Below are 54605 nucleotides of genomic sequence, written 5' to 3'. Positions count from 1 at the left end.
GCAGGCTGTGCAGCTCTTCGGTGAAATCCCCGTTCAGGATGCCGCGCAGCGAGGCGAGCACGGCGGGGATGAAGCCGCGGTAGCCCAGCTCCTGCTGCTGCAGGTCGGTGATGCCGGGGACGGAGGAGGGCAGATCGCGCTCCGCCTCGGTGCCGCGGCGGTGCAGGGCGGGGTAGATCGTGTGCATCAGCCAGTCGCCGATCAGGGGAACATGGCGGATGATACGGGTCACCCGGTCCGGGCTGCGGCCGAAGCCGGCCGGTGCCAGCAGGATCAGCTCGCGCAGGCGGGTGGGGCGGGCGGCGGCAAAGGCGGTGGCGATGGCGCCGCCCATGGAATAGCCGATCAGGGTGACATCATCGCCGACCTCCTGATCCGCCAGCAGCTCATCCAGCTGGGTGAGGAAGAAGGCGCGGTCCTGCGGGCCGGAGGGGCGGTCCGAGTAGCCGCGCCCGTAGAGATCGTAGGTCAGCACCCGGTAGCCCATCGCGCCCAGCCCCTTGGCGATGCCGTTCCAGACGAAAGACGGCGTGGTGAGCCCGTGGACGCAGACCGCGACGGGGCCGCGCAGGGGGCCGGTCCAGCGGTAGTGGGTGCAGCCGCCGGGCAGCTGCGCCAGCGCCCCGGGGGCGGTCTGGCGGGCCTTGGCATCCATCGGTTTGCGCAGACGCTCGCGCAGGAAGGGCGCAAGGGCGATTGCCAGAACGGCGAGGGCCAGCAGCCAGATCATGCCCGGGCCTTCCACTTTTGCAGGATGTGATGGCTGGTCATCAGGTCCAGATGGGCGCCGCCGCCGTTCTTGAACAGGGTGATTGGTGCAGGATCGAAGGCGGGGAATTTGCCGAGGCCGTAGTAATCCGCCAGCACGTCGCTGCGCTGGATGGTGCCTTCGGCCAGCGGGATCTTGAATTCGCCGATGTGGTCCAGGGTGGTGTCAAAGCTGTCGCAGTAGATCTGCGCGCGCCTGAGCGCTTCGTCATCGGCCTCGCGCATGTCGGGGCGGTAGGCGCCGATCAGGTTGAGGTGCTGGCCGGGGCGGAGCCACTCGCCCTTGATCACCGGGTCGGAGGACATGGTGCAGGTGACGATGATGTCAGCGGCGCGCACCGCCGGTTCCAGATCTGCTGCGTGCAGGGTGCCGGGGTATTGGGCGCAGAGCTCTTCGGCCTTGGACCCGGTGCGGTTCCAGACGCGGATCTGCGCCTGCGGGAAGCCGGCCCCGAAGGCCTCGATCAGGGAGGCGCCGACGGTGCCGGCGCCGACGATCAGCACTTCCTGCGCTTGCGGATTGGCCAGCCGCAGGGCGCCGAGCAGGCTGTCGCCTGCGGTCTTCCACTTGGTGACCAGGTGGAAATCCACCAGCGCCTCAAGCGTGCCGTCCTTGTCCGAGTAGAGGCAGACGGAGCCGTTGATCATCGGCTTGCCCGCGTCCGGGTTGCGCGGGAAGATGTTGGCGGTTTTCACCGCGATGCCCAGCCCGTCGATCCAGGCGGAGCGGCTCAGCAGCGTGTCGGGATCGCGGTAGAGGAAAGTGTCGCCGATCTCTGCCTTGGGCAGGTCGTGGCTGGCGGCCAGCGCCTCCGCGAAGCTGACCCAGTCCAGCAGGGCTTCACCTTCTTCAAAGCTGATGAATGGGATGGTCATGGGCCTGTTGTCCTTCTTTCTGCGGGCCGTCTCAGGCGGCTTCTTGTTCGGTCAGCAGCCCCGCCTGCACCAGCCGCGCGGCGAATGGCGCGGGGGCGGTGAACAGATGGGTCTGCCAGCCGCGCGCATCGGCGGCTTCGATGTTTTCGGGCCGGTCGTCGGTGAACAGCAGGTGCTGCGGCGCCACCCCGGTTTCGCGTTCGAGAATGGCATAGATCTCCGGCTCTGGCTTGATGCATTTCAGATGCGCCGAGACAAATGTGCGGTCAAAGCCACGCAAGGCCGGATAGGCGCCGCAGGCGAGCTCGAACGTCTCGGCTCCGAAGTTGCTGAGGGCGAAAACGGGTGTGCCTTTGGCCTGCAGCATCTGCATCAGCCGGACGGAACGGGGGATGGCCTGCGGCACCATCTGCAGCCAGCAGTCGTGCCACCAGCGGATTTCCTCGCGCCACTCCGGGTGCTGCTCTGCTAGGGCATAGACGCTGTCGCGGAAGGGGTGGCCGCGGTCGACGTTCAGGTTCATCTCGTGCAGCGGCACCTGTTCGAACAGCTGCCGGCGGCGGGCCGCGCCGATGCGGCTGTCGTAGAAGCGTTCCGGCTCCCACTCGATCAGCACGCGGCCGATATCGAAGACGACGGCGTCAATGGTCATAGGGTTCATCCTTCTGCGCGCGGGCGGGGCCGCGGGGCGGGGCGGTTCTTGCGGGTTTCGCGCCAGACCGAGACCAGGCCGGAGGCAATGATCAGGGCGCTGCCGGCCCAGACGGCGAGGTCGGGCCATTCGTTGAAGATCAGCACGCCCCACAGGACCGACATCGGCATGGCGATGTACTCAAAAGGCGCCGCCAGCGCGGCCTCGTTCATACGGTAGGCCTGGCTGACCAGATAGCCGCCCGCGGAGCCCGCGATGCCGACGCCGATCAGATAGGGCCAGTCCTGCGGCGCGGGCCAGATCCAGGCGCGCAGGATGAAGTCGAAGGCGGGGCTGTCGCCGGTGGCAAAGCGGCCGTCGCCAAAGATCAGCCCGGCCAGCGCGCTGAGCACCAGAAATCCCAGCATCGGGTAGAAGGCCAGGGTCGCGCCGGCCTCGGACCCGCCGGCGCGGCGGGTCAGCACGTGCAGAGTGGCATAGCCGCAGGCGCCGAGGAAGGGCAGGATGGCGGCGGGCTGGAACGTGCCGGCACCGGGGCGCATGATGATCAGCACGCCGAGGAACCCGGCCACCACCGCGCCCCAGCGCCACGGGCCGGGGCGTTCGCCGAGAAACAGCGCTGACAGGGTGGTGACGATGAGGGGCGTGGCAAAGGCGATCGCCACCGCCTCGGCCAGCGGCAGCAGGGTGAGGCCGGTGAAGAAGAAGATGTTGGCAAAGAACACCACCAGGCAGCGCAGCAGGTGCAGCTTGGGCTGGTGGGTGCGCAAGAGGTGGTAGCCGCCCTCCAGCGGCATGATGATCGCAAGCATCACCGCCACCGCGATGACCGAGCGGAACAGAACCATTTCATAGAGCGGGTAGTCGCCCGACAGGAACTTGAAGATCATGTCGATGACGGAGAAGGCGATGCCCGCGCCGGCGGCTGCGAACAGGCCGGGGACGCTGATCTTCACCTCTGCGCTCATGCCGTTGCCCTCCCGTCTCCTGCCCTTGATCAGTGGCGGATTTGCTCCAATCGGGCAATGGGGCGGGGGGCGGAAAATGCTATTTTTCCGGGCAAAATTCCGGGGCGGAATTTTGGGGTGCAGAACGTGAGGTTCGGGGTTTGGGGTAAGATCTGGATTCCTGCTGAGAAGCGGTTCAGGGGCAGGTCTGCCCCTGAACGCGCCTGTCCAAGTGTGGGGCGGCCTGATCCCGCGTCAAGGCCAGGCCGCGCTGCCGCGCGGTCCGCTGGCGCGGAGCCTTGACCCGGGAGCAGGCCTGCGGGGGCGAGCATTTGCGTTTGCGAACAGGGGGATCACGCAAAGTCATTGGGCAGGGCGGGTGCGGGCGCTTAGGTTTGGCCGTAAACCAGCACATGAGGCGGCCATGATCACCTGTTACATCACTTACGAAATTCACCCGGACAAGGTTGAGGCCTTTGAGGTCTACGCCAAGGCCTGGATCCCGCTGGTGGAACGCTTCGGCGGCACCCACCACGGCTATTTCCTGCCGCATGAAAGCGCCAATGATCTGGCGGTGGCGCTGTTTTCCTTCCCCTCGCTTGCCGCCTATGAGGACTACCGCGCGAAAAGCTTTGAGGATGCCGATTGCCTCGCCGCGTTCCGGTTCGCCCGGGAGAACGGCATTGTCCGACGCTATGACCGGACCTTTCTGCGCCCGGTTCTGGAGGGGGATCTGGCGCCGCTGAAGGCAGCGATGGCTTAGCGGCCCGTCTTGGCCGCGCGCAGTTCGCGCTCCAACGCATCCAGGAACCGCGAGCGGTCGGCCTTGGTGAAACCCTTGCCGCCGCCCTGAACCCCCAGCGGGTTGGCGGCGCGCAGGTCGGCCATCAGGTCGCGCATCGCCAGCTGCTGGCCGATGTTGGCTTGGGTGAAGCGCTCGCCGTTGTGGCGCAGCACGCGGGCGCCGGCTTCGATGCATTTGGCGGCGAGCGGGATGTCGCCCGTCACCACCACATCACCGGGGCCGCAGCGGTCTGCGATCCACATGTCGGCCACATCGGCGCCTTCGGCCACGATCACGGTTTCCACCAGCGGGTTCTGCGAGGGGCGCAGGCCGCCGTTGGAGACCACGAACATGCGCAGCCCGTGGCGGGTGGCGACCCGCTCGGCCTCCTGCTTGACCGGGCAGGCGTCGGCGTCGATGTAAAGGGCGGTCACTCTGCCGCCTTCTTCTCTGCCTCGGGGGCTTTTTCCGCCTTGGCCTCAGGTTTGGGCGCAGCTTTTGCCTTGCGGGCGGGCTTCTTCACCTTGAATTCTTCCGGGATCGGCATCCGGTTGAAGGCGTCGAGACCGGCGATTTTATAGGCCTCGGCCAGGGTCGGGTAGTTGAAGGTGTTCTGCACGAAGTAGTCCACCGTGCCCTTGAGGTTCAGCACCGCTTGGGCGATGTGGATGAGCTCGGTTGCGCCTTCGCCGACGATCTGCACGCCCAGCACCCGGCGGGTTTTCAGTGAGAACAGCATCTTCAGCATGCCGTGCTCCAGCCCCATGATGTGGCCGCGGGAGGTTTCGCGGAAGCGGGCGACGCCGACCTCGTAGGGAATGCCGCGCTCTTTCAGCTCTTCCTCGGACATGCCGCAGGTGGACATCTCCGGCACCGAGTAGATGCCGTAGGGGTACCAGGGGCTTTCCGGCAGGGTCGGGGTTTCCAGCGCATGGCAGGCGGCGACGCGGCCCTGCTGCAGCGAGGTGGAGGCCAGCGACGGGTGGCCGATCACATCGCCCGCGGCATAGATATGCGGCACCTCGGTCTGGTAGGTCTTGCGGTCGACGCTGAGGCGGCCGCGGTGGTCGGTCTTGAGGCCCGTGGCCTCGAGATTCAGGGCGGAGGTGGCGCCCATCCGGCCGGCTGCAAACAACAGCATTTCGGCGCGCACGTGACGGCCGTTTTCCAGGGTCACTTCGACATGCTCGCCTGCGTCTTCTATGCTTTCGACTGCAGAGCCCAGCCGCAGGTCGACGCCGTTTTCGCGGATCTGGTGAGTGAACTCCTGGATCAGGGTCTTGTCGATGAAATCAAGGAAGGTCTCGCGCGGCTCGATCAGGGTGACGCGCACATCCAGAGCAGAGAACATGGTGGCGTATTCCACCCCGATCACGCCGGCGCCGATCACCACCAGAGAGCGCGGGATTTCAGCCATTTCCAGGAACTCGTCGCCGTCCACCACGGTCCTGCCGTTGAAGGGCACGTAATCGGGCCGGTAGGTGCGGGTGCCGGTGGAGATCAGGAATTTCTCAGCCGTCAGCCGGGTGGTTTCACCGGCTTCAGTGGCGACCTCGACCTCATTCGGGCCGATGAATTTTGCCAGCCCCAGCAGGGTGTCCACATGGTTGCGGTTGAACTGGTGCTCCAGCACGTCGACCTCGTGGTCGAGGGTTTTGTGCAGGCGCGCTTTCAAGTCTTCGGCGAGGATATCATCCTTGACCCGGTAGGAGCGGCCGTAGAAGGAGCGCTCGCGCCAGCCGGAGAGGTTCAGCACGGTTTCGCGCAGGGTCTTCGACGGGATGGTGCCGGTGTGCACCGACACGCCGCCCAGCCGGTCCTTGCGGTCGATCACCAGCACCCGGCGGTGCAGCTTGCCTGCCTGGATGGCGGCGGCGCGGCCCGAGGGGCCGGAGCCGATGATGATCAGGTCATAATCAAAGTCTTCACTCATGGCCGCGTCCTTCGTTTCTTAGTTCTGGTACAGCGCGTCGGCGTGGAAGGAGACATGCTCCTCCATGAAGGTCGACACGAAGAAATAGCTGTGGTCATAGCCCGGCTGCATCCGCAGGGTGGCCTGCTGGCGGCGTTCGGCCACTGCATGGGCCAGCGCCTCGGGTTTCAAGAGGTCGATGAACTGATCGGAGGTGCCGGTGTCGATCAGGATCGGGCCGTCGAAGCCTTTCTCGCGCATCAGCAGGGTGGCGTCGTGCTTGGCCCAGGCGGATTCATCGTCGCCCAGGTAGGCGCTCAGCTGCTTGCGGCCCCAGTCGGACTGGGTCGGGTTGGAGATCGGCGCAAAGGCGGAGACCGACTTGTAGCGGCCCGGCAGGTTCATCGCCAGCGTCAGCGCGCCGTGGCCGCCCATGGAGTGGCCGGTGATCGCCTGGCGGTCCAGGTCGATGGCGAACTTGTCTCCCAGCAGCGCGGGCAGTTCCTCGGCCACGTAATCCCACATGCGGAAATGCGGCGCCCAGGGGGCTTGCGCGGCGTTCACGTAGAAGCCCGCGCCTTGGCCGAGGTCATAGGCGTCATCGTCGGCCACGCCTTCGCCGCGGGGCGAGGTGTCGGGGAAGACGATGGCGATGCCCTGCTCGGCGCACCAGGCCTGGGCGCCGGCCTTGGTCATGGCGTTTTCATGGGTGCAGGTGAGGCCCGACAGGTACCACAGCACCGGCACCGGGCCGTCCTTGGCCTCCTCCGGCAGGAACAGGCCGAAAGTCATGTCGCCGCCGGTGGCGGAGCTGGCGTGTTTGTAGACGCCCTGGGTGCCGCCAAAGGCGCGGTTCTCGGAAACGGTTTCCATGGGTGAGGCTCCTCAAAATCTGTTAGCCCTATCGCTATCCGCAGTTGGCCTCAGGGTCCAGCGGATGGGCGGCAGCAATGCCGGTTTTTGCGGCACAAGGCTTGCGATTTCGCAAACATCCGGGGCTTTGGACGGGCGGCGGCTGCCGCATTTGCGCAGGAGGCTGCTGGACAGCGGCGGTGAAAACCGGGACAGTCCGCCGCCAAGGCAAGCGGGAGGCACAGGGCCATGAGCGATTTTCTAAGACTGACACCGGAGGCCGCGGAGGCGGAGGTGGAGCGCCCGGCACCGGAGAAGGTGCTGGCAGGCGATCCGGTCTTCACCACCTGGAACGCGGAGGAGCGGGACGGGCTTTATTGCGGCATCTGGCAGTCGACGCCGGGCAAGTGGCGGATTTCCTATGACGAGTGGGAATACTGCCGGATCCTGGAGGGGCGTTCGGTGATCACCAGCGATGACGGTACCGAATATCCGCTGGCGGCGGGCGACAGCTTCATCCTTCGGCCCGGCTTCAGCGGCACCTGGGAGGTGATCGAGACCACCCGCAAGGATTACGTGATCCGGCTTTAGGAAACCCAGGCGATCACCGCCGGCACGGTGACGATCGACACCACGGTGGAGATGAAGATGGCGGCGGAGGCCCGGTGCGGGGCCACGCCGTAGTGCTGCGCCAGCATGTAGACATTGCCCGCCACCGGCAGCGATGCGGCGGCGATGGCAACCGCGGCGGAGAACGGCGCCGCCGGGATCAGCCACAGCACCGCAACGGCGACGCAGGCCGGGTGCAGCACCAGCTTGGCAAAGCTGAGCCAGCCCGCGACCTGCACCCGTTCCGCCGATTTCGAGGCCAGCGAGGCGCCGATGGCAAACAGCGCGCCGGGGGTGGCGGCGCCGCCGAGGATGGTAAGGAAATCATTTGCGGGCTCCGGGATCGGCAGGGCGGAGGCCGACCAGGCGAGGCCCGCGACAATGGACAGGATCATCGGGTTCTTCAGCAGGCCCAGGCCAACAAGTTTCAGCGTTGCCAGCCCAAGCCCCTGGCCGCGGCCTGCGTTGATCAGGATGACGATCAGCGAGGAAAACACCACCAGATCGACGCTGAGCACCACCATCATCGGCGCCGCGGAGGCCGGGCCGAACAGGATCGCCATCATCGGCAGCCCCAGGAAACCCACGTTGCCGATCGCGGCGCATTGCGCCTCCACCGCTGCGGTGGGCACGTCCAGGCCGCGGATCATGGCGACAGCTGTCACCAGCAGATAGACCGCCAGGGTACCGGCCAGGTAGCCGAGGATCAGGGTGGGATCGAAGACCTCGGCAAAGGACAGGTTGGCAGCAAAGCCGAAGATCATCGCCGACAGCGGGAAGTAGAACACGAAACGGGTGAGATAGGCGGTGGCTTCCTCGGTGAAGAAGCGGCTGCGCCCGGCCCAGTAGCCGAGGCCGATGATAGCGAAGAAGGGCAGGGTGCGGAAGAAGATCTCGGCCATGGGGAATTGGTAACAAGAGCTGACCAATTGGCAAAGGCTGTTTTTTGGGCAGGCGTTGAACGGGCAGGGGGGGCTCCCGCCTGCGCAGGGTCATTCGAAGAATGCCCTTCGCAGTTGGGCGTGGCCCCGTGCTGCGCACGGGGCAGGGGGTTTGCTGAGACGCGCCCTAAGGGCAGGTGTGCCCTGAGAGCACCATGCCGATTGTGTGACCGGACTTCTCCGCCTCAAGGGTAAACCGCGCCACGGCGCGGCGGCTTTGCCGCCCTTGACCCAGAGAAGCCCTATGGGGCCCGGGCGCAACCGCAGCGCTTCAGCGCTGCCGGGCCCAACCGGGGAGGGGCAGCCTTTGGCTGCTCCGGAACGGGCGGGAGGGCTTCCTTTGCCCCCCTTGCCTAGCCGCTGCCGATCAGCGCGCCGGCGCCCAGCACCAGGGCGCCGCCCAGCACCACCTGCATGGTGGCGCGCCAGAACGGGGTCTCCATGAACTTGTTCTGGATCCAGGCGATGGCCCAGAGCTCCACGAAGACGATCAGCAGCGCCAGCGTGGTGGCGGTCCAGAAATCCGGGATCAGGTAGGGCAGGGCGTGGCCGAGGCCGCCGACGGTGGTCATGATGCCGGAGGCCAGCCCGCGTTTGACGGGGGAGCCGCGGCCTGACAGTTCGCCGTCGTCGGAGGCGGCCTCGGTGAAGCCCATCGAGATGCCGGCCCCGACAGAAGCCGCCATACCGACCAGGAAGGTGGTCCAGGTGTCCTGGGTGGCAAAGGCGGTGGCAAAGATCGGCGCCAGGGTGGAGACCGAGCCGTCCATCAGCCCGGCCAGACCCGGCTGCACCCAGGTCAGCACGAACTGGCGGTGGGCGGCGCGGTCCTCGTCCGCGCGGGTGCCGTCGTCCAGATGCGCCTCCTGCAGCTCGCCGACGCGGGCCTGGTGCCCGGCCTCGGCGGCGGCCAGATCGCCCAGCAGTTTGCGGGTCGCCGCGTCCCGGGTGCGGGCGGCGGCGGCAGTGTAGAAGCGTTCGGCGTCGCGCTCCATCGCGCGGGCCTCGTCGCGGATGCGGTCCAGGCTCAGGTTCTCCATCAGCCAGATGGGGCGGCGGGCATAATAACCTGCCACATGCTCGCGCCGGATCAGCGGGATCGCCGGACCGAACCGCGTCTCGTGCAGAGCAATCAGCTGGGCGCGGTGGCCGTCTTCCTCCGCCGCCATGCCGTCAAACATCGCTGCGGAGGCGGGATATTCGGCGCGCAGCCGCTCGGCGTAGCCGCGGTAGATGCGCGCATCGTCCTCTTCCGACGAGATCGCGAGGGCGAGGATTTCCTGGCCGGTCAAATCCGCAAAGTGCTTGCGCTGGGTGAAAAATCGCATCTGCCGCCCCTCAGTTTAGAATAATTCTAAACATAACGGTTCCGCGAGGGAGCGCAAGATGATGCGGCTTAACCTGTTGCAATGGGACGGCGCAGGCTACATTAGGCCCAGACCCCCACGCAGCCAACGGAGCCCGCATGAACCAGCAAGCCAGCGTCCTGCGCACCGGCCGGAAATTCGACCAGGTCCTGGAAGGCGCGCGCGAGGTGTTCCTGGCGGACGGCTTCGAGGGCGCCAGCGTCGACAAGATTGCCAAAGCGGCGGGGGTCTCCAAAGCGACGCTCTACAGCTATTTCCCCGACAAGCGGGTCTTGTTCATGGAGGTGGTGCGCTCGGCCTGCGTGCAGCAGGCGGATGAATCACTGGACCTGACACCTGGCAGCTGCGGGCCGCGGGATGTGCTGCGGGCGGCGGCGGAGCGGGTGCACGGGGTGCTGCTGGGCGGCTTCAGCCTGCAGCTGTTCCGCATCTTCGTGGCCGAGGCCGACCGGTTCCCGGAGCTGGGACCGATGTTCTATGAAAGCGGGCCGATGGTGCTGCACGGGGAGATCCAGGCCTATATGGAGGCCGCGGCGGCGCGGGGAGAATTGAAGATCGAAGATGCCGATCTGGCCGCCGCGCAGTTCATCGAGCTGTGCAAGGCCGATGTGTTCCTGCGGTTCCTGTTCAAGATCGACACCGAGTTCACCGAGGCCGAGCGCGAGCGGGTGATCAGCGGTGCGATCGACACCTTCATGGCGCGGTTCGACGCCTGAACCTGCGGCCTGCGGGAGCGGTGCCGCGTCACTTTCCTCTCAGTGTGTGGTGAAGCTGTTGGGGGTGCTGCGGTAGGTCTCGTGGCAGCTGAGACAGCTTTGCATCAGGCCGGGCAGGGTGCGGCGCAGGGCGGGCAGGGAGCGGGTGTTGAGGTTCCTGGCCGCGGCTTGGGCGGTCCCGGCGCGGGCCTTGAAATCATCCCAGGCGTGCCAGATCAGCGGCCGGGCGTTGGAGCGCGGATCCAGCTGCGGTTTCTTGAAGTGCTTGCGGATGCTGCCGGTGGATTTGATCAGCTGCCGCCGGGCGCTGCGGGCCTTGTCCCGGTCGAAGATGACGCGCCCGGCCATCATGCCGGTGAGCACGTCCATCGCCGCCTTCTGCCCGGTCATCAGGGCGATGCGGCGGGTTACATGCTTGCTGAGGCCGCTATCCGCTGTGACCGGGGCGGTCAGGCCTGCGGCCAGAGCGGCGAGGGTCACGAGGAAGGCGAAACCCTTGAGCCGGCGCAGGGTCATTGCGCAGCGCCCCTGCGGATTGACCGAATCGCATTTTGAGAACAAAATAAGAACATCTGTCATTGAGCTCCTGTAACCTGCCGCCTGGCGGCCCCTGCTGCCCGATCTGCCCATGCCCCATCGCCGCATTCTGTCGCTGTGGTTTCCGCGCCTTGGCGCCGAACGCATTTTGCGGGCGGAGCGCGGCGGTATTGCCGGGCCGCTGGCCGTTGCCGAGGAAGTCTCCAACACCCAGGTTATTTCCGCGTTAAACAGGGCCGCCTCGGCGGAAGGGCTGCAGGCTGGCCAGCCCTTGCGCGATGCCCATGCGATGTGCGCGGGCCTGGTGGTGCGGCCGCGCAACCGCGCGGCGGAGGCGGCGTTCCTGGCGGCGCTCAGGCGCTGGGCGGGCAAGTTCAGCCCCTGGGTGGCGGAGGCCGGAGAGGACGGGCTGACCATCGACCTCACTGGCTGCGCGCATCTGTTCGGCAGCGAGGCGGCGCTGATGGAGACGGCGGGGCAGGACTGTGCGGAGATGGGCCTGAGCGTGCGGATGGGGCTGGCCGACACCCTGGGCGCGGCCTGGGCGCTGGCGCGCTACGCAGGCGAGGACGCCGCGCCGGAACGGTCGGGCGATGCCATCGATCAGGAGGCGCGCGCGACCCGCGCCCGGGCGCAGAAACGCCAGAGCGTCAAGCGGCGCCATTGGACCCGGGGCGGCGCGGCGCCGCAGCTGCAGGCGGTGGTGCCGCAGCTGGGCCGGATTGCGGAAACCGGCCAGGCCTATGGCGCGCTGGCCCCGCTGCCGGTGGCGGCCTTGCGGCTGGACAGCGCCACGGTGGCGCAGCTGAACCGGCTGGGGCTCAGGCGGATCGGCGATCTCTTGGGTCAGCCGCGGGCCAGCCTGGCGCGCCGGTTCGGCCAGGGGCTGGTGCTGCGGCTGGATCAGGCGATGGGCAGCGCGCCTGAGCCGGTCTCGCCCGCGCGCAGCCCGGACCGTTTTGCGGTGCGGCTGACCCTGCCGGAGCCGATCGGGCTGATGGAGGACCTGCTGGCGGGCATTGATCGGATGCTGCCGCGGCTGTGCGCCCGGCTGGAGGCGCGCGGCAAGGGCGCCCGTGTGCTGCGGCTGGAGGCGCACCGCTGCGATCAGGAGATGGAGGCCGTGACCCTGGGCCTGGCCCGTGCCAGCCGCGATCCCGCCCGCATCCGGCCGCTCTTGGAGATGAAGCTGGAGCAGATCGACGCGGGTTACGGCATCGACATGCTGCGGCTGGAGGTCTTGCAGGCAGAAGCCATGCACGCCCGCAGCCCGGCGGGCCACCTGCAGGCGGGCGCCGCGGCGCGGGCGCGGCAGGAGGATGGCGCCGCGCTGGAGGATCTGATCGGCCGCCTGGGCGCGCGGCTGGGGCTGGAGGCGATCACCCGCTGTCACCCGGCAGAGAGCCATATCCCGGAGAAAACCTTCAACGTGCAGGCGGCGGCCTGGTCGGAGCCTGCCTCCGGCGACTGGCCTTTGCCGCCGCGCCCGCGGCCGCTGCTGCTGTGGCGGCCCGAGCTGGTGCATGCGCCGGATGTGCCGCAGGTGCCGGAACGCTTCCGCTGGCGCGGGCGGGATTGGGCGCTGGCAGAGGCGGAGGGGCCGGAGCGGATTGCGCCCGAGTGGTGGCTGGAAGATCCCGAGTGGCGCAGCGGCGTGCGCGATTACTGGGTGGTGGTGACGGAGTGCGGCACGCGGCTGTGGCTGTTCTTTGCCCATGGCGGCGCGCTGTCGCCGGGCTGGTTCTGCCATGGCTCGTTTGCATGACCGGGCGGAGCCGACAGTTCGGCGCGCGGCGAAGGGTTTTGCTTGGGTGTCCCTGCGCAAACCGCATAGGGTAGGGGCATGATCACGCCGCGTTTCGACATTCTGGGCCAGGCCATCAGCGACGCCAGCCGCACGCAGATGCTGTGCGAGCTGATGGAGGGCCGCGCCTATACCAACAAGGAGCTGGCGGCGGCGGCCGGGGTGACGCCGCAGACCGCCTCGGCCCATTTGCGGCTGCTGCAGGACGCAGGGCTGGTGGTGGCGGAAAAGCGCGGCCGCTGCGTCTACCACCGGCTGGCCGGCGCGGAGGTGGCCCATGCGCTGGAGCAGCTGGCGGCAATTGCGCCGGCCGACAGCCTGCACCGTGCCCAGCAGCGCAAGGCGGGCGGGCTGGCGCAGCTGCGCAGCTGTTACGACCACCTGGCGGGCCCGCTGGCGGTGGCGATGACCCGCGCCTTCCTGGACCGCGGCATGCTGGTCGAGGAACAGGGCGCCTTCCGCGCGGTTCCGGCCGGGGAATGGCTGAAACTGGGGGTGGTGCTGCCGGAGAAGACAGGCCGCCAGCCCTTTGCCCGGCCTTGCCTGGACTGGACCGAGCGCAAGCTGCATGTGGCCGGACCGATGGGGCGGCAGATCCTGGATCACGCGCTGGACAGCGGCTGGGTCAAGCGGCACCGGCACAAGCGCGGGCTGCTGCTGAGCGCGCCCGGACGGGCGGCGCTGGAGCAGATTCTGGGGGTGCAGTGCGGCGCGCTGGCGGCAGCCTGAGCGGCGCGAAAGCTGGCAAAAACCGGCCTGTTGCGCCTGTGCGCATCCTGCACCACACGAAAAATCGAACGTTAAAAGCCTTGATTTGCCCCGGAAACGGCGCAACCTTTTAACTATGAGCTTTGATCAGGTGCAGCCTTTTCCCGGATCTCCCTACCCTCAGCAAGTCGCATTTGACCGGCGGGAACTGTCGGTCATTCTTTCGTTGTACGGACGGATGGTGGCCGCCGGGGAATGGCGCGATTACGGGATTTCTTCCTTGCGTGATCTGGCAGTTTTCTCCGTCTTCCGGCGCACGGCAGAGCATCCGCTCTACCGGATCGAAAAGCGCCCCAAGCTGCGGCTGCGGCAGGGGCAGTATTCGGTGGTCGGCATGGACGGGCATATCCTGAAGCGCGGGGCGGATCTGAAGACCGTGCTGAGGGTGCTGGAGCGCAAGCTGATCCGCTCCGTGGAGTAGCCGCGAGGATCGCGGCGGAGCGGCGACCGGAATTTTCACAAAATTCCGGTCAAAAATCTTATGAAGATTTTTGGCCGCGGCAACGGGGCCGCGTTACGCCAGCCGCTTGTGGGCGGTGACCGGGCCGTCGCCCTGCGCTGTGATCCGCTCGATTGCCGCGCCGATGGGCTCGATCGCCACTGCCATATCGTGGGCATTGGCATGGATCAGGGTCTGTGCGTCCCGCGCCATGGCGACATGGCCCTTCCAGAACAGCAGGTCGCCGCGCTGGTAGTCCCCGGCAGGGGCTGGATCGCCCAGCTCTGCCTCCTGCATGTCGCTGTCGCCGGGGCAGGCGATGCCGCAGGCCAGCAGCGCAGCCTGCACCAGGCCTGAGCAGTCGATGCCGAAGCGGCTGTTGCCGCCCCACAGGTAAGGGGTGCCGAGGAACAGCTCCGCCACAGCCACCGGATCCTCCGCATGGGCGCCCAGCGGCGACAGGTGGCGGGCGGGGATGAAGCCGAGGGTGGTTTCAAGGAACCGTCCCGCGCCGCCCAGAACCTGCACCCGGCTGCCGTGGCTGAGGGCATGGGTTTCCGGCGATTTGAAATCATCTTCGGAATAGGCGTGGGTGGCCGGGGCGCTGACCCAATGGCTGGCCTCGAACGGCGCGGTCAGGGCGGTGCTGGGTACATAACCCACGTAGGAATCCTTGGCCGCCTGCAGGAAGGACCAGCCGCCGCGGTCCTCGTAGACCGTGACCGGTTCGCCGTAGACCAGCTGGCGGTCGCGGGGGCCGTCCGGCGCGCGCAGGAGGTCGGCGACGGCGGCACCGATGCGGGCGGCGCTGCCGTCGGCCCGCGCCAGCCCTTCGGGCGCGTCCGTCAGATGCGCGGCGGCGATACGGTCATTCACGGGCAAGCGGCGGTAGTCGGCCATGAGGCTCAGAGCTCCAGCATGTCCGGCAGCGCGGCAAACAGCGCGCGGGCGCCCTGCATGGCGCCGCCCTTGGAGCGGCCGGGCGCTGCGCTGGGGGTCCAGCCGTAGATGTCGAAATGCATGTAGCGGGCACCGCCGGCAAAGCGGCGCAGGAACAGGGCGGCGGTGATCGAGCCGGCAAAGCCGCCTGAGGGCGCGTTGTCCAGATCGGCGATGCCGGGTTCGATCATCGTCTCGTAAGGATCGTGGAAGGGCATCCGCCAGACCGGGTCGGCGGTGCGGGCGGCGCTGGTTGCAAGCGCGGCGGCGTCGCCGTCGTGATCGGTATAGAAGGGCGACAGGTCGGGGCCGACGGCGACCCGCGCTGCGCCGGTGAGGGTGGCCATGGAGATCAGCAGGTCCGGCGCGTCCTCCGCCGCCAGCGCCAGTGCGTCGGCCAGCACCAGGCGGCCCTCGGCGTCGGTGTTGTTGTTCTCCACCGTCAGCCCCTTGCGCGACATCAGCACATCGCCGGGGCGGAAGGCAGAGCCGGAGACGGCATTTTCCACCGCGGGGATCAGCACCCGCAGCTGCAGCTTCAGCCCGGCAGCCATGATCATGCGGGCCAGCCCCAGCACATTGGCGGCACCGCCCATGTCCTTTTTCATCAGCGCCATGCTGTTGCCGGGCTTCAGGTTCAGCCCGCCGGTGTCGAAACAGACACCCTTGCCCACCAGGGTGAGTTTCGGGCCGCTGCTGCCCCAGCGCAGGTCAATGAGCCGCGGCGCCCGGTCCGAGGCGCGGCCGACGGTGTGGATCAGCGGGAAGTTCCGGGCCAAGAGGTCTTCGCCCAGGGTGACGGAGGTTTCTGCGCCGAACTCCTGCGCCAGGGATTCGGCTGCGGCCTGAAGCTCTGCCGGGCCCATGTCGGCGGCGGGCGTGTTGATCAGGTCGCGGGTCAGGCATTCGGCAGCGGCCAGCGATTCCACGGCGGCGGCCTCCACGCCTTCGGGCGCTTGCAGCGCGGCGGCTTCGCCCTTGGCGTCCTTGTAGCGGTCGAAGCGGTAGGCGGTTAGCAGCCAGCCGAGCGACTCGCTGGCGGCGGCCTCAGCGGGCAGGCCGGACGCGATGCGGTAGGTGCCCGCGGGCAGTTTCTGTGCCGCTTCGGCCAGTACGAAGCGGCGGCGCGCGCGCTGGGAGGCGCTGCCGAAGCCCGCCAGGGCCATTGTGATCCCGCCATCGGCGTCCGGCACCGTCAGGGCCTGGCCGCAGGCGCCGGTGAAACCCTGTGCCTTGGCCCAAGCCTGAACGCGCTGCGGCTGGCCCGAGAGCCAGCTGTCGAAAGCATCGCTTGCGATGACATGCACGGGACAGGCGTCCGGGCCGGGCGCGGCAAAGACTGGCGGCATCGAAAAAACTCCGGTTGCAATCATTTCTGATGCGCCAGAGTAGCCGCCGCTGCGCGGCCTGCAAGCCCCGCGGGCTTCGGAAATGTCAGATCGTCATGTCCTGCTGGTCCCAGACCGCGGTCAGCGAGCGTTCGCCCACCCGCATCAGCCGGAACAGGATGGCGGCAACGGCCGGCGCGTCCTCGGCATCAATGGCCCGGGTCACGTCATTGGCGATGGACGCCAGCGCCGTCATGCCGATCTGTTCGGCCATCGCAATCAGCGACCGGGCGCTCTTGCGCAGGTTCATCATATCGTTCTGCCGCCACAGACGCTCGCAATGCGTCAGGCGGACTGCCATTTCCTCAATCGCCCGGCACACGACGTCCTCGGCACCGGCTTCGCCGAGCTGTTCATAGAGCGCGGAAAGTTTGTCAGGATCTAAGCGCACTGTCTCGGAGTGCATCACTGTCAGTATGTTAGCCACCACATTCACCCAATTCTTCATGCCCCCACGGCACGCTGCCCAATTTGGGATCCATAAGTTTTCAAAAGGTTTCCGCGGGCGGATCAAATTCCTCGAATTTTGAGACAATGCAGGGTAATACGGCCGGCAACGCGAAATGAACCGAGGATTCGACAATGGAATTTGCCAAACCTCTCCCGAGTTATCTGGTGACCCGATACCACGGCTGGAAGGCCACATCCTATGAGGAGAACCAGGGCTGGTACCGCCGTCTGGCAACCGAGGGCCAGCGGCCGCGGGCGATGGTGATCTCCTGCTGCGACAGCCGGGTGCATGTGACCTCGATCTTCGGCGCCGACCAGGGCGAGTTCTTCATTCACCGCAATATCGCCAATCTGGTGCCGCCCTTTGCGCCCGACGGCGACCACCACGGCACCTCGGCGGCGGTGGAATATGCGGTCACCGCGCTGAAGGTGTCGCATCTGATCGTGCTGGGCCATTCGCAGTGCGGCGGCGTGCAGGGCTGCATCGACATGTGCAAGGGCAACGCGCCGCAGCTGGAGGAAAAGACCAGCTTTGTCGGCCGCTGGATGGACATCCTGAAGCCAAAGTTCGGCGGTGTCGAGAATATCGAGGATCCGGTGGAGCAGGCGCGCCAGTTCGAGCGGCAGGCGGTTGTCGCCTCGCTGGAGAACCTGATGACTTTCCCGTTCATCGAATCGGCAGTGAAGGCGGGCGAGCTGAGCCTGCACGGGCTGTGGACCGATATCGGCGAGGGCGGGCTGGAATGCTATGACCCGAAGGCGGGCACCTTCGCCCCGGTCTGAGGTCAGGCCGTTTTCTTGCCGGAGCCAAACGCAGCCGCCAGATTGGCGGCTGCTTGCGTATAGCCCCCCGCGGCGCCGTCGACGAAGTGGATGTGGTCGTCCTCAACCGGGGAGGGCACGATGCAGGTGACCATGGCGGCGTCCTGCTCATGCAGGCCGAACTGCGCCAGCCCGGCCTCAGCCGCCTGCTGCAGATGCTGGCGGATGCGGTCGCGGATGGCGGGCGTGCAATCCAGCGTCATCTTCAGCCCGTCGTCGAATTTGCGGAAATCCGAATGCGCCCGGAGCATTGACAGGTAGTGCACCGGGTCGAAGCTGCCGAAGCGGCGTTTGGTGACAAAGATCAGCCCGGCCAAAGCGCTGTGGAAGAACAGCGCAAGTTTCCTCAGAACCAGCGGCGCCCGGCCGCGGGAGGCCTGGGCTTCGAGCGTCAGCCCGGCAGGCGGGAAGCGCAGCTTGGGGCCGGCTTTGGGGACCGGGTGGCCGTTGTCCTCCAGTTCTGCCGCCAGATCCAGCACTTCGGCGGCGAGCCGGGCAAAGGCCTGCGGGCCGGCGCCGGGGGCGGGCTGCGCGACCACCGACAGGATGATGCCGTGGCGGGCAGGCGTGTTGCTCCAGCGGCAGGAGAGGCCGGCGAGGTCGGGCGGAGCGGCCTGCGGCGCAGGGGCAACCGCAAAGGCGCCGGATTTCATCTGCGCTTCGGCCCAAGCCAGGCCGCCGCCGCTGAACATGGCGAAATCGGCGTGGTCCGACACCGCGTAGCGGGCGACCTGCACGTCCAGCCCCTCGGCCCGGATCGCGGCGGCCGGCAGTACCGCGGCGCGCAGGGAGATGCCGTATTCCGCCTCGGTCCAGCTGCGCAAGGATCCCAGAACGCGCTGCGCCGTGGCCTGGTGGCGGGGCGGCACCGCGAAGGAGGCGCCGTCGCCGCCGAAGACATAGGGAAAAGCCTCGCCCTCCAGCGCGTTGCGCATTGCGGCGATCACCGCGGCGCCGACCATGTTCACGGTCTTGTAGCGGCCCGCCTTCACCAGCCCGGTGGAATTCACGATGTCGGTGCAGCACAGGTGCCAGTCCGCGGGCAGTGGCGAAAAGACGGACGGGTCGGAGAGATCGCCGAACTCGCGGACCTTGGGGAGGGCGGCATAGAAGCTATCCGTTGTCATATGCATCTTCCCCCTGTGGCGTGATCCCGTGACCTGCCGTTTCTGTCTAAACAAATTGTGCGCCCGCGCCAAACATGCAAGCTGTGCGGCAGCAACGAAAAACGCGGGGGAGGGAAAATGCAGGCAGGGTTGATCTTATTGTGCCTGGCCTATGTGCTGAGCCAGTTTTTCCGCGCCTTCCTGGCGGTGCTGTCGGGGGTGCTGGGGCAGGACATCGGGGCGGCGCCGGATGATCTGGCGTTTGCGTCGGGCATGTGGTTCCTGTCCTTTGCGGCGATGCAGCTGCCGGTGGGCTGGGCGCTGGACCATATCGGGCCGCGGCGCAGTGCGCCGCTCTTGCTGCTGATTGGCGGCGGCGGCGGCGCCGCGGTGTTCGCCGCCGCCACGGCGCCCTGGCATGTGGGGGCAGCCATGTTCCTGATCGGCATCGGCTGTTCGCCGGTGCTGATGGCGTCCTACTATATCTTTGCCCGCCAGTACCCGCCCGCGCGGTTCGCCACCCTGGCAGCGCTGATGCTGGGGGTGGGATCGGCCGGCAATCTGGTGGCCTCCTACCCGACAGCGCTGGCGGTGGATCTGTTCGGCTGGCGCGGCACGCTGGCGGGGCTGGCTGTTGTGTCGGCCATCGTGGCGGCGGGGATCTTTCTGACCGTCAGCGACCCGGACAAGCCGGCGGGTGAACACAAGGGGTCGGTCTTTGATCTGCTGAAGATGCCGGCGATGTGGGCGATCTTCCCGCTGATGCTGGTGGCCTATGCGCCCTCCGGCGCGCTGCGGGGGCTGTGGATCGGGCCCTTTCTGAACGATGTTTACGGGCTCAGCACCCAGCAGGTGGGCCTGGCGACGCTGGTGATGGGGGCGGCGATGATTGCCGGCACGTTTTCTTACGGGCCGCTGGACCGGATGCTGGGCACCCGCAAATGGGTGATCCTGGGCGGCAACCTGCTGGGCTGCGCGGCGCTGGGCGGGCTGATCCTGGCCGCCGGCGCGCCGGTCTGGATGCCGGTGGCGATGATGGCGGCAGTGGGGTTCTTCGGCGCGTCCTTTCCGGTGATCATGGCGCACGGGCGCGCCTTCGTGCCGCCGCATCTGGCCGGGCGGGGGGTCACGCTGCTCAATCTCTTTGGCATCGGCGGGGTGGGAATCATGCAGTTCGCCACCGGGCGCCTCCACGCAAATCTGGCCGGAGCGGACCCATCCTTGCCCTATACGGGCATTTTCGCCTTCTTTTTGGTGCTTCTTGGGCTCGGCTGCGCAATTTATCTGCTCAGCCGCGACAGCATGGACTGATCGGCCCCTTTAAACTTGTCCCCAGAGGCAGTATCACACCCGCGCCGGCCATGGGGCCGGGCAAAACTGGAGAAACAGATAAATGGGTTACCGCATCGTCGTCGTTGGCGCCACTGGCAACGTGGGCCGCGAAATGCTGAACATCCTGGCCGAGCGCCAGTTTCCTGTGGAGGAGATCGCTGCGCTGGCAAGCCGCAAATCTCTCGGCACCGAAGTCAGCTTTGGCGATAAGACACTCACTACCAAGGATCTGGACACCTTCGATTTTGCCGGCTGGGACATGGCGCTGTTTGCCATCGGCTCTGACGCGACCAAGAAATACGCGCCCAAGGCGGCCGAGGCCGGCTGCGTGGTGATCGACAACTCGTCGCTCTACCGCTACGACCCGGACATCCCGCTGATCGTGCCGGAAGTGAACCCGCAGGCGGTCCACGGCTACAAGAACAAGAACATCATCGCCAACCCCAACTGCTCCACCGCGCAGATGGTTGTGGCGCTGAAACCGCTGCACGACCGCGCCAAGATCAAGCGCGTCGTGGTTTCGACCTACCAGTCGGTGTCCGGCTCCGGCAAGGACGCGATCGATGAGCTGTGGGATCAGACCAAGGCGGTCTACAACCCCACGCAAGACGTGCCGCCGAAGGTGTACCCCAAGCAGATCGCCTTCAACGTCATTCCGCACATCGACGTCTTCATGGAGGACGGCTCGACCAAGGAAGAGTGGAAGATGGTTGCCGAGACCAAGAAGATCGTCGACCCGTCGATCAAGGTCACCGCGACCTGCGTCCGGGTGCCGGTGTTTGTCGGCCACTCCGAATCCGTGAACATCGAGTTCGAGGACTTCCTGGACGAGGACGAGGCCCGCGACATCCTGCGCGAGGCGCCCGGCATCATGGTGATCGACAAGCGCGAGGCCGGCGGCTACGTGACCCCGGTGGAATGCGTCGGCGATTTCGCCACCTTCATCAGCCGCATCCGCCAGGATTCGACCATCGAGAACGGCCTGAACCTGTGGTGCGTCAGCGACAACCTGCGCAAGGGCGCGGCGCTGAACGCGGTGCAGATTGCCGAGCTGCTGGGCCGGGAAGTCCTGAAGAAGGGCTGAGCCTTTCGCTCATCTGATCAGGGGGCCGCTTCGCAGGAAGCGGCCCTTTTCTTTTGCGTGGCTTCGGGGCGGGGCGGCGGCTAGGCTTGGCAGCGGGCGGGCAGGTTTGCCCCGCGGATATTTGTTCGAGAGATGCCAATGCGATTTTCCTTGATGGCTTTTGCCTTATCCTCATTTGCCGCGGCAGCCGCAGGCGCAGACACGATCCCCGTCAGCAGCACGGTGTCGGAAGTGACGCTGTATCCCGGGCTGGCGGAAGTCACCCGCAGCGCCGCGCTGGCGCTGCCGGAAGGGCGGCACCGGCTGATCCTGCAGAACGTGCCCAGAACCGCCGCGCTGGAGACCCTTCAAGTGGAGATCGCAGGCGCCCGCCGCGTCGCCACCCTGCTGCGCGAGGACTACGTGCCGCCGCGCGATGCGGATGATCCCGAGGCGGAGGCCGCCGAGGCGCGGGTGCGCGAGGTGGAGACACGGATTGCCGCGGTGCGCGATGAAGCTGCGCGCGCCCGGGCCGGGGTGCGGGCGGCGGAGGCCTCGATCACCTTCCTGCAGCAGCTGGGTGCAAACGAGGGTCTGGCAGAGGCGGATGCCGCCGCACTGAGCGCCATTGCCCGGATGATTTCCGAGGAGGCCGCGGGCGCCAGCCAGGCAGCGGTGGCAGCAGAGGCTGAGGCGCGGCGGATCGAGCTGCAGCTGGAGGCCCTGGAGGAAGAGCTGGCAGCGGCGCAAGCGGCGCTGGCGGCAATCACGCTGGAGGATGAGGACCGGCTGTACATCGCGGTGGACATTGACGCGGAGCAGGCGGGCGAGGGTGCCGTCAAGGTGAGCTATTACACTGCGGGTGAGGGCAATATCGGCTGGCAGCCGTCCTACGAGATGCACCTTAGCACCGTGACCGAGCAGCAGGTGATCCTGAAGCGGGCGGTGATGCTGGTGCAGGACACCGGCGAGAACTGGCAGGATGTGGCGCTGACGCTGTCGACGGCGGTGCCCGGTGAGCAGGGCAGCCCGTCAGTACTGCGCCCGTGGCTGAGGCGGATCGAAGAACCGCAGCCGCCGCGGGCGCTGAAGTCCATGGGGCAGGACCTGGCGGAACTGTCTGCGCTGGCGGAACCGGCCGCTGCGCCTGTTTTTGCGGAGGAGGCCCGGAGCGGCTGGGGCGCGGATCTGGGCGGTGCGGCGGCGACTTACCGGTTCGGCCTGCCGGTGTCGATTGCCTCCGGTGCTGATCTTCTGCGGCTGGAAATGGACAGCCTTACCGCCAAGGCAGAGGTGCGCGCGGTGGCGGTGCCGTTGCAGGACGGGACTGCCTATAGGGTGGCCTCTTTCACCAACAGCTTCGGCGAGCAGCTGCTGGCCTCGGACGAGGTGCCGCGGTTCGTCGATGGCAAGCTGGTCACGGTGGAGGACTTCGCCGGGCTGGCGCCGGGGGCGGAAATGGACGCCGGTTTCGGCCCCATCGAAGGCTTGCAGCTGCGCCGCGACGTGCTGGGGCAGAGCGAGGGCGAGCAGGGGCTGATCTCGCGCAGCAACGCGCAGGTGCAGAAGGTCGAGATCACGGTGGAGAACCTGAGCGCGCAGGACTGGGCGGTGCGGGTGCTGGACCGGGTGCCCTATTCGCAGCAGGACGACCTGGAGATCGAATGGAGCGCCAGCCCGCGGCCCGCGGAAGAGAACGTGGAGAAGCAGCGCGGTATCCTGGCCTGGGACCTGGAGCTGGCAGCGGGCGAGAGCGAGACCATCCAGCTGGACACCACGCTGAGCTGGCCCGAGGGCATGGTGCTGCGCTGATGCCGGCTTGGTGTCTGATAGCGGACGGAGTTCTCCCGCCCGTCGTCAGGTATTGAAAATACCTTCCTCCCGTTGGGCGTGGGGGGGGGGGGTGCCCCCCCCCCCCCCCAAGCCCGCTGCCGTTGCTCCGGCAAAGCCAGGGCTCCGGGCGGGTGCGGGAGTGTTTTCTTTCCGGATTGCGGTGCGGCGCCTAGTCAGCTTTCCACTTGGCGGCGAGATCGCGGGCGTTTTTGGCCAGCACCATGACGTCGATGCCGACCGCCAGGAACTGCGCGCCCATGTCGGCATAGGCCTGGGTGGCCTCATCGGTGGTGCCGAGGATGCCGGGGGCGATACCTGCGGCCTTGATGCGGGTGATGGCATCGGCAATGGCCGCGCGCACCTCCGGGTGAGCGGAGTTGCCCTGATGGCCCATGTCGGTGGACAGGTCCGCCGGGCCGATGAAGACGCCGTCGATGCCCTCGACCTGCAGGATCTCATCGAGCGCCGCCATCCCGGCGCGGTTTTCCACCTGCACCAGCAGGCAGACCTCCTGATCGGCGGTCTGGATATACTCAGAGACGGTGCCGAACATGGTGGCACGTGCCGCCGTGGCGCCGACGCCCCGCACGCCTTTGGGCGGGTAGCGGCAGGCGCGGACCAGTTCACGGGCTTGATCGGCGCTTTCCACGATCGGCACCAGCACCGTCTGGGCGCCGGCATCAAGCACCTGCTTGATCATCCAGGTTTCCCCCACCGGCACCCGCACCACCGGGTGGCTGGGCGACGCCGCCAGCGCGATCAGCTGGTCGCGGATCGAGCGGATGTCGTTGGGCGCATGCTCGCCGTCGATCACCAGCCAGTCGAAACCGCAGGTGCCCATGATCTCAGCAATCTGGCCGTCGGCAAAGCTCATCCAGCAGCCGATCTGGCGTTTGCCCTGTGTTAGAGCCTGTTTGAAGGTGTTCCTGGGTGCGGGCATTGGCGGGCCTCCTGTCAGGCGAAGGTGATGGATACGGAACCGAAGGGGCCGAAATCTGCGGCGATCTCCGTGCCCGGCGGGCATTCGATGGGGCGGATGAAAGAGCCTGAGAGCACGATATCCCCGGCCTCGATCTGTTGTCCATATTCCGCCATCCGCCGGGCCAGCCACAGGACCGAGGTGACGGGATCGTTGAGCACGCCCGCGCCGAGGCCGGTTTCCTCCACCGTGCCGTCGCGGGCGGCGATGGCGCCCACCCAGCGCAGGTCGTGGGCCTCTACCGCGTGGCGTTCCGCCCCCAGCACCACGCCGGCATTGGCGGCGTTGTCGCTGATGGTGTCGGTGATGATGCGGGCCTGGCCGGTTGCCGGGTCGGCCCGCAGGATGCGGGTGTCGAGGATTTCCAGCGACGGCGCCACAGAACCCGTTGCGGCCAGCACGTCCGCGCGGGTGCACTCGGCGCCTGAGAGGGGGGATTTCATCACGAAGGCGATTTCGGCCTCCACCCGCGGCTGGATGAAGCGGCCTGTGGGGACGATGCTGCCGTTTTCGAACGCCATATCGTCCAGAAGCACGCCGCTGTCGGGGGTGGTGATGTTCAGCGCCTGCTGCATGGCGCGGCTGGTGAGGCCGATTTTCCAGCCGATTTTCCTGCGCCCGGTGGCCAGTTTTTGCCTGATTAGAGCCTGTTGCACCGCATAGGCATCGTCCAGCGTCATGCCGGGATAGGCGAGGGAGAGCAGGCCGCATTGCTGGCCGCTTTGTTCGGCCTTGAACAGCCGGCCTGCGGCCTCCTGGTGCTGTTCCGGGTTCATGCCTCGTCCTCGACAGTATTGCGCAGGGTGCCGATACCCTCGACCTCAACCTCGACCACGTCGCCGGGAACCAAATATTTCGGCGGATCAAACCGCGCGCCTGCGCCTGTCGGCGTGCCTGTGATGATCACGTCGCCGGGCTGGAGGGTGGTGAAGGTGGAGATATAGGCGATCTCCTCGCGGATCGGGAACATCATGCGGGCCAGGGTGTCGTCCTGGCGGATTTCTCCGTTCACGCGGGTCACGATGCGGGCGTCATCCAGCTGGGCAGCGTCGGTGAAGGGCACCAGCCACGGGCCGATCGAGCCGGAGTTGTCCCAGTTCTTGCCTTGCGTGACGTTGAACTTCGCGTGGCGAACCCAGTCGCGGATGGTACCCTCGTTACAAAGAGTCAGCGCCGCGATGTGCCCGTAGGCGTCCTCCGGTTTTATCCGGCGGCCTGCCTTGCCGATCACCACGGCGACCTCGCCCTCGTAATCCAGCGTGTGGTTTTCCGGCGGGCGGATCAGAGGGCGTTCGGCCCCGGTGAAGGAGCGCGGGAAGCGGGGGAACAGCGACATGTGCTTGGGCTGGGTGGAGCCGTCCTTGTATTCCGCGTTGCGGTCCGGGAAGTTGACGCCGACGCAGAGGATCTTTTCCGGGTTGGGGATGGGGATCTCATAGGTGAAATCCGCGTGGGTGACGGGTTTGCCTTCGGCGGCCTGTGCCAGCGCGGCCAGGCCGTCCGCCGCGATCACCTCGCGCAGGGTGGGCCAGTCCGGGAACTGCGGCGACAGGGCGATCATGCCCGCATCGGTCACCGCGCCATAGAAGGTTTCGCCGTTGGCGGAGTAGGTGGCAAAGCGCGTCATTACAGGCTCCTTGCGATTTCGGTGATGACGTCGAAGGCCATCATCACGTCTGCTTCCGTGGTCTCGAACTGGCCCGCCTGGAAGCGGATCACCAAGTCGCCGTCGAGGCGGGTCTGGGTCAGGTAGATGCGGCCGTCGCCGTTGATCGCATTGACCAACGCTAAGTTCAGATCGTCGAGGTCCGCCGCGCCCTCGGGCACATAGCGGAACGACCAGAGCGACCACATTGGCGGGGTGGTGATCTGGAAATCTGGCTCTAACTTGAGCTTTTCGTGCAGCTGGTTCGACCAATTGATGTGGTTGCGCAGCCGCTGGCGCAGGCCTTCGAGGCCGTAGGTGCGGATCAGGAACCAGATCTTGAGCGCGCGGAAGCGGCGGCCCAGCGGCACCGACCATTCGGAATAGTTGATGATGCCGTCATGGCCGTGGGTCTTGAGGTATTCCGGGCTGATCGCCAGGGTTTGCACCAGATCGTCCGGGTTCTTCAGGAAATGGGCGGAGCAGTCGAACTGCACGCCCAGCCATTTGTGCGGGTTGAAGACGATGCTGTCGGCGCGTTCGACGCCGGGCCAGTAGTGGCGGTACTCGGGGCAGATCATCGCGGAGCCGGCCCAGGCGGCGTCCACATGGGTGTAGAGGCCGTATTTTTCTGCCACGTCCAGCACCCGGTCCACCGGGTCGGTGGCGCCGACGCCGGTGCCGCCGACGCAAAGGATGACGCCCGCGGGCTGGTGGCCTGCGGCGAGGTCGGCCTGGATTGCGGCCTCCAGCGCGTCGGGGTCCATGCCGCGCCAGTCGCCCTTGATTGGAATGCGGATCAGGTTCTGCTGGCCGATGCCCGCAACCCAGATGGCACGGTCAATGGAGGTGTGGACCTCGGACGAACAGTAGATCCGCAGGGCCTTTTGGCCGAACAGGCCCTGTTGATTGCCCTGCCAGTTCAGTGCCTTTTCCCGCATGGTCAGGACGGCAGCGAGGGTGGCGGAAGAGGCGCTATCCTGAATGACGCCCTGGAACTGGTCCGGCAGGTCCAGCGCCTGGCGCAGCCAGTCCATCATCCGGGTTTCCATCTCGGTCGCCGCCGGCGAGGTCTGCCACAGCATGCATTGCGGCGCGATGGCGGCGGTCAGGAATTCTGCCAGCACCGAAGGCGCGGCGGCGTTGGAGGTGAAATAGGCAAAGAAGCGCGGGTGCTGCCAATGGGTGATCCCGGGCATCACGATGTCCTCAAAATCGCGGAAGATGGCCTCCATTCCCTCGCCATCCTCAGGCGGGGTTCGGGGCAGGGCGTTCAGCACCTCGCCGGGTTCGGTTCTGGCGCGCACCGGGCGGTCGCCGACGGTCAGGTGGTAGTCCTGGGTCCAATCCGCGACCCTGCGGCCCCATTCGGAGAAATCATCCCATTTCATCTCGTATTCCTTAAGTCTGTGCCAGAGGCACGGACAGCGCCCGGACCGACCCGTCAAACTGAAAGTTTGCCTTCGGCAAAACGGGGAGGGCGCTTCACGCCCACCCCTCGGTCCGGGCGCCGTCCTTGTGTTTCGCTAGGGTGCAATAATCGGCTGCGCGTTCAAGGCGCTGGGTTTCGGAGTGGTGCCTTCGAAGACGGAGCCTTCCTCGAACCAGCTGCGCGGCGCCGGGGCGCCCCAAAGGGTCTGGCGCTGGGGATCGGTGAGCGACCACTTGATCGGCTCCAGATCCGGGTCGACGGTCTGGTAATCGGAACAGTAGATCTCGATCCGGTGGCCGTCCGGGTCGCGCACATAGAGGAAGAAGGCGTTGGAGATGCCGTGGCGGCCGGGGCCGCGTTCGATGTTGCTGACGTAGCCGGTGGTCGACATCAGATCGAGCAGGTCGATGATGTTCATCGGGTTCGGCACCCAGAAGGCAGTGTGGTGCAGGCGCGGGCCGAGCCCGTTGGTGAAGGCCACGTCATGCACGCCGCCCTTGCGGTGCATCCAGGCGGCCCAGACCTTGCCGCTCTCGTCATCCTCGGTGAACTCGGTGGTCCGGAAACCCATCTCGTTGTAGAAGGCAACTGCGCCGTCCACATCCGCGCTGAACATGTTGAAATGGTCGATGCGAAGCGGTTTAACCCCGTTATAGAGCCTGTATTTCTGGTGGATCGGCTCCAGCCGGTCCATTTTCACATAGAACTCCAGCGGGATGCCCCAGGGGTCGCGGGTGCGCAAGGTTTTACCCATGTGCGGGCGCTCGACCCACTCGACGGGCAGGTCCTTGGAGGCGAAGAACTCCGCCGCCTTGTCCAGGTCAGGCGCGTCATAAAGCTTGAAGCCCAGAACGCCGACCGAGGCCTCATCCGCTTGTACCAGCACGATGCAGTGGTGGCCGCGTTCCTCCATCGCGCGGAGATATATGTGTTCGGAGTCCTCATGCGTCACCTGCAGGCCGAGGGTGTCCACGTAGAAGGCGCGGGAGGCGGCGAGATCGGTGACGGCGTATTCGACGTGGCTGAGCCGCACGATGTTGAAGGGCGGATAAAGGTTCGGGGCGGGGACGGGCATTGGGGGTCTCCTTTTACTGAACCGGGAAAATCACGTTGGTCTGGCCGGTGCCGGAACTGGGAAAATACTCGGTGATCACTTCGCAAGGGGCGGTGTAGCTGTCCCAGCCAAGCGCGCCGTAGAGCATGGCGGTGTCGTGCATGGAGCCTTCGCCGCAGCAGAACTCAGCGTATTCGCCCAGCATTTTGAGGAAGGTGGCATGGTCGCCCTTTTGCCACAGCTCCAGCACCCGCAGGTCCATCTGGTGGTTGAACTCGGAACTGATGGTGAAAGTGCCGTTGTTGGCGGCATAGTCCTTGTTTGCCCAGATCCTGTGGCTGAGCGAGCCGGAGGCGACCAGCAGAACCTTGCTGTCCGAGGCCTCGACCGCCGCGCGGATGGCCTCGCCGATCACCCGGCTTTCTTCGTGATCGTGGACGGTGCACCAGGCGGCGATGGAGACCACTTTGAAATCGCCCTCGCGGCTCATGAACCGCATCGGCACCAGGGTGCCGTATTCCAGTTCCAGCGAGTCGAGCTGGTGCGACAGGGTGTAGACACCCTTGTCCGAGGCTGCCGCCGCGATGGCATCGCCCAGGTCCGGGTTGCCCTCATACTCATAGGGCAGGTTCTGGATGAACTGCGGGAATTCGTTGGAGGTGAACAGCCCCTTGAACCGGCTGTTGGCGTTGATATGGTAGCCCGCGTTGATCACCCAGTGGGTGTCGCAGATCACGATGGTATCGGCACCGAGCGCCTTGGCACGGCGGGCGATTTCCCGGTGGCCGTCGATGGCGGGCTTGCGGGCGCCCTCCAGCCGGCCGGGCTGTTCCGACATCAGCATGGTGGGCACATGGGTGCATTTGGCAGCGAGAACGATTTCTCCCATGGTCTTCTCCTCAAAGACTGGTTGCGCGTTTCCTTGAGGTCAGGCGCCGAGGCGCGGGATCTTGTGCTGGCCCAGGGCAAAGCCGACGTGTTTCTGTTCCATGTAGAACTCGAACGACCAGTCGCCGCCGTCGCGGCCGATGCCGCTGGCCTTGACCCCGCCAAAGGGGGTGGGCAGGTGGCGGACGTTTTCCGAGTTCACCCAGATCATCCCGGCCTCCAGCGCGTTTGTGAAGCGCAGGGCGCGGGTGAGGTCGTTGGTCCAGACATAGCCGGTGAGGCCGTATTGCGTGTCATTGGCCAGTGTCAGGGCCTCATCCTCGTCCTTGAAACGGATCGCGGTAAGGACCGGGCCGAAGATTTCCTCCTGCGCGATGGTCATGCCGTTGGTGGCATTGGTGAACAGCGTCGGGCGGACGAACCAGCCCTGATCGCCTGCGCGGGTGCCGCCGGCGGCGATGGTGGCGCCGTCCTGTTTGGCAGTCTCGAAGTAGGAGGTCACCTTGTCGAAATGCACCTTGTGGATCAGCGGGCCGACTTCGGTGGCCGGGTCCAGCGGGTGGCCGACCTTGATGTTGTTCACGCGCTCGATCAGCTTGGCCTCGAAGCCGTCGGCAATGCTCTCCTGCACCAGCAGGCGCGAGGAGGAGGTGCAGCGTTCGCCGTTCAGCGAGTAGATCATGAAGATCGCGGCATCGAGCGCGCGGTCGAGGTTGGCGTCGTCGAAGACCACCACCGGGTTCTTGCCGCCCAGCTCGAAATGCACGCGCTTCAGGGTGTCGGCGCCCTGTTTCATGATCATCGAGCCGGTCTTGCTTTCGCCGACAAAGGCGATGGCCTTGATGTCGGGATGTTCGGTGAGCGCCTTGCCCGCATCCTCGCCAAAGCCATTGACCAGGTTCCAGACGCCCGGCGGCAGGCCGGCCTCATGGGCGATCTCGGCCAGGATGCGGGCGGTGAGCGGAGAGAACTCGGCCGGCTTGTGAACCACGGTGCAGCCGGCCGCGAGCGCGGGTGCGATCTTCCAGGTGGACAGCATGAAGGGGGTGTTCCACGGGGTGATCACGCCGACCGGGCCTATCGGCACCCGGGTGGTCACGTTCATCAGCGTCGGGGATTGCAGCTGCTGGCCGTCGCGGGCGGAGGTGGCCTTGTCGGCAAAGAAGCGGAAGTTCTCAGCACCGCGCAGGGCCGCCTTGGACATGAAGCGCAGGGCCTGGCCGGTGTCCCAGCATTCGCAGAGCGCGATTTCCTCGGCGCGTTCGACGATCAGGTCGGCAATGCGGTGCAGAATCTTCTTGCGCTCCAGCGCCGGCATGTCGCGCCAGGCGGGGAAGGCGGCCTTGGCCGCTTGGGCAGCAGCATCGATATCTTCGCTGCCGCCCTTGGCGACGGAGCAGATCACGCTTTCATCGACGGGCGAGGATGTTTCGAAGGTGTTGCCGGAGGCGGCGGGACGGCTTTCGCCGCCGATCAGGTTCAAAATGCCACCCTCGCGGAAACGGGTCAGGTGGCTGTTCAGCGTTTCGATGTTGGTGGTCAGATCGCTCATCACTGGTCCGCCTTTTGCATGTGGTCGCGGATGGTGCCGCATTTCGGGGAAAGCTCCGGGTCGATGTCGCGCATCTCCAGCGACAGGGCGATGGAGTGCTGCTGCATGGCCGGCTCAAGGAAGGATTGCGCTACCTTGAACACCGCCTGCGCGGCGCGTTTGCGGGTGTCCAGATCGCGGCCCGCGCGCAGCCGGATGGAGATGTCGATATAGCCGTGCTGCGGATCGCCATCGGCAATCGAGACGTGATTGGCGGCAAAGGCGCGCACCCGGATGCCCGCCAGGGGAAACACGCCTGTGGCTGCTGCCGCCTGCCGCAGATGGCGGCATAGGGCGGCGATGTCAGTGCGCGCCTCCATATTGGCCGAGTAGTCCAGCGTGATGTGCGGCATGTGCGGTACCTCTCCTGAATTACTTAACATGTTTAGCAATTGAGGGCCCTCGAGTCAAGCAGAAGAAACCCAAGCGGCAATTGCGTTTAGCCGGAAGCGGGGTGATAATCGGGCATGACTAGGATGATGCCCTCCACCGACCGTTCGCTGCCGATTGCCCTGCTGAGGGCGCGGGAGCGTGTGATGGGTCCGATCCGTTCGCTGCTGAGCGGCGCCGGCCTGACAGAGCAGCAATGGCGCGTGCTGCGGGTGGTGCAGGAGAGCGGGCCGATTGACCCGACCCAGATCGCCGAAAAGGCCTGCCTGCTGCTGCCCAGCCTGACGCGGATCCTGCAGAAGCTGGAGGAAAAGCAGCTGATCAGCCGGGAGCGCGACCAGGAGGACCGCCGCCGCCAGGTGGTGCAGATCTCTGCGGCGGGGGAGAAGGTCATCACCGACAACCTGGAGGCCAGCCTGGAGCTGATGGAGCGGACCCGCCGGAAGATGGGCGCGGAGCGCTATGAGGCGCTGTTGGATCTGCTGAACGAGCTGGACCAGATCGAGCTGTCCGACTGAGTCGGGGCTGCCGGATATGCCGCATTTGGCGCGGATGGCGGGGTGCGTGACGCAAACGGCCCTGTTTGCCGATTTTGACCATTTTGTCCGAATTTCCTGATTTTATGATTTAAAAACAATTTCTTAATCTGATGTTGCGACCGAAGGGCTGCAATGCTCCTTGCCGTGCCTGCATCGGTGAATTCCTGCCTGTGACGCATATGGCGCGGTCTATGTCCGAAATCACACTGTGAATTGCCGCATTTCTCAACAAACCTGTCGGGGACAGTTGATGAGGACATCATGCGGTACTCCGGCCTGAAAGTGATCAAGGAGGCCCTGACGGGCCACAAGGGATGGCGCCCGACCTGGCGCGATCCGGAACCCAAGAAAAGCTACGATGTGGTGATCATCGGCGGCGGCGGGCACGGGCTGGCGACGGCCTATTACCTGGCCAAGAACCATGGCATCACCAATGTCGCGGTGATCGAGAAGGGCTGGATCGGCGGCGGCAACGTGGGCCGCAACACCACCATCATCCGCTCCAACTACCTGCTGGACGGCAACGAGCCGTTTTACGAGCTGTCGCTGAAGCTGTGGGAAGGACTGGAGCAGGACTTCAACTACAACGCCATGGTCAGCCAGCGCGGCATTCTGAACCTGGTGCACACCGATGCGCAGCGCGATGCGGCGCGGCGCCGGGGCAATGCGATGATCCTGAACGGGTCGGACGCGGAGCTGCTGGACACCGATGGCGTCCGCGCGATGTACCCGTTCCTGAATTTCAATGACGCGCGTTTCCCGATCAAGGGCGGCCTCCTGCACCGCCGCGGCGGCACCGTGCGCCATGACGCGGTGGCCTGGGGGTATGCCCGCGGCGCCGACCTGCGCGGTGTGGACATCATCCAGAACTGCGAAGTCACCGGCTTCAGGATCGAGAACGGCAAATGCCTGGGCGTGGAGACCACCAAGGGCTTTATCGGGGCCAATAAGGTGGCGAGCTGCGTCGCCGGTTCGTCGAGCCGGGTGATGGAGAAGGCGGGGATGCGCCTGCCGATCGAAAGCCACGTGCTGCAGGCGTTTGTGTCCGAAGGGCTGAAGCCAGTGCTGGACGGGGTCATCACCTTTGGCGCGGGCCACTTCTACTGCAGCCAGTCGGACAAGGGCGGGCTGGTCTTTGGCGGCGACCTGGACATGTACAACTCCTATGCGCAGCGCGGCAACCTGCCGGTTGTCGAGGATGTGATGGAAGGCGGTATGGCGCTGATCCCGGCGCTGGGCCGGGTGCGGATGCTGCGCAGCTGGGGCGGCATCATGGATATGTCGATGGACGGCTCCCCCTTCATCGACAAGACCCATATCGACGGCCTCTATTTCAACGGCGGCTGGTGCTACGGCGGGTTCAAGGCAACCCCGGCCTCGGGGTGGTGCTATGCGCATCTGCTGGCGACGGACACGCCGCACAAGGTGGCCACGGCCTACCGGCTCGACCGGTTCCGCCGCGGCTGCATGATCGACGAAAAGGGCCAGGGCGCCCAGCCGAACCTGCACTGAGGAAAGGACAGCAGCGATGATTATCAACCATCCGATCCTCGGGCCGCGGGACAGCCAGGAGTTCACCTACCTGGGGGATGCGGCGCTGATCGACCGGCCGGACTGGCAGGCCGAAGGCGCGGCGGATCAGTTTCACGACTACCTGTACCTGCGCGACAACCCGGCGGGCGAGCACCGCGAGCTGTGGTTCCACGAGCAGGGCGACCGGTCCTGGCTAGTGGTGACCCGCAACACCGTGACCCATGAAATCCTGAATGTCGAACTGGCCCGTGATGTGGCCCGGGCAAGGGGGCGCAGCAAATGACTGATGCAGTGATGAATGCCGGCCGCGTGGCCTTTCAGGCCGACGGCAGCACCGGTGCCCGCAAAGGGGTGCAGGTGAACCGCCTGGACGGCGGGCTGATCAAGGGCAGCAAGGCGCTGACCTTCTCCTTTGACGGCAAGCGCTACAAGGGGTTCGAGGGCGACACGCTGGCCTCGGCCCTGCTGGCAAACGGCGTGCGGCTGATGGGCCGTTCGTTCAAATACCACCGCCCGCGGGGCGTGCTGACCTCCGGCTCGGAAGAGCCCAACGCGCTGGTTGAGCTGCGCAGCGGCGGGCGGCAGGAGCCGAACACCCGCGCCACCGTGGCAGAGCTCTATGACGGGCTGGAAGCGAATTCGCAGAACCGCTGGCCGTCGCTGCAGCATGACTTCATGGCGATCAACGACCGGTTCTCGAACTTTCTGACCGCCGGGTTCTACTACAAGACCTTCATGTGGCCTGCCGCGTTCTGGGAGAAACTGTACGAGCCGATCATCCGCAAGGCGGCGGGTCTGGGCAGCATCAGCTTTGAGGCCGATCCGGATGCCTATGACAAGGGGTTCCTGCATTGCGATCTCTTGGTGATCGGGGCCGGTCCCACCGGCCTGATGGCGGCGCTGACGGCTGGCCGGGCCGGGGCGCAGGTGATCATTGCCGATGAGGATTTTTTGCTGGGCGGGCGTCTGAATGCGGAAACCTTCGGCATCGGTGATCTAACCGGGGCAGCCTGGGTTGAGCAGACGCAGGCGGAACTGGCGGCGATGCCGAACGTGCGGGTGATGCCGCGCACCACCATCATCGGCGCCTTTGACCACGGGATTTATGGCGCGGTGGAGCGGGTTTCGGACCACGTGCTGGCGCCGGAAGCGGGCAAGCCGCGGCAGATCCTGTGGCGGATCTATTCCAAGCGGGCGATGCTGGCGGCGGGTGCCACCGAGCGGCCCATCGCGTTTGAGAACAACGACCGTCCCGGCGTGATGCTGGCGGGTGCGGTGCGCGCCTATGCCAACCGCTGGGCGGTGACGCCGGATCAGACAGTTGCGGTGTTCACCAACAACGACGACGGCCACCGCACTGCGGCGGACCTGATCGCCAAGGGGGTGAAAGTCACCGCGGTGATCGACACCCGCCCGGATGCGCCCAAGGTCGAAGGCGCCGAGCTGTTTGCCGGTGCCCAGGTGATCGACACCAAGGGGCGGCTGGGTCTGGAGTGGGCGCGCGTGCGCCTGGCCAACGGCACCACCCGCGACGTGCCCTGCGGCGCGCTGGCGGTGTCCGGCGGCTGGAACCCGAATGTGCATCTGACCTGCCACCAGCGCGGCCGTCCGGCCTGGCGTGAGGACATTGCCGCCTTTGTCCCTGCAGGCGAGCTGCCGCAGAACATGTCTGTGGCTGGTGCCGCCAATGGCGATTTCTCCACCGCCGCTGCATTGCGGGCCGGTGCCGAGGGCGCGGTGGCCGCGCTGTTGGAGCTGGGGATCGAGGCCAAGGCGGGTGATCTGCCCGAGGCCGAGGATGCGCCTGTCAACGTGACCCCCTTCTGGTACGTGAAGGAAGGCAAGGGCCGCGCCTGGCTGGACCAGCAGAACGACGTCACCGTCAAGGACGTGAAGCTGGCGCATCAGGAGAACTTCCGCTCGGTCGAGCACCTGAAGCGCTACACCACGTTGGGCATGGCGACCGATCAGGGCAAGACCTCTAACATGGGCGGTCTGGCGATCATGGCCGAACTGGCGGGCAAGCAGATCCCCGAGGTCGGCACCACGATGTTCCGCCCGCCCTACACGCCGGTGTCCTTCGGGGTGATGGCGGGCCGGTCGGTGGGCGAGGAGTTCCGCCCCACCCGCAAGACCCCCAGCCACAAATGGGCTGAGGAGCAGGGTGCGGTGTTTGTCGAGGTCGGCCAGTGGCTGCGGGCCCAGTGGTTCCCCAAGGCGGGCGAAACCCATTGGCGCCAGTCGGTGGACCGCGAGGTGCTGCAGACCCGTAACTCTGTCGGCGTCTGCGACGTGACCACGCTGGGCAAGATCGACGTGCAGGGCAAGGATGCCGCCGAGTTCCTGAACAAGATGTATGCCAATGCCTTTGCCAAGCTGCCGGTGGGCAAGGTCCGCTACGGGCTGATGCTGCGCGAGGATGGCATTGCCTATGACGACGGCACCGCGGCGCGTTTTGCCGAGGATCATTTCGTGGTGACCACCACCACCGCCAACGCAGTTCTGGTTTACCGCAACATGGAATTTGCGCGCCAGTGCCTGTTTCCTGACATGGATGTGCAGCTGATCTCGACCACCGAGGCCTGGGCACAGTTCGCGGTGGCGGGTCCGAATGCCCGCAAGCTGCTGCAGAAGGTCGTGGACCCCGAGTTCGACATCTCGAACGAGGCGTTCCCCTTCATGGCCTGCGGTGAAGTGACCGTCGCGGGCGGCTGCCGGGCGCGGCTGTTCCGGATCTCCTTCTCGGGCGAGCTGGCCTATGAGATCGCGGTGCCGACCCGGTACGGCGATGCGATGATCCGCAAGCTGATGGAGGCGGGCGAGGAGTTCGGCGCGGTGCCTTACGGCACCGAGGCGCTGGGCGTCATGCGGATCGAGAAGGGCCATGCCGCGGGCAATGAGCTGAACGGCACCACCTCGGCGCTGAACCTCGGCATGGGCAAGATGGTCAGCAAGAAGAAGGACTGCATCGGCAACGTTCTGAGCGAGCGCGAGGGCATGAACCAGGAGGATGCACTGAAGCTGGTGGGCTTCAAGCCGGTGAATGCCGCCGATCCGGTGCAGGCCGGGGCGCATCTGATGAATGCTTCGGGTGAAGTCAGCGCCGCCACCGATCAGGGCTATATCACCTCGGCCGCCTATTCGCCGGTGTTGGGCTGCTCGATCGGGATCGGCTTCCTGAAGCGCGGCGACGCGCGCAAGGGCGAGGTGATCCGCGCGGTCAACCCGCTGGAAGGCAAGGAAATCCAGGTCGAAGTTGTCAGCGCGCATTTTGTGGATCCGGAAGGGGAGCGTCTCCGTGGGTAAGTTTGATAATCATGGGCTGAAAGCCATCTCTCCGCTGGGCGGGCATGAACCGCGGGTGGACGTCTTCACTGGTCTCCAGATCCGGGAAGCCACCGACCGGGCGCTGGCCTCCTTGGCGGCGCGCCAGGGGCAGGAAGATGCGGTGAAATCCGCGGCTGCGCCTTATCTGGGCGGGGCGTTGCCGGAGGCTGCAAGCTGGACTGAGCACGGTGTGTTTGCCGCCTGGTGGATGGGGCCGGACCTGTGGATGGTCTCTGCCCCGCATGACAGCCACGAGCTGATGGCGGGCGAGCTGAAACAGGCGGTCGGCGATACCGGTTCCGTGGTGGAGCAGACCGACGGCTGGTGCCGTTTCGACATGGAAGGGCCGCGCTGCTTTGACGTGCTTGAGCGGCTGTGCAACGCCAATGTCCGCGCGGGCAAAGCGGGCGATGCCACCCGCACCTCGATGGAGCATCTGGGCGTGTTCCTGCTGTGCCAGACCCCCGGGCAGGGCTATTCGATTATCGGCCCGCGGTCGTCGGCGGCATCGCTGCATCATGCGCTGGTGGCGGCGGCGAAGTCGGTGATCTGACGCGCCGCGCCAAGGCGGCCTGCAAAACCGGCTCCGGGGGGGTGTCCCCGGAGCCGGACTTGTTTGGAGCATCACTGCATCTGCTTCAGGAAATTGGCAAAGATGGTGCGGGAGCAGGTCCTGAACTCGTCCATGCAGGCATCGCTTTCGGCCTGAAAGGCGCCCAGGCCATCCGCGCCCAGGGTTTCCACCAGCGCCGCATGATAGGCGGGGATCCCGGCCCAGTTGGCAACGGTGTCTTCTTCGGCCTCGACATGGAACTGCATGGACCAGGCATTGCTGCCCACGCGCATCGCTTCAATCGGGCAATTGGCTGAGCTTGCCAGAACCTCGGCCCCTTCGGGGGCTTGTGCGACCTGAACGCCGTGCCATTGCAGGACATTCATTTGCGCCGGCAGCCCTGCGAACAGGGCATCGCTTTGTCCGGCCTCGGTCAGGGACACCTGCCGGATGCCGACCTCTGCGGGGCGTTGCGGGCCGCAGGTTCCGTTCAGGGCATCGGCCAGCAGCTGGTGGCCCAGGCACAGGCCCAGATAGGGTTTGCCGATATGTTTGATCCAGTGCCGGATGGCCCGCTTTTCGTCGATAAGCCAAGGGTGTTCCGCAACGTCCCAGACGTCCATGGGGCCGCCCATGACCCAAAGCGCGTCAAAGGGCTCCATCTCCGGGATCGGATCGCCCTGGTCGAGTTCGGCAACGTGCCAGTCAATGCCATGCGCGCGCATCAGTTCCCGGAAAGCGCCTGGGTGTTCACAGTCCAGGTGTTGGAAAACGAGTATGCGCATGGTGTCTCCGGTCAGGCTGAGGGGATGGGCCGGTTGTCCTGGACCCTGAACAGGTTCACTTTGCGGCGTTCTTCCTGCGGGGTGACGCCGAAGCTTTCACGGTAGTGCTGCGACAGTGTGGAGGAGGTGGCGTAGCCCACCGCATTGGCGATCGAGGTGATCGAGTCGCGGGAATACATCACCAGCTGCCGTGCCGCGTTCATCCGCAGGGTGCGGTAATAGATGGCCGGGCTCTGGCCGGTGGCGGCCTTGAAGCTGCGTTCCAGCTGGCGCGGCGAGACGCCGATCTCGCTGGCGGCGTCGCGGATCGAGACCGGGTGCTCCAGGTTGTCGGCAAACAGCTCAACCGCCTTGGCCACCGGCGGCGGCAGGCTGTCGGCGGTGCTGTCGGTCTTGAAGGCGGGGATCTTCTGGCGCACGCCCTCGGCGCGGACCATCGGGTGCTGGAACCAGCAGGCGACCTCTGTCATCACGGCGTCGCCCATGGCGCGCTCGATCAGCTTCAGCGACAGGTCGAACATCGCCGCGGCGCCGCTGGCGGTGAAGCGGCGGCGGTCCAGCACGATCACATCGTCGACGGTGGCGAGGGACGGGAATTCTGCAGTGAAGGCAGCCTTGTAGCACCAGTGGACCGAGCAGCTGTGCCCGTCCAGCAGGCCGGAGCGGGCCAGCGGGAACACGCCGCCGGAGACCGCGCCCATGGTGGTGCCGTGCCGGGCCAGATGGCGCAGCTTGCCGTTGGAGGCCTTGGGGTCGTCGAATTTGCCCTGCGGGCTGGACAGCAGGAACAGGGTGTCGATGCCGTCGGCCTCATCCAGGGCGCAATCGGGCTGGAACGCCACATTGGCGGAGGCGTTCACGCTGTTGCCGGTTTCGGACACCAGTTTCCATCGGAAGGTTTCAGAGCCGGCAATTTCATTTGCCGCGCGCAGGGGTTCGATGGCCGAGGTCAGGCAGGCCATTGGAAAGCCGGGGAAAATCAGAAATCCGAGTGTCATGGTGTTATCGCGCTGCATGGGGTGAATTATAGCTTGCGAAGAAGGATTCGCACAGCGGCGAAGGGGTGCCTGCGCCGTACAGGAAGGGGAAAACGGCGCAGGCGATCTGCAGGGACGTGCCCCTAGTTCTGCAGATATGCCTCCAGCGAGTCGTCCAGGGCGTCTTTCCACGGGGTGTGGTGCACGGGCGCCATGGTGCCGGTGATGACCGATTTGTAGGAGTTGTTGCGGAAGGCCATGATGTCCTGGGCCTTGTGCCCCTTCCATTCATAGAAGGCCTGGCAGGCGCCGGCCACATCGAAGGTCGGGTAGTCGGTCTCCTCGATCAGCTCCAGCACGTAGTCGCCCTGGTACTTGATCGCGTATTTGACGTCCGGCGAGGCTTCCTCGCGCGCTTCGCGCTCCTTGACGTCGGCCAGCAGGGTCTCCTTGTCCGCCGGGATCTCGATCTTGCCCATGATCGCGTCTCGGACCCACCAGGCCTGGGCGTCGAACATGTTGAAGGTGAACCACTGATCCTGCATGCCCAGGTAGAACATCTTGGGGTTATGGGCATAGACCACGCCCTTGTAGAGGTCGGCGGTGGCCAGGCGGTTGGCGGTCTTCAGGCGCAGGTCGTCCGGCAGGAAGTTGAAGAAGTGCTTGTAGCCGGTGCAGAGGATGATCGCGTCGACCTCTTTCTTGGAGCCGTCAACGAAAGTGGCGGTGTTGCCCTCGACGCTTTCCAGCGCCGGTTTTTCTTCCCAGTTGTCCGGCCATTTGAAGCCCATCGGCGCCGAGCGGTAGGAGGAGGTGATGGATTTGCAGCCGTATTTCCAGCACTGCGAGCCGATGTCTTCGGCGGAGTAGGAGGCGCCGAGGATCAGGATGTCCTTGTCCTTGAACTCGCGGGCGTCGCGGAAGTCATGGGCGTGCAGCACGCGGCCGTTGAAGGTGTCGAAACCGGGGTAGAACGGCACGTTCGGGGTCGAGAAGTGGCCCGAGGCGCAGATCACGTGGTCGAAGTCTTCCTTGTAGGTGCTGTCCTTCTTGTGGTCGTGCACGGTGACGGTGAAGTTGCCCTGGTCCTCGTTGTATTCGACCCAGCGGATCGGGGAGTTGAAGCGGATCCACTTGCGCACGTCCGCCTTTTTCACCCGGCCTTCGATGTAGTCGAACAGCACGGCGCGCGGCGGGTAGGAGGCGATCTGCTTGCCGAAGTGCTCCTCAAACGAATAGTCGGCGAACTCCAGGCCCTCCTTGGGGCCGTTGGACCACAGGTAGCGGTACATCGAGCAGTGCACCGGCTCGCCGTTCTCGTCCAGGCCGGTGCGCCAGGTGTAATTCCACAGGCCGCCCCAGTCGTCCTGCTTTTCAAAGCAGACGATCTCCGGGATCTCCTCGCCTTTCTTGGCCGCGGACTGGAAGGCGCGCAGCTGGGCCAGGCCGGAGGGGCCGGCGCCGATGATGGCAATACGTTTCTTGGTCATCTGGTTCTCCCGTTGGTTTGGACCAATATCTTAATTTGGCTCTTTTGGTCTGGTCCAATTAGGTCCAAACTTGCGCCAATAAGTCAACATTTTTTCACATCTGGAATGTTTTTGGACGCAATTGGACTGGAAGCGCGTTGTTTTACTGGTAGGATTCCAAACATGAAGACGACCAGTTTTGTGCACCAGTTGACCGCCCGCGCGGCGTTGCCCCGGCTGTCCGTGGGGATGGCAGAATCAGTGAATATCGGATTCCTCGGCCCGCTTTCGGGCCGGGTGGAGAGCTGGGGGCTGCCCGGATTGAACGGCTGCCGGATCTGGGAGGACGGGCTGAACCAGGCCGGCGGGGTGCTGATCGGCGGCCGCCGCTACCCGATCCGGATCCACTCTTACGATTGCGGCTACGACCCGGAACGCGCGCTGGAGGGCGCAGTTGAACTGGTTCAGCAGCACAACGTCAAGCTGATGCTGATGCTGGGCGGGGACACGTTTGCGCCGGTGCGCGATTTCCTGATGCGCAACAAGGTGCTGACGTCGACCCTGCTGCCGACCGACCTGTCGCCGGACACGCCCTATCTGATCGCGCCCAGCGAGGCGCACCCGATCCAGAACGTGACCGGGGTGGCCTGGCTGGCGGAAACCCGGCCGGAGCTGAAAACCGTCGCCCTGTGCAGCCAGGCCGATCTGCTGGGGCTGCCCGCGCAGGCGGTCTACCGGGCGGCGTTCAAGGCGGCGGACAAGCAGATCCTGCGCGAAGTGCAGTATGATCCCGGCGCCAGCGACCCGGCGCCGGTGGTGGATCCGATGCTGGAAAGCGGCGCCGGTATCCTGTGCTGGTGCTCGTCTTATGCGCCGATGGTGCATGCGATGACCGAATATGCCCATGCCAAGGGCTTCAAGGGTCAGATCATCAGCTGCACCATGGACGGCTATGACCGGCTGGTGGAGCGGACGTCCCCCGAATTCATGGAAGGGGTGGTGTTCCAGTTCCCTGATTTCGATGACCCGCTGCTGCGGGAGAAGGCGTTTTTCTTCAACCGCCCGCACGAGTTCTACGAGGAATACAACCGCCGTTTCCCGGGCAGCTGGTCGGCGGTGAGCTGGGAGTATGTGGCGATCCTGGACATCTGGCACAGCGCGGTGGAGAAGGCGGGGTCGGTTGCGCCGCCATCGGTGCTGGCGGCGATGAAGCAGCTGGGCCATGTCACCCATGCCTTCGGTCACGCGGAATGGTGGGGCGAAGATATCTTCGGCATTTCCAATGCCTTGGTCGGCGACTGGCCGGTAGTGACGATCCGGGAAGGCAAGGCGCGGATCGCTGCGTTCAAGTCGATTCCGGCCTGGCTGGCGCAGCATTCCGGCCTGCTGAAATCGGAAATGGAAACGCTGGGGCAGCTGTGGCATCAGCGGCTGGAGAGCGGCGCGCCGGGCAGCGAGGTCAGCTCGCGCGCCGTGGAGGGCTGAGGCGGTTCAGATCTCCTGCAGCAGCAGTTTCTGCTCGTCGATCAGATGCAGCTTGATGAACTCGACCGCGGATTCCACATCGCGCGAGGCGATGGCGTTGAACAGCGTGTTGTAGCGTTTCTGGTAGTCCTGAATCCGCTGCGGCGTCAGGTGGCGGCGGCGCAGCGCAGTGCGGTAGGACAGGCGGCAGGCCTCGATCGTCAGCTCGTAGCAGGAGTGCAGCAGCGGGTTGCCGGTGCCCTCGGCGATCTTGCGGTAGAGATCCTCCTCGGCCTCGATGAATTCGACGGGGTCGGTGCGAACGGCCTCCACCCGGGACAGGATCTGGTCCAGCTCCTCGATCTGGCGCGGGGTCATGTTGATCACCGCCAGGCGCACCAGTTCCGGCTCCAGGATGCCGCGCACCACCAGGTGGTCGAGCGGAGAAACCTCATTGGCCAGCGAGCTGTAGGAGGAGGTTTCCGGCTTGGGGCCGGAGCGGAATTTCACAAAGCTGCCGGACCCGGCGCGGCGCTGGATCACGTTCTGGCCGGCCAGCACGTCCAGCGCTTCGCGCACGGTGTTGCGGGCGACCCCGAGCTCGGACGCCAGCGTGCGTTCCGAGGGCAGACGGGTGTCCACCGGGTAGGTGCCGGACTTGATCCGGGCAAACAGCGTGTCGATCACCACCTGCACGGTGGCGCCGACGGAGTGGGTGGTCAGGATCTGCGAGGTGGTTTCTTCCGCTGAGCTCATGGTCTGTCTTTTTCCGGGCCGTATGAGCGGGAAACCCTGCTCCTGAGTGCTGTGGCAAGGCTGCATTTGCCGGTTCTGGCGGCGGCTTTGCAGGTGCCCTTCACAGCGGTGATTGACCCTCAGACTAGCGGTTCTAGTGCCGGTCAGCAAGGACGGGCGCGCAAATTGGTTCTATACTGCGGTGAATCCGCGTGTTCTGGAGGTTCGCCGTAGCCCCCTGTTTTTGCGCCATTTTAAGCTCTCTTGCCGGTGCTTTCCCTAGCGGTTCCTGAAATTGGTGCCTTTTTGGTCCAGAGGCGGCAAGCGTGTGCCCGGACCAAGCGTCCGGCGGCGGTGCCGGCGTGTTCCGGCTGGGCTGATTTGCGGGCAGCGCCGGAGCAGGAAACGGCCGCCGGGCGGGCTGCCGCCTGCAGGCGGGCGGGGCGCAGCGCGGCGGCAACATTTTTCTTTCCTCAGGCGGTAAGGGGTTGGGAAAAATGAGTAATGACAGTAAAATAATATTCGCACCATTCCTTACGCCCGGGAAAGTTTCACATATCGGCTGCTGCGCGCTTGTCAGAGGCCATCCATAAGGAAGATAACACAGTGGCTAAACTCAAAGATGATAGTGACGCAGTGGCAAATAACCTTTCCCAAGACCCGCACCGGGTCCGCGATGGTGCAGAAAAAGTTCTGGAAGTGGCGATCGGCCGCGAGGTGCGGTCGTTCCGGCGGCAGCAGGGGATCACGGTGGCGGATCTGGCCAATCTGACCGGGCTGTCGATCGGGATGCTGTCGAAGATCGAGAACGGCAACACCTCGCCGTCGCTGACCACGCTGCAGCTGCTGGCCAATGCGCTGAGCGTGCCGATCACCTCCTTCTTCCGGCGGTTCGAGGAAAGCCGGGAGGCGGTGCACACCAAGTCCGGCGAAGGTGCGGAGACCGAGCGCGCGGGCACGCGGGCCGGGCATCAGTACCAGCTGCTGGGGCATCTTGGCGCCAATGCCTCAGGGGTGATGGTGGAGCCTTACATGATCACCCTGACCGAGGAGTCAGATGTGTTTCCGACCTTCCAGCACGACGGGGTGGAAATGCTTTACATGCTGGAAGGCGAGGTGGACTACCGCCATGGCGACAAGGTGTTCCCGCTGAAGCCGGGCGATACGCTGTTCTTCGACGCGGACGCGCCGCATGGGCCGGAAAGCCTGGTCAAACTGCCGGCGCGCTACCTGTCGATCATTTCTTATCCGCAATCGAGCTGACGTGCAGCGGCGGCGCTTCCGCCGGTTCCGCGGCATCTGAAAACGCCCCTGCACCGCCCGGCCAGGCGCCGCGCAATGCGCGGCGCTGTTGCGTTCTGCGGCAGGGCTTCGGCCAGGCACCCGCAGCGCGCACGGCGCGCTGCCCGGCCCAACGCCGCGCTGGCGGCAGGCAGCGCCTGCGGCCTGAAGCGGGGCGGGAGGCCCCGGTTTGCAACTGGCGCAAAAAAGAAACTGCCGGAGCCAGGGGCAACGGCAGTCAGTGAAGCGGGCCTAAGTGACAGGGGGTAGGGACGGCCCGCGAGTCCGCTCGGGATCAGTCGTCGTCGGCCCAGATGCCGTCCGAGGTCGGGCTGCCATCGTCATACTGCGACAGCCACTCCACCATCAGCGGGCGGTTGTCGATGAAGCCCTTGTAGGTCGCAAGTTCCTCCGGCAGGTCGCGGATCACCCGGTGCAGGCGGCGCGCCCATTTCGGCACTGTCACCAGATCGTTGAAGCTGATCAGGTAGCAGCGGATCGGGAACACCAGCGCGTTGGAGCGCGGCAGGCGGAAGAATGTCTGCAGTTCGACCCGCAGGTGCTGCTTGTCGCCGATGTTCTCCATCGTCAGCCCCTGCTTCATCACGCCCCATTTGTGGTAGTTCTCGGGGGAGGTATCGAGCAGCGGGTTGACCGTCATCGTCCAGTTCAGGCGGCGGGCGGGCTGGCCCTGCTGGATGTTCAGCAGGAACTTCAGGGCGCGCACGAAGATGCCCATCTCATGCGCCTTCGGCACCGGGGCGTGCCATTCGAAGAAGTTCATGCCGATGTCGAAATCCAGCGACCAGTCGGCCTGGGTGGTGACCATGCCGGCGTCCATCCACAGGTTGTCGTCGCGCTGGTCCAGCACCGCAAAGTCGCCCTGGGTCTGACGGGTGATGTATTCCATCGGGCCGTAGGGCAGGGTGCTTTCGTCGAGGAAGGTGAAGGTGTCGTCGATGCCCAGCGGCTTGTTGATCCAGCGCCAGCGGTTGCCGTCCTTGTGCAGTTCGAACAGGTCCGGGTATTCGGCCGCCTTGGCCTCCATGATCAACTCGACCAGGTCCCAGCCCGCCAGCGTCATGTGCGGCAGCGACTGGCAGCGCAGCGGGTCATTCGCCAGCACCCGGGCGCGGTCCTTCATTTCCGAGACATAGTGCTCGTCCACGTCGAAGGTGCGTTCGAACACCGAGCCGGGCCGGTAGGACTTATGCGGCTCCATGTTCACCGAATACATGTAGCTGTCTTCGTGGAACGGGAAGGGGAAGCGTTTGATTGCCCAGTCCGAGTTCTTGAAGGTGAAGTCGCCGTAGAAGGTTTCGTCGTTGAATTGAATGGTCATCTTTCTCTCCCTCAGCGGTCCAGAACCAGTGTCTTGCCTTCAAAGCGCGACACGCAGGGCATGATGTGTTTGCCGCCGGCCTTCTGCTCATCCGTCAGCCAGTGGTCGTGGTGCAGGAACTTGCCGTCATAGCCGATGACATTGGTCTCGCACTGGCCGCAGGCGCCGCCGCGGCAGAGGTAGGGGGCGTCGATGCCGGCCGCTTCCAGCGCTTCCAGCAGCGACTGATGCTCGCCGACCTGAATGATCTTGTTCGAGACCGCGCATTTCACCTCGAACGGCTTGCCGGAGGCGGGCGCCAGGAATTCCTCGGAATGCACGGCCTCGCGCGGCCAGCCCATGTCCTCGGCGGTGCCGTGCACCCATTCGATCATGCCCTTGGGGCCGCAGACGTAGACGTGGGTGCCCAGCGGCTGGTTGGCGAGCAGGGTTTTGAGGTCGATCGCCTCTTTCTGGTCGTCATGGTAGACGTGCACCTTGCCCGGGTAACGCTCTGTCAGCTCCTTGGCGTAGGTGCCGAGCGAGGCGGTGCGGACCGAGTAGTGCAGCTCGAAATGCCCGCCCGTCATGGTGAGCTGATGCATCTGCGCCATGAAGGGGGTGATGCCGATGCCGCCGGCCAGCATCAGGTGCTTCTTGGCGCGCAGGTCCAGCGAGAACAGGTTCACCGGGTTGGAGATCACCATCTCCATGCCCTCTTTCACCTGGGTGTGCATGAACCTGGAGCCGCCGCGGCCCTGGTCGTCGCGCCGCACCGAGATGGTATAGGCGCCGCGGTCGGCCGGGTTGGACATCAGCGAATAGGCGTTGAGCCGGGTGATATCGCCGTCCTGCATTTCGACCACGGTATGCGCCCCGCCCGAGAAGGTGGGCAGGCTGCCGCCGCCGGTGCGGACGAATTTGAAACGGGTGACCAGGTCGTTGATCGGTTTGACCTCGGCCACGGTGACATTCAGTTTTGCGGTGCCAGCACTCATTTGAACAGCTCCACTTTCTCGGGGATGTTGCCCGGATCCTCGGCATCCACCCGCACGCCCTGGAAGGCCGCGAGGCGGCGCGAATAGTGATCGCGCACGAACAGGCTGAGGCCGCAATGGCTGCATTCGAACGGGTCGGTGGTGACGTCCTCGGTGATGCCCTTGCAGTGCACGCACTGCATGCGCCGCGCGGTGGAGCCGCGGTGTTCGGTCTGGATCGCGGTATGGGGGATGCCCGCCGCGGTGGCCTCGGCCATGGCCTGGCCCATCAGGCTTTCGGTGCCGGTCAGATAGACCTGGGTGCCCATGTGGCAGTCCAGCAGGGCGCGGCGGATCCGGCTTTGCGAGGCTTCATAGGAAGGGCCTGCGTAGAACTGGCCGGCACCCAGCTCTTCCAGCTGGCTGCTGTATTTGGTGCCGGTCTTCTTGGGGATGTAGATGATATGGGCCTTGGCCCAGAAATCCTTGTCCGTGGATTTGGCCAGGTCAAGGATCGCCTCGGCGCCTTCGGCATCGGCGATCATCAGGTGGCCGCTGCCGGAGCGGGCCTCAAGCTCGCCGTAGACAGGGCGGCTGGTGATGGAAGGGGGGAATTCGGTCTTAGACATGTGGGTCGCTTTTCCTGCAGTCGGGTGAACGAAAGCGGGCGCCCCCGGGATGGGGACGCCCGGGATCCGGATCAGCCTTTTGCGGTGCGGATCGATTTGTCCTTGTCGTAGAAGGGCATCTCTTCGGCGGTGGCGGCAATCTCGGTGCCGTCGCCGTTGCGGACGGTCAGCTTGGTGCCCGGCTTGGCGCAGGCGACCGGCATCCGGGCGATGCCCACATTGTGGTTGTTCACCTCGGAGTACATGCCGTAGGTGACCACGCCGACCTTCTCGCCGTTCTGCAGCAGGTCCGCGCCTTCGTCCGCGGGGATCTTGCCTTCCAGCATGACGCCGTAGATCTTGAACCGCTCCTTGCCTTCGGCGGCATAGTGGTTTTCGGCGCCGATGAAGCCGGTCTTGCCGGGGGAGACGGTGAATTCGAGGCCCAGCTCCCACAGCGTGTCGCCGCAGGTCTCGTTGTCGAACGGGTAGGTCTCGGAGTTGTCGCCCGGATAGAACAGCAGGTAGCTTTCGGTGCGCAGCAGGTCGAGGGTGGAGAACTGGACCGGGACGATGCCCAGGCCCGCGCCCTTGTCCAGGATGCTGTCCCAGAGATGCACGGCGTCCTTGGCCTGGCAGAAGATCTCATAGCCGCGCTCGCCGGTGTAGCCGGTGCGCGAGATCATCACCGGGCAGCCGAACAGCTTGGTCTGGATGATCCCGAAATAGGCCAGATCGCGGATGCCGGGAACATATTCGGCCAGGAAATCGACGGCGACCGGGCCCTGCAGCGACATGTCGTGCAGGTTGTCGTCGAAGATCACCGAGCAGTTCTTGCCGGCGGCAACGGAGCTGAGCTGCTCCATGCCGGTGCCGGTGCCGTGGACAACCATCCAGCTGTTCACCGACAGGCGGTAGATGATGCAATCGTCCACGAACTTGCCCTGCTCGTTCAGGATCGAGGCATAGGTGGAGCGGCCCGGCATGATCTTTTCGACGTTGCGGGTGGTGACCCGGTCGATGACCTGTGCCGCATGCTCGCCCACCACGTGGACTTTCTTGAGGCCGGACACGTCCATGAGGCCGGCCTTGGTGCGGACCGCCTCGTAGTCGGCTTTGGCGCGTTCGGGGGTGTGGTCATAGAACCAGGCGGTTCCCATGCCGTTCCAGTCTTCCAGCTCGCCGCCGATTTCCTTGTGGCGCTGTGCCAGTGCTGAAGTCCGCCAGATAATGGCCATTTTGCATTTCTCCCTATTGGTGCGGACCAAAATTCTTGATTTGGTTCCTTTGGTCTGGTCCAGTTAGCCAAGAGAGGGGGTGTCATGTCAATGAATATTCCTATCAGGAAAAAGATTTCTCTTAAAAGGCAGATTTCGAAGGTGTTTGCGGCATGAATTGGCCTGAAACGGTCTTTCACGCAGGCTGCTGTTGGTTGCGGCAACGGCAAAATGATCCGCTTAGAGGGAGAATCGGCAGCGTTTGTGGCGGAAGATTGGGTGATTCTGCCGCATTTCGGCAGGTCCGGCCGGTGCCGGGCCGTGGTGGGCCAGGGGAAGCGGCACCTGGAATTGGGCGGCAGAGCGCGGGCTAAGCCCTTGGATGTTTGAGGCTTAAGGGGAGCTGGGCGGTTTGGCAGGACGGCGGCACTGGCATGCCGCATTTCCCTGAAGGTAACAAATTTTCACATGATTATTGACAGGCCGCCCTCATGAGACACAGTATTTAGGGAAAATAATATTCCCAAGAGGCAAAAAATGCCCGGGATACTGCCAACAGGAGGGCAAAACATTGGATGGTAATCTGAACGCGTTAACAACGGTGTTCACCGAGTTCTACTACTGGGTGACCGTTGTCTTCATGTTCCTCATTCACGTGGGGTTCTGCATGTACGAGGTCGGCGCCAGCCGCCACCGCAACCACATGCACACATTGATGAAGAACATCATGATCATTCCGCTGGTCACGGTGACGTTCTTCTTTTTCGGCTGGTGGATCTACTGGTCCTTCCCCAGCTTCCCGTTCTTCGGCGGGCTGAACCACGATGCGGGTGCCGCGAACCTGCCGTGGTCGCAAAACATGGGCACCAACCTTTCGGACCGGATCACCGGTGTGTTCTGGGCAGCGTTCCTGCTGTTTTCCTGGACCGCGGCCTCGATCGTGTCCGGTGCAGTCATTGAACGGATCCGCTCATCCGCTCTGTGGGTGCACGCGGTGATGATTGGTTCGGTGTTCTGGATCATCGACGCGGCCTGGGGCTGGCATGCCGAAGGCTGGATGGTCAAATACCTGGGCTATCACGACGCCTATGCGTCCGGCGTCATCCACGCGATTGCCGGCGGTTACGCGCTGGGCGTGATCATGGTGCTTGGGCCGCGCCTGGGCAAGTTTGCCGCCGACGGCACCCCGCGCGATATCCCGCCGCATAACCCCTGGATGCTGACCATCGGGATTTTCCTGATCTACTCGGGCTTCTGGGGCTTCTACGCCGCCTGCAACATCCCGGCGATCTCGCCCGAAGGCATCGGCGGCCTGATCACCGGCGAGACCTGGACCGCCACCAATATCTATCTGGCGCCGACCTCGCTGTCCGCGATCACCTTCAACTTCCTGATGTCGCTGTCCGGCGGCCTGATGGCAGCCTATGTGGTGTCCAAGGGCGATGCGTTCTGGACCTTCTCCGGTGGTCTGGCGGGCATCATTACCGCCTCTGCGGGCAACGATCTGTATCACCCGATCCAGGCGATGCTGGTCGGCGCGGTTGGTGTCGTGATCGTCTACAAACTGCACTACTGGGTCGAGCGCACCTTCAAGATCGACGATGCGGTGGGCGCGGTTGCAGTGCACGGGTACTCCGGCATCGTGGGCCTGATCATCGCCGGCTTCCTGCTGTGGGGCGCACCGAGTTCGCCGTATGAAGGCTTTGCCGCCGTGAACCCGGTTGGTCAGACCGTTGGCGCGGTGATCATGTTCGGGGTGCTGGGCTGGCTGCCGGGCTTTGTGATCGCCAAAATCCAGGCTGCAGCCGGCGTGCTGCGGATCCCGGTCGAGGTCGAGCTGCAAGGTCTCGATTACGCTGAACACCATGCCTACGAAGACGCCAAGGCCGAAATCATTGCCGCCGACAAGGCTGCGGTGAACGGTGCAGGCGTGCCAGCTGAATAAGGAGAATTGAAATGTCTACGATCGGTTACGACAGCTGGGCAGTGGACCTGGCGGAGGTGGGGGCGATCTACCCCTTCCAGGGATCAGAAGGGCTGATGGTTGTCCTGGGAGTGATCTTCTGGATTGGCTGGCACCGGATCCAGTTTGTCCGCGAAGGCGCCCATCTGGAAAAGGCTAAGAATATGGGAGACAAGGAGAAAATAAACTCCTTGCTGGAGAAATACTGACCCGGACCCCACCAGAGGCGCGCCAGACCGGCGCGTCTTTCTTCCTTCAGGGGAAAATAAGTTTCATAACAGTTGAACGCCTTCACGCAAACTGCTAGCGTTGATTCGAGATGAAAACCAGGAGGCACACCCATGTGCGGGATTGTCGGTCTTTTTATAAAAGACAAATCACTTGAGCCGAAGCTGGGCGATATGCTCACCGATATGCTCATCACCATGACGGACCGCGGTCCGGACAGCGCCGGTATTGCGATCTATGGATCGGAAGCGGAAGGGCGCACCAAACTCACCGTTCAGTCGGATGCGCCGGAGGCGGCCTTTGACGGGCTGGACGGCGCGCTGGCAGAAGCGCTGAGCAGTGATGTGTCGATCCGGGTGATCGACACCCACGCGGTTCTGGACCTGCCTGCGGGCAAGGCGGAAGAAGCCCGCAGCGCGCTGGCTGAACTGCGCCCCGGCATGCGTGTCATGAGCGCGGGCGACACCATCGAGATCTACAAGGAAGTGGGTCTGCCCGAGAAGGTCGCCGAGCGTTTCAACCTGCGCGGCATGAGCGGCAGCCACGGCATCGGCCACACCCGCATGGCCACCGAATCCGCCGTGACCACCGAAGGCGCGCACCCGTTCTCCACCGGTCTGGACCAGTGCCTGGTGCATAACGGCTCGCTGTCCAACCACAACGCGCTGCGCCGCAAGCTGCAGCGCGAGGGCGTGCGGATCGAAAGCCAGAACGACACCGAAGTCGGCGCGGCCTATCTGACCTGGAAGATGCAGAACGGCGCCAGCCTGGGCGAGGCGCTGGAGGGCACCCTCGAGGACCTGGACGGCTTCTTCAACTTCGTTGTGGGCACCAAGGACGGCTTTGGCGTGGTCCGCGACCCGATCGCCTGCAAGCCGGCCGTGATGGCGGAAACCGACCAGTATGTGGCCTTCGGCAGCGAATACCGCGCGCTGGTGAACCTGCCGGGCATCGAAGACGCCCGCGTCTGGGAGCCCGAACCCGCAACTGTTTACTTCTGGAACCACTAAGATGCAGACATACGACCTTGAAGCAAATGGCCTGCGCGGTCTGAACTCGGCCCTGCAGGAACTGAACGGCAGCTCCAACAAGACTGCCTGGGAAATCGTCAACCCGAAGGGCAGCCATGCCATCGCCGTGGGTTTGAATTCGCCCGCCGATGTGACCATCAAAGGCTCCACCGGATACTATTGCGCCGGCATGAACCAGCAGGCGACCGTGCGTGTCGAAGGCTCGGTCGGGCCGGGCGTGGCGGAAAACATGATGTCCGGCCAGGTGATCGTCGAAGGCGACGCCAGCCAGTACGCCGGGGCCACCGGCCAGGGCGGGCTGCTGGTGATCAAGGGCAACGCCTCGTCCCGCTGCGGCATCTCGATGAAGGGCATCGACATCGTCGTGCACGGCAACATCGGCCACATGTGCGCCTTCATGGGGCAGGCCGGCAACCTGGTGGTGCTGGGCGATGCCGGCGATGCGCTGGGTGACAGCTGCTACGAGGCGCGCTTCTTCGTGCGCGGTTCGGTCAAGAGCCTGGGCGCCGACTGCATCGAAAAGGAAATGCGCCCGGAGCACATCGAGATCCTGAAGGATCTGCTGGCCCGCGCCGGTGCCGATGCCAAGCCGGAAGAGTTCAAGCGCTACGGCTCCGCCCGCAAGCTCTACAACTTCGACGTCGACAACGCGCAAGCGTACTAAGGACAGGGATCTAAGACATGGACAACACGAACATCCCCGGTACGGTCCCGATCCAGTCGGCGACTTTCTCGAACCCGATCAACGCGGAAATCCGCCGCGCGGCGGCCTCCGGGATTTATGACATCCGCGGCGGCGGCGCCAAGCGCCGGGTCCCGCATTTCGATGACCTGCTGTTCCTTGGTGCCTCGATCTCGCGCTACCCGCTGGAAGGCTACCGCGAGAAATGCGACACCAAGGTGACGCTGGGCACCCGCTTTGCCAAGAAGCCGATTGAGCTGGACATCCCGATCACCATCGCCGGCATGAGCTTTGGCGCGCTGTCGGGCCCGGCGAAGGAGGCCCTGGGCCGCGGCGCCTCCGCTGCCGGCACCTCGACCACTACCGGCGACGGCGGCATGACCCCGGAAGAGCGCGGCCATTCCACCAAGCTGGTCTACCAGTACCTGCCGTCCCGCTACGGCATGAATCCGGATGACCTGCGCAAAGCGGACGCGATCGAAGTCGTGGTCGGCCAGGGCGCCAAGCCCGGCGGCGGCGGCATGCTGCTGGGCCAGAAGATCTCGGACCGGGTTGCAGAGATGCGCTGCCTGCCCAAGGGCATCGACCAGCGCTCCGCCTGCCGCCACCCGGACTGGACCGGCCCGGATGACCTGGAAATCAAGATCCTGGAGCTGCGCGAGATCACCGATTGGCAGGTGCCGATCTACATCAAGGTCGGCGGCACCCGCCCCTACTACGACACCGCGCTGGCGGTGAAGGCCGGCGCGGATGTTGTGGTGCTGGACGGCATGCAGGGCGGCACCGCCGCGACCCAGGACGTGTTCATCGAACATGTCGGCCTGCCGACCCTGGCCTGTATCCGCCCCGCCGTGCAGGCGCTGCAGGACCTGGGCGTTCACCGCGAGGTGCAGCTGGTCGTCTCCGGCGGCATCCGCACCGGCGCCGATGTGGCCAAGGCAATGGCGCTGGGCGCCGATGCGGTTGCGATCGGCACCGCGGCGCTGGTTGCGCTGGGCGACAACGACCCGAAATGGGAAAGCGAGTACCAGAAGCTGGGCACCACCACCGGCGCCTATGACGACTGGCACGAGGGCAAGGACCCGGCCGGCATTACCACTCAGGACGCCGAGCTGATGAAGCGCCTGGATCCGGTCGATGCCGGCCGCCGCCTGCGCAACTATCTCAAGGTGATGACGCTGGAGGCGCAGACCATTGCCCGTGCCTGCGGCCACAACCACCTGCACAACCTCGAGCCCGAGGATCTGTGCGCCCTGACCATGGAGGCCGCCGCCATGGCGCGGGTGCCGCTGGCCGGGACCGACTGGTACCCGGGCAAAGCAGGGTTCTGATGATTGGCGGGGCGCGGCCGGCAACGGTCCGCGCCCCATTCTCGAAATACGTTCAACAGGGAAAGGAAGTAGGACCATGACGACTGATCTGGCTGCTTTCGCAAAAGAAAAAGGCGTCAAGTACTTCATGATCTCCTTCACCGACTTGTTCGGTGGCCAGCGCGCCAAACTGGTGCCGGCAGAGGCGATCGCGGATATGCAGGAAGACGGGGCGGGCTTTGCCGGTTTCGCCACGTGGCTCGACCTCACCCCGGCGCACCCGGACATGCTGGCGGTGCCGGATCCGTCCTCGGTGATCCAGCTGCCATGGAAGCCGGAAGTCGCCTGGGTGGCAGCCAACTGCGTGATGGAGGGCGAAGACGTGGCCCAGGCGCCGCGCAACGTGCTGCGCCGCCTGATCAAGGAGGCCGCGGACGAGGGCCTGCATGTGAAGACCGGCATCGAGGCCGAGTTCTTCCTGCTGACCCCGGACGGAGAGGAAATCTCCGACGCTTACGACACTGCGGAGAAGCCGTGCTACGACCAGCAGGCAATGATGCGCCGCTACGATGTGATCCGCGAGATCTGCGATTTCATGCTGGAGCTGGGCTGGGGGCCTTACCAGAACGACCACGAGGACGCCAACGGCCAGTGGGAGATGAACTGGAATTTCGACGACGCCCTGGCGACCGCCGACAAGCACAGCTTCTTCAAGTTCATGGCGAAATCGGTGGCAGAGAAGCATGGCTTCCGCGCCACCTTCATGCCCAAGCCCGTCGAGGGGCTCACCGGTAACGGCTGCCATGCGCATATCTCGGTCTGGGACGCGCCGGGCAAAGATGCCCGCACCAACGTCTTTGCGGCGGAAAAGGGCGAGGGGCAGATCGCCGAGCTGGGCCTGTCCCAGCAGGGCGGCTACTTCCTGGGCGGCATCATGAAACATGCCTCTGCCCTGGCTGCGATCACCAACCCGACGGTGAATTCCTACAAGCGCATCAATGCGCCGCGCACCATGTCCGGGGCGACCTGGGCGCCGAACACCGTGACCTGGACCGGCAACAACCGCACCCACATGGTGCGTGTCCCCGGCCCGGGCCGGTTTGAGCTGCGGCTGCCCGACGGGGCAGTGAACCCCTACCTGCTGCAGGCGGTTATCATCGCTGCAGGCCTGTCGGGCGTCCGCTCTAAGGCGGATCCCGGCCCGCGCCATGACATCGACATGTATGCCGAGGGCCACAAGATCACCGACGCGCCGAAGCTGCCGCTCAACATGCTGGATGCGCTGCGTTTCTACGACAAGGACGACGGGCTGAAGTCGATGATGGGCGAGGAGTTCTCCAGCGCCTATCTGAAGATGAAGCAGCAGGAATGGAACTCCTTCGTCAACCACTTCTCCCGCTGGGAGAAGGACAACACGCTGGATATCTAAGCACTGATTCCCCCTGTCCGGCCTGCGGGCCGGACCCTGCGCGGCCCGGGTTCTGCCCGGGCCCTTTTTGTTTGCGGCGGCGCCTGCCGCATATGCGCCGTGTTCACCCGGGGTGAAATTCCGCCTGTTTCCTATCGGCGGCGGAAATGCGGAAAATGCCCGGTTTTGCACTGAAAACCGGGCGGGAGGGTGTTGACGGCCAGGAAAAATAATTGAGTAATAGGAATATATCTTGCCTCGCATCGAACTTTGCCGCGGGGTGTGAACCGGAACGGATGGCAGCAGGGAGACG

Annotated in this window: 54 protein-coding genes (1 of these 54 running past the window's edge); 23 read left to right on the top strand and 31 right to left on the bottom strand. The window is 65.2% G+C overall.

The window, feature by feature from the left end; translation table 11 throughout:
* The 4 genes in view from AC58NV_RS19505 to AC58NV_RS19490 are tightly spaced (at most 31 nt apart) and all read right to left on the bottom strand, a layout consistent with a single transcriptional unit that may run on beyond the window.
* A protein-coding gene (locus AC58NV_RS19505; protein ID WP_497228614.1) for an alpha/beta fold hydrolase crosses the window boundary here: on the bottom strand, positions 1-730 show its 5' portion. The gene continues 200 nt to the left of window position 1, outside the view; the window shows 730 of its 930 coding nt (coding positions 1-730); the start codon lies at positions 728-730; its stop codon lies off the left edge, out of view.
* The gene (locus AC58NV_RS19500) at positions 727-1644 is read right to left on the bottom strand and encodes an ornithine cyclodeaminase family protein (protein ID WP_497228613.1); all 918 of its coding nucleotides are present in this window, start codon (positions 1642-1644) and stop codon (positions 727-729) included. Before AC58NV_RS19500 ends, AC58NV_RS19505 begins: the two co-directional genes overlap by 4 nt.
* Before the next feature lie 31 nt (positions 1645-1675).
* Positions 1676-2296, bottom strand: coding sequence for an HAD family hydrolase (locus AC58NV_RS19495; protein ID WP_497228612.1), 621 nt, complete (start codon positions 2294-2296; stop codon positions 1676-1678).
* A 5-nt stretch (positions 2297-2301) separates the two neighbouring features.
* Positions 2302-3264 carry a DMT family transporter gene (locus AC58NV_RS19490; protein WP_497228611.1) on the bottom strand — a complete coding sequence of 321 codons (963 nt, stop codon included), beginning with the start codon at positions 3262-3264 and terminating at the stop codon, positions 2302-2304.
* 403 nt (positions 3265-3667) lie between these two features.
* Between AC58NV_RS19490 and AC58NV_RS19485 the strand changes: the two genes are divergently transcribed.
* Complete coding sequence (locus AC58NV_RS19485; RefSeq protein ID WP_497228610.1) at positions 3668-4006, top strand: NIPSNAP family protein; 339 nt, start codon at positions 3668-3670, stop codon at positions 4004-4006.
* On the opposite strand, the gene AC58NV_RS19480 is transcribed toward AC58NV_RS19485, so the two are convergent.
* Genes AC58NV_RS19480 through fghA form a run of 3 tightly spaced genes read right to left on the bottom strand, consistent with a single transcriptional unit; the run spans position 4003 to position 6812 of the window.
* Complete coding sequence (locus AC58NV_RS19480) at positions 4003-4461, bottom strand: YaiI/YqxD family protein (RefSeq protein ID WP_497228609.1); 459 nt, start codon at positions 4459-4461, stop codon at positions 4003-4005. The genes AC58NV_RS19485 and AC58NV_RS19480 overlap by 4 nt on opposite strands.
* Positions 4458-5960 (bottom strand): Si-specific NAD(P)(+) transhydrogenase, encoded by a 1503-nt coding sequence (gene sthA, locus AC58NV_RS19475; RefSeq protein WP_497228608.1) that lies wholly within the window; start codon positions 5958-5960, stop codon positions 4458-4460. The genes AC58NV_RS19480 and sthA overlap by 4 nt, the downstream gene beginning before the upstream one ends.
* Before the next feature lie 18 nt (positions 5961-5978).
* On the bottom strand, positions 5979-6812 hold the full coding sequence (fghA, locus tag AC58NV_RS19470) for an S-formylglutathione hydrolase (RefSeq protein WP_497228607.1): 834 nt from the start codon (positions 6810-6812) through the stop codon (positions 5979-5981).
* Positions 6813-7040: 228 nt separating this feature from the next.
* On the opposite strand from fghA, the gene AC58NV_RS19465 reads away from it, so the two are divergent.
* Positions 7041-7382 (top strand): cupin domain-containing protein, encoded by a 342-nt coding sequence (locus tag AC58NV_RS19465; RefSeq protein WP_039133794.1) that lies wholly within the window; start codon positions 7041-7043, stop codon positions 7380-7382.
* Here AC58NV_RS19465 and AC58NV_RS19460 read toward each other — a convergent pair.
* Positions 7379-8302, bottom strand: a complete 924-nt coding sequence (locus AC58NV_RS19460; RefSeq protein WP_008557969.1) for an AEC family transporter — start codon at positions 8300-8302, stop codon at positions 7379-7381. The two genes, AC58NV_RS19465 and AC58NV_RS19460, sit on opposite strands and share 4 nt — an antisense overlap.
* Before the next feature lie 392 nt (positions 8303-8694).
* Entirely contained in the window at positions 8695-9669 is a 975-nt protein-coding gene (mbfA, locus tag AC58NV_RS19455; RefSeq protein WP_497228606.1) for an iron exporter MbfA, read from the bottom strand.
* Positions 9670-9806: 137 nt separating this feature from the next.
* On the opposite strand from mbfA, the gene AC58NV_RS19450 reads away from it, so the two are divergent.
* A complete protein-coding gene (locus AC58NV_RS19450) occupies positions 9807-10424 on the top strand; it encodes a TetR/AcrR family transcriptional regulator (protein WP_497228605.1) in 618 nt (205 codons plus the stop codon).
* A 39-nt stretch (positions 10425-10463) separates the two neighbouring features.
* On the opposite strand, the gene AC58NV_RS19445 is transcribed toward AC58NV_RS19450, so the two are convergent.
* Positions 10464-10940, bottom strand: a complete 477-nt coding sequence (locus AC58NV_RS19445; protein ID WP_497228604.1) for a c-type cytochrome — start codon at positions 10938-10940, stop codon at positions 10464-10466.
* A gap of 112 nt (positions 10941-11052) precedes the next feature.
* Here AC58NV_RS19445 and AC58NV_RS19440 point away from each other — a divergent pair, with 112 nt between their 5' ends.
* From AC58NV_RS19440 to AC58NV_RS19430, 3 genes are all read left to right on the top strand, one after another.
* Positions 11053-12726 (top strand): Y-family DNA polymerase, encoded by a 1674-nt coding sequence (locus AC58NV_RS19440; protein WP_497228603.1) that lies wholly within the window; start codon positions 11053-11055, stop codon positions 12724-12726.
* A gap of 78 nt (positions 12727-12804) precedes the next feature.
* Positions 12805-13494, top strand: a complete 690-nt coding sequence (locus AC58NV_RS19435) for an ArsR/SmtB family transcription factor (RefSeq protein WP_497228602.1) — start codon at positions 12805-12807, stop codon at positions 13492-13494.
* A gap of 115 nt (positions 13495-13609) precedes the next feature.
* Positions 13610-13954 carry a DUF2794 domain-containing protein gene (locus AC58NV_RS19430; protein WP_497228601.1) on the top strand — a complete coding sequence of 115 codons (345 nt, stop codon included), beginning with the start codon at positions 13610-13612 and terminating at the stop codon, positions 13952-13954.
* Positions 13955-14047: 93 nt separating this feature from the next.
* Here AC58NV_RS19430 and AC58NV_RS19425 read toward each other — a convergent pair whose 3' ends face one another.
* The 3 genes from AC58NV_RS19425 to AC58NV_RS19415 all read right to left on the bottom strand — a co-directional run bounded on the left by AC58NV_RS19425 (position 14048) and on the right by AC58NV_RS19415 (position 16705).
* Positions 14048-14872 carry a C40 family peptidase gene (locus AC58NV_RS19425; RefSeq protein WP_497228600.1) on the bottom strand — a complete coding sequence of 275 codons (825 nt, stop codon included), beginning with the start codon at positions 14870-14872 and terminating at the stop codon, positions 14048-14050.
* 5 nt (positions 14873-14877) lie between these two features.
* Positions 14878-16260 (bottom strand): leucyl aminopeptidase family protein, encoded by a 1383-nt coding sequence (locus AC58NV_RS19420; RefSeq protein WP_497228722.1) that lies wholly within the window; start codon positions 16258-16260, stop codon positions 14878-14880.
* Between the two features lie 85 nt (positions 16261-16345).
* Positions 16346-16705 (bottom strand): hypothetical protein, encoded by a 360-nt coding sequence (locus AC58NV_RS19415; RefSeq protein ID WP_497228721.1) that lies wholly within the window; start codon positions 16703-16705, stop codon positions 16346-16348.
* A gap of 176 nt (positions 16706-16881) precedes the next feature.
* Between AC58NV_RS19415 and AC58NV_RS19410 the strand changes: the two genes are divergently transcribed.
* Complete coding sequence (locus AC58NV_RS19410) at positions 16882-17532, top strand: carbonic anhydrase (protein WP_497228599.1); 651 nt, start codon at positions 16882-16884, stop codon at positions 17530-17532.
* Positions 17533-17534: 2 nt separating this feature from the next.
* On the opposite strand, the gene AC58NV_RS19405 is transcribed toward AC58NV_RS19410, so the two are convergent.
* Positions 17535-18698 (bottom strand): DUF3095 domain-containing protein, encoded by a 1164-nt coding sequence (locus tag AC58NV_RS19405; RefSeq protein ID WP_497228598.1) that lies wholly within the window; start codon positions 18696-18698, stop codon positions 17535-17537.
* 117 nt (positions 18699-18815) lie between these two features.
* Here AC58NV_RS19405 and AC58NV_RS19400 point away from each other — a divergent pair, with 117 nt between their 5' ends.
* The 3 genes from AC58NV_RS19400 (at position 18816) to AC58NV_RS19390 (ending at position 22884) form a co-directional block, all read left to right on the top strand.
* Positions 18816-19988, top strand: coding sequence for an MFS transporter (locus AC58NV_RS19400; RefSeq protein WP_497228597.1), 1173 nt, complete (start codon positions 18816-18818; stop codon positions 19986-19988).
* Between the two features lie 82 nt (positions 19989-20070).
* Positions 20071-21093: an aspartate-semialdehyde dehydrogenase gene (locus tag AC58NV_RS19395; RefSeq protein WP_497228596.1), complete on the top strand. Its 1023-nt coding sequence runs from the start codon at positions 20071-20073 to the stop codon at positions 21091-21093.
* A gap of 138 nt (positions 21094-21231) precedes the next feature.
* Positions 21232-22884 (top strand): DUF4139 domain-containing protein, encoded by a 1653-nt coding sequence (locus AC58NV_RS19390; protein WP_497228595.1) that lies wholly within the window; start codon positions 21232-21234, stop codon positions 22882-22884.
* 190 nt (positions 22885-23074) lie between these two features.
* On the opposite strand, the gene AC58NV_RS19385 is transcribed toward AC58NV_RS19390, so the two are convergent.
* The 8 genes from AC58NV_RS19385 to AC58NV_RS19350 all read right to left on the bottom strand — a co-directional run bounded on the left by AC58NV_RS19385 (position 23075) and on the right by AC58NV_RS19350 (position 30847).
* Positions 23075-23845: an aldolase/citrate lyase family protein gene (locus AC58NV_RS19385; protein ID WP_497228594.1), complete on the bottom strand. Its 771-nt coding sequence runs from the start codon at positions 23843-23845 to the stop codon at positions 23075-23077.
* A gap of 14 nt (positions 23846-23859) precedes the next feature.
* Entirely contained in the window at positions 23860-24660 is an 801-nt protein-coding gene (gene hpaH, locus AC58NV_RS19380) for a 2-oxo-hept-4-ene-1,7-dioate hydratase (RefSeq protein ID WP_497228593.1), read from the bottom strand.
* Positions 24657-25511, bottom strand: a complete 855-nt coding sequence (locus AC58NV_RS19375; protein ID WP_497228592.1) for a fumarylacetoacetate hydrolase family protein — start codon at positions 25509-25511, stop codon at positions 24657-24659. Before AC58NV_RS19375 ends, hpaH begins: the two co-directional genes overlap by 4 nt.
* A complete protein-coding gene (locus AC58NV_RS19370) occupies positions 25511-26920 on the bottom strand; it encodes a pyridoxal phosphate-dependent decarboxylase family protein (protein WP_497228591.1) in 1410 nt (469 codons plus the stop codon). The genes AC58NV_RS19375 and AC58NV_RS19370 overlap by 1 nt, the downstream gene beginning before the upstream one ends.
* A 135-nt stretch (positions 26921-27055) precedes the next feature.
* Positions 27056-28036: a 3,4-dihydroxyphenylacetate 2,3-dioxygenase gene (gene hpaD, locus AC58NV_RS19365; RefSeq protein WP_497228590.1), complete on the bottom strand. Its 981-nt coding sequence runs from the start codon at positions 28034-28036 to the stop codon at positions 27056-27058.
* A 13-nt stretch (positions 28037-28049) separates the two neighbouring features.
* On the bottom strand, positions 28050-28904 hold the full coding sequence (hpaD, locus tag AC58NV_RS19360; protein WP_497228589.1) for a 3,4-dihydroxyphenylacetate 2,3-dioxygenase: 855 nt from the start codon (positions 28902-28904) through the stop codon (positions 28050-28052).
* A 39-nt stretch (positions 28905-28943) separates the two neighbouring features.
* Positions 28944-30455 (bottom strand): 5-carboxymethyl-2-hydroxymuconate semialdehyde dehydrogenase, encoded by a 1512-nt coding sequence (gene hpaE, locus AC58NV_RS19355; RefSeq protein ID WP_497228588.1) that lies wholly within the window; start codon positions 30453-30455, stop codon positions 28944-28946.
* Complete coding sequence (locus tag AC58NV_RS19350; protein WP_497228587.1) at positions 30455-30847, bottom strand: 5-carboxymethyl-2-hydroxymuconate Delta-isomerase; 393 nt, start codon at positions 30845-30847, stop codon at positions 30455-30457. Before AC58NV_RS19350 ends, hpaE begins: the two co-directional genes overlap by 1 nt.
* Before the next feature lie 114 nt (positions 30848-30961).
* Between AC58NV_RS19350 and hpaR the strand changes: the two genes are divergently transcribed.
* The 5 genes from hpaR (at position 30962) to AC58NV_RS19325 (ending at position 36836) form a co-directional block, all read left to right on the top strand.
* On the top strand, positions 30962-31402 hold the full coding sequence (gene hpaR / locus AC58NV_RS19345; protein WP_497228586.1) for a homoprotocatechuate degradation operon regulator HpaR: 441 nt from the start codon (positions 30962-30964) through the stop codon (positions 31400-31402).
* 282 nt (positions 31403-31684) lie between these two features.
* Positions 31685-32935: a sarcosine oxidase subunit beta family protein gene (locus tag AC58NV_RS19340; RefSeq protein WP_497228585.1), complete on the top strand. Its 1251-nt coding sequence runs from the start codon at positions 31685-31687 to the stop codon at positions 32933-32935.
* Between the two features lie 16 nt (positions 32936-32951).
* Positions 32952-33239 (top strand): sarcosine oxidase subunit delta, encoded by a 288-nt coding sequence (locus tag AC58NV_RS19335; protein WP_174148762.1) that lies wholly within the window; start codon positions 32952-32954, stop codon positions 33237-33239.
* A gap of 11 nt (positions 33240-33250) precedes the next feature.
* Positions 33251-36262: a sarcosine oxidase subunit alpha family protein gene (locus AC58NV_RS19330; RefSeq protein WP_497228720.1), complete on the top strand. Its 3012-nt coding sequence runs from the start codon at positions 33251-33253 to the stop codon at positions 36260-36262.
* Positions 36255-36836, top strand: coding sequence for a sarcosine oxidase subunit gamma (locus tag AC58NV_RS19325; protein WP_497228584.1), 582 nt, complete (start codon positions 36255-36257; stop codon positions 36834-36836). The genes AC58NV_RS19330 and AC58NV_RS19325 overlap by 8 nt, the downstream gene beginning before the upstream one ends.
* Before the next feature lie 71 nt (positions 36837-36907).
* Here AC58NV_RS19325 and AC58NV_RS19320 read toward each other — a convergent pair whose 3' ends face one another.
* The 3 genes from AC58NV_RS19320 to AC58NV_RS19310 form a co-directional block, all read right to left on the bottom strand.
* The gene (locus AC58NV_RS19320) at positions 36908-37621 is read right to left on the bottom strand and encodes a type 1 glutamine amidotransferase (protein ID WP_497228583.1); all 714 of its coding nucleotides are present in this window, start codon (positions 37619-37621) and stop codon (positions 36908-36910) included.
* 11 nt (positions 37622-37632) lie between these two features.
* Positions 37633-38637 carry a GlxA family transcriptional regulator gene (locus tag AC58NV_RS19315; RefSeq protein ID WP_366662259.1) on the bottom strand — a complete coding sequence of 335 codons (1005 nt, stop codon included), beginning with the start codon at positions 38635-38637 and terminating at the stop codon, positions 37633-37635.
* 104 nt (positions 38638-38741) lie between these two features.
* Positions 38742-40088: a trimethylamine monooxygenase gene (locus tag AC58NV_RS19310; RefSeq protein ID WP_497228582.1), complete on the bottom strand. Its 1347-nt coding sequence runs from the start codon at positions 40086-40088 to the stop codon at positions 38742-38744.
* Between the two features lie 162 nt (positions 40089-40250).
* On the opposite strand from AC58NV_RS19310, the gene AC58NV_RS19305 reads away from it, so the two are divergent.
* On the top strand, positions 40251-41552 hold the full coding sequence (locus AC58NV_RS19305) for an ABC transporter substrate-binding protein (RefSeq protein ID WP_497228581.1): 1302 nt from the start codon (positions 40251-40253) through the stop codon (positions 41550-41552).
* Positions 41553-41558: 6 nt separating this feature from the next.
* Here AC58NV_RS19305 and AC58NV_RS19300 read toward each other — a convergent pair whose 3' ends face one another.
* Positions 41559-42287: a FadR/GntR family transcriptional regulator gene (locus AC58NV_RS19300; RefSeq protein ID WP_497228580.1), complete on the bottom strand. Its 729-nt coding sequence runs from the start codon at positions 42285-42287 to the stop codon at positions 41559-41561.
* A gap of 585 nt (positions 42288-42872) precedes the next feature.
* On the opposite strand from AC58NV_RS19300, the gene AC58NV_RS19295 reads away from it, so the two are divergent.
* Positions 42873-43529, top strand: coding sequence for a helix-turn-helix domain-containing protein (locus AC58NV_RS19295; RefSeq protein ID WP_052257601.1), 657 nt, complete (start codon positions 42873-42875; stop codon positions 43527-43529).
* A 313-nt stretch (positions 43530-43842) separates the two neighbouring features.
* On the opposite strand, the gene AC58NV_RS19290 is transcribed toward AC58NV_RS19295, so the two are convergent.
* The 4 genes from AC58NV_RS19290 to AC58NV_RS19275 all read right to left on the bottom strand — a co-directional run bounded on the left by AC58NV_RS19290 (position 43843) and on the right by AC58NV_RS19275 (position 47691).
* Complete coding sequence (locus AC58NV_RS19290) at positions 43843-44889, bottom strand: heme-dependent oxidative N-demethylase family protein (protein ID WP_497228579.1); 1047 nt, start codon at positions 44887-44889, stop codon at positions 43843-43845.
* Between the two features lie 11 nt (positions 44890-44900).
* Entirely contained in the window at positions 44901-45866 is a 966-nt protein-coding gene (locus AC58NV_RS19285) for a PDR/VanB family oxidoreductase (RefSeq protein WP_497228578.1), read from the bottom strand.
* A complete protein-coding gene (locus tag AC58NV_RS19280; RefSeq protein WP_497228577.1) occupies positions 45863-46474 on the bottom strand; it encodes a dimethylamine monooxygenase subunit DmmA family protein in 612 nt (203 codons plus the stop codon). The genes AC58NV_RS19285 and AC58NV_RS19280 overlap by 4 nt, the downstream gene beginning before the upstream one ends.
* A 71-nt stretch (positions 46475-46545) precedes the next feature.
* Positions 46546-47691, bottom strand: coding sequence for an aminomethyl transferase family protein (locus tag AC58NV_RS19275; RefSeq protein WP_366662252.1), 1146 nt, complete (start codon positions 47689-47691; stop codon positions 46546-46548).
* A 550-nt stretch (positions 47692-48241) separates the two neighbouring features.
* Here AC58NV_RS19275 and AC58NV_RS19270 point away from each other — a divergent pair.
* The 6 genes from AC58NV_RS19270 (at position 48242) to glnT (ending at position 54313) form a co-directional block, all read left to right on the top strand.
* Entirely contained in the window at positions 48242-49615 is a 1374-nt protein-coding gene (locus AC58NV_RS19270) for an ammonium transporter (RefSeq protein WP_497228576.1), read from the top strand.
* An 11-nt stretch (positions 49616-49626) separates the two neighbouring features.
* Entirely contained in the window at positions 49627-49842 is a 216-nt protein-coding gene (locus tag AC58NV_RS19265; protein ID WP_497228575.1) for a hypothetical protein, read from the top strand.
* Between the two features lie 132 nt (positions 49843-49974).
* Entirely contained in the window at positions 49975-50871 is an 897-nt protein-coding gene (locus tag AC58NV_RS19260) for a class II glutamine amidotransferase (RefSeq protein WP_497228574.1), read from the top strand.
* Position 50872: 1 nt separating this feature from the next.
* Positions 50873-51556: a protein GlxC gene (locus AC58NV_RS19255; RefSeq protein ID WP_497228573.1), complete on the top strand. Its 684-nt coding sequence runs from the start codon at positions 50873-50875 to the stop codon at positions 51554-51556.
* Positions 51557-51573: 17 nt separating this feature from the next.
* A complete protein-coding gene (locus tag AC58NV_RS19250) occupies positions 51574-52905 on the top strand; it encodes an FMN-binding glutamate synthase family protein (RefSeq protein WP_366662247.1) in 1332 nt (443 codons plus the stop codon).
* A gap of 76 nt (positions 52906-52981) precedes the next feature.
* A complete protein-coding gene (glnT, locus tag AC58NV_RS19245; protein WP_497228572.1) occupies positions 52982-54313 on the top strand; it encodes a type III glutamate--ammonia ligase in 1332 nt (443 codons plus the stop codon).
* A gap of 103 nt (positions 54314-54416) precedes the next feature.
* Here glnT and AC58NV_RS19240 read toward each other — a convergent pair.
* On the bottom strand, positions 54417-54605 hold a 189-nt coding region (locus tag AC58NV_RS19240), incomplete at its 5' end, for a hypothetical protein (RefSeq protein ID WP_497228571.1).

The organism is Leisingera sp. ANG49 (assembly GCF_059694505.1).
The sequence above is the reverse complement of the archived record's forward strand: the minus strand, read 5'-3'. Positions and strand labels throughout refer to the sequence as shown.

Excerpts from the sequence above, each read along its gene's own strand:
- AC58NV_RS19500 (WP_497228613.1), bottom strand. The coding sequence starts at position 1,644 with ATGACCATCCCATTCATCAGCTTTGAAGAAGGTGAAGCCCTGCTGGAC.
- AC58NV_RS19495 (WP_497228612.1), bottom strand. The coding sequence starts at position 2,296 with ATGACCATTGACGCCGTCGTCTTCGATATCGGCCGCGTGCTGATCGAG.
- AC58NV_RS19490 (WP_497228611.1), bottom strand. The coding sequence starts at position 3,264 with ATGAGCGCAGAGGTGAAGATCAGCGTCCCCGGCCTGTTCGCAGCCGCC.
- AC58NV_RS19485 (WP_497228610.1), top strand. The coding sequence starts at position 3,668 with ATGATCACCTGTTACATCACTTACGAAATTCACCCGGACAAGGTTGAG.
- sthA (WP_497228608.1), bottom strand. The coding sequence starts at position 5,960 with ATGAGTGAAGACTTTGATTATGACCTGATCATCATCGGCTCCGGCCCC.
- fghA (WP_497228607.1), bottom strand. The coding sequence starts at position 6,812 with ATGGAAACCGTTTCCGAGAACCGCGCCTTTGGCGGCACCCAGGGCGTC.
- AC58NV_RS19465 (WP_039133794.1), top strand. The coding sequence starts at position 7,041 with ATGAGCGATTTTCTAAGACTGACACCGGAGGCCGCGGAGGCGGAGGTG.
- AC58NV_RS19460 (WP_008557969.1), bottom strand. The coding sequence starts at position 8,302 with ATGGCCGAGATCTTCTTCCGCACCCTGCCCTTCTTCGCTATCATCGGC.
- mbfA (WP_497228606.1), bottom strand. The coding sequence starts at position 9,669 with ATGCGATTTTTCACCCAGCGCAAGCACTTTGCGGATTTGACCGGCCAG.
- AC58NV_RS19450 (WP_497228605.1), top strand. The coding sequence starts at position 9,807 with ATGAACCAGCAAGCCAGCGTCCTGCGCACCGGCCGGAAATTCGACCAG.
- AC58NV_RS19445 (WP_497228604.1), bottom strand. The coding sequence starts at position 10,940 with ATGACCCTGCGCCGGCTCAAGGGTTTCGCCTTCCTCGTGACCCTCGCC.
- AC58NV_RS19440 (WP_497228603.1), top strand. The coding sequence starts at position 11,053 with ATGCCCCATCGCCGCATTCTGTCGCTGTGGTTTCCGCGCCTTGGCGCC.
- AC58NV_RS19435 (WP_497228602.1), top strand. The coding sequence starts at position 12,805 with ATGATCACGCCGCGTTTCGACATTCTGGGCCAGGCCATCAGCGACGCC.
- AC58NV_RS19430 (WP_497228601.1), top strand. The coding sequence starts at position 13,610 with ATGAGCTTTGATCAGGTGCAGCCTTTTCCCGGATCTCCCTACCCTCAG.
- AC58NV_RS19425 (WP_497228600.1), bottom strand. The coding sequence starts at position 14,872 with ATGGCCGACTACCGCCGCTTGCCCGTGAATGACCGTATCGCCGCCGCG.
- AC58NV_RS19420 (WP_497228722.1), bottom strand. The coding sequence starts at position 16,260 with ATGCCGCCAGTCTTTGCCGCGCCCGGCCCGGACGCCTGTCCCGTGCAT.
- AC58NV_RS19415 (WP_497228721.1), bottom strand. The coding sequence starts at position 16,705 with ATGCACTCCGAGACAGTGCGCTTAGATCCTGACAAACTTTCCGCGCTC.
- AC58NV_RS19410 (WP_497228599.1), top strand. The coding sequence starts at position 16,882 with ATGGAATTTGCCAAACCTCTCCCGAGTTATCTGGTGACCCGATACCAC.
- AC58NV_RS19405 (WP_497228598.1), bottom strand. The coding sequence starts at position 18,698 with ATGACAACGGATAGCTTCTATGCCGCCCTCCCCAAGGTCCGCGAGTTC.
- AC58NV_RS19400 (WP_497228597.1), top strand. The coding sequence starts at position 18,816 with ATGCAGGCAGGGTTGATCTTATTGTGCCTGGCCTATGTGCTGAGCCAG.
- AC58NV_RS19395 (WP_497228596.1), top strand. The coding sequence starts at position 20,071 with ATGGGTTACCGCATCGTCGTCGTTGGCGCCACTGGCAACGTGGGCCGC.
- AC58NV_RS19390 (WP_497228595.1), top strand. The coding sequence starts at position 21,232 with ATGCGATTTTCCTTGATGGCTTTTGCCTTATCCTCATTTGCCGCGGCA.
- AC58NV_RS19385 (WP_497228594.1), bottom strand. The coding sequence starts at position 23,845 with ATGCCCGCACCCAGGAACACCTTCAAACAGGCTCTAACACAGGGCAAA.
- hpaH (WP_497228593.1), bottom strand. The coding sequence starts at position 24,660 with ATGAACCCGGAACAGCACCAGGAGGCCGCAGGCCGGCTGTTCAAGGCC.
- AC58NV_RS19375 (WP_497228592.1), bottom strand. The coding sequence starts at position 25,511 with ATGACGCGCTTTGCCACCTACTCCGCCAACGGCGAAACCTTCTATGGC.
- AC58NV_RS19370 (WP_497228591.1), bottom strand. The coding sequence starts at position 26,920 with ATGAAATGGGATGATTTCTCCGAATGGGGCCGCAGGGTCGCGGATTGG.
- hpaD (WP_497228590.1), bottom strand. The coding sequence starts at position 28,036 with ATGCCCGTCCCCGCCCCGAACCTTTATCCGCCCTTCAACATCGTGCGG.
- hpaD (WP_497228589.1), bottom strand. The coding sequence starts at position 28,904 with ATGGGAGAAATCGTTCTCGCTGCCAAATGCACCCATGTGCCCACCATG.
- hpaE (WP_497228588.1), bottom strand. The coding sequence starts at position 30,455 with ATGAGCGATCTGACCACCAACATCGAAACGCTGAACAGCCACCTGACC.
- AC58NV_RS19350 (WP_497228587.1), bottom strand. The coding sequence starts at position 30,847 with ATGCCGCACATCACGCTGGACTACTCGGCCAATATGGAGGCGCGCACT.
- hpaR (WP_497228586.1), top strand. The coding sequence starts at position 30,962 with ATGACTAGGATGATGCCCTCCACCGACCGTTCGCTGCCGATTGCCCTG.
- AC58NV_RS19340 (WP_497228585.1), top strand. The coding sequence starts at position 31,685 with ATGCGGTACTCCGGCCTGAAAGTGATCAAGGAGGCCCTGACGGGCCAC.
- AC58NV_RS19335 (WP_174148762.1), top strand. The coding sequence starts at position 32,952 with ATGATTATCAACCATCCGATCCTCGGGCCGCGGGACAGCCAGGAGTTC.
- AC58NV_RS19330 (WP_497228720.1), top strand. The coding sequence starts at position 33,251 with ATGAATGCCGGCCGCGTGGCCTTTCAGGCCGACGGCAGCACCGGTGCC.
- AC58NV_RS19320 (WP_497228583.1), bottom strand. The coding sequence starts at position 37,621 with ATGCGCATACTCGTTTTCCAACACCTGGACTGTGAACACCCAGGCGCT.
- AC58NV_RS19315 (WP_366662259.1), bottom strand. The coding sequence starts at position 38,637 with ATGCAGCGCGATAACACCATGACACTCGGATTTCTGATTTTCCCCGGC.
- AC58NV_RS19310 (WP_497228582.1), bottom strand. The coding sequence starts at position 40,088 with ATGACCAAGAAACGTATTGCCATCATCGGCGCCGGCCCCTCCGGCCTG.
- AC58NV_RS19305 (WP_497228581.1), top strand. The coding sequence starts at position 40,251 with ATGAAGACGACCAGTTTTGTGCACCAGTTGACCGCCCGCGCGGCGTTG.
- AC58NV_RS19300 (WP_497228580.1), bottom strand. The coding sequence starts at position 42,287 with ATGAGCTCAGCGGAAGAAACCACCTCGCAGATCCTGACCACCCACTCC.
- AC58NV_RS19290 (WP_497228579.1), bottom strand. The coding sequence starts at position 44,889 with ATGACCATTCAATTCAACGACGAAACCTTCTACGGCGACTTCACCTTC.
- AC58NV_RS19285 (WP_497228578.1), bottom strand. The coding sequence starts at position 45,866 with ATGAGTGCTGGCACCGCAAAACTGAATGTCACCGTGGCCGAGGTCAAA.
- AC58NV_RS19280 (WP_497228577.1), bottom strand. The coding sequence starts at position 46,474 with ATGTCTAAGACCGAATTCCCCCCTTCCATCACCAGCCGCCCTGTCTAC.
- AC58NV_RS19275 (WP_366662252.1), bottom strand. The coding sequence starts at position 47,691 with ATGGCCATTATCTGGCGGACTTCAGCACTGGCACAGCGCCACAAGGAA.
- AC58NV_RS19265 (WP_497228575.1), top strand. The coding sequence starts at position 49,627 with ATGTCTACGATCGGTTACGACAGCTGGGCAGTGGACCTGGCGGAGGTG.
- AC58NV_RS19260 (WP_497228574.1), top strand. The coding sequence starts at position 49,975 with ATGTGCGGGATTGTCGGTCTTTTTATAAAAGACAAATCACTTGAGCCG.
- AC58NV_RS19255 (WP_497228573.1), top strand. The coding sequence starts at position 50,873 with ATGCAGACATACGACCTTGAAGCAAATGGCCTGCGCGGTCTGAACTCG.
- AC58NV_RS19250 (WP_366662247.1), top strand. The coding sequence starts at position 51,574 with ATGGACAACACGAACATCCCCGGTACGGTCCCGATCCAGTCGGCGACT.
- glnT (WP_497228572.1), top strand. The coding sequence starts at position 52,982 with ATGACGACTGATCTGGCTGCTTTCGCAAAAGAAAAAGGCGTCAAGTAC.